Annotated in this window: 47 protein-coding genes and 1 tRNA gene (1 of these 48 running past the window's edge); 15 read left to right on the top strand and 33 right to left on the bottom strand. The window is 69.0% G+C overall.

The genetic code is table 11. The features are described 5' to 3' along the window. Positions 1-612, top strand: the 3' portion of a protein-coding gene (locus tag AC1Q87_RS04200) for an MFS transporter (protein WP_492607720.1). 567 nt of this gene lie to the left of the window's left edge; 612 of the gene's 1,179 nt are visible here — the last part of the coding sequence; the start codon falls outside the window, past its left edge; the stop codon is at positions 610-612. Here AC1Q87_RS04200 and AC1Q87_RS04195 read toward each other — a convergent pair. Both AC1Q87_RS04195 and AC1Q87_RS04190 read right to left on the bottom strand, forming a co-directional pair. Further along, entirely contained in the window at positions 554-1,246 is a 693-nt protein-coding gene (locus tag AC1Q87_RS04195) for a TetR/AcrR family transcriptional regulator (RefSeq protein ID WP_492607719.1), read from the bottom strand. The two genes, AC1Q87_RS04200 and AC1Q87_RS04195, sit on opposite strands and share 59 nt — an antisense overlap. Positions 1,247-1,365: 119 nt before the next feature. Beyond that, on the bottom strand, positions 1,366-3,609 hold the full coding sequence (locus tag AC1Q87_RS04190) for a TonB-dependent receptor (protein ID WP_492607718.1): 2,244 nt from the start codon (positions 3,607-3,609) through the stop codon (positions 1,366-1,368). A gap of 235 nt (positions 3,610-3,844) precedes the next feature. Here AC1Q87_RS04190 and AC1Q87_RS04185 point away from each other — a divergent pair, with 235 nt between their 5' ends. Next, positions 3,845-5,383, top strand: coding sequence for a N,N-dimethylformamidase beta subunit family domain-containing protein (locus AC1Q87_RS04185; RefSeq protein WP_492607717.1), 1,539 nt, complete (start codon positions 3,845-3,847; stop codon positions 5,381-5,383). Here AC1Q87_RS04185 and AC1Q87_RS04180 read toward each other — a convergent pair. Continuing rightward, entirely contained in the window at positions 5,380-6,741 is a 1,362-nt protein-coding gene (locus tag AC1Q87_RS04180; RefSeq protein ID WP_492607716.1) for a flavin-containing monooxygenase, read from the bottom strand. The two genes, AC1Q87_RS04185 and AC1Q87_RS04180, sit on opposite strands and share 4 nt — an antisense overlap. Positions 6,742-6,897: 156 nt before the next feature. Here AC1Q87_RS04180 and AC1Q87_RS04175 point away from each other — a divergent pair, with 156 nt between their 5' ends. Continuing rightward, a complete protein-coding gene (locus AC1Q87_RS04175; RefSeq protein ID WP_492607715.1) occupies positions 6,898-8,469 on the top strand; it encodes a PAS domain-containing sensor histidine kinase in 1,572 nt (523 codons plus the stop codon). Between the two features lie 5 nt (positions 8,470-8,474). On the opposite strand, the gene pip is transcribed toward AC1Q87_RS04175, so the two are convergent. The 8 genes from pip to AC1Q87_RS04135 form a co-directional block, all read right to left on the bottom strand. After that, positions 8,475-9,554 (bottom strand): prolyl aminopeptidase, encoded by a 1,080-nt coding sequence (gene pip, locus AC1Q87_RS04170; RefSeq protein ID WP_492607714.1) that lies wholly within the window; start codon positions 9,552-9,554, stop codon positions 8,475-8,477. 73 nt (positions 9,555-9,627) lie between these two features. Next, the gene (locus AC1Q87_RS04165; protein ID WP_492607713.1) at positions 9,628-11,253 is read right to left on the bottom strand and encodes a sulfatase family protein; all 1,626 of its coding nucleotides are present in this window, start codon (positions 11,251-11,253) and stop codon (positions 9,628-9,630) included. A gap of 20 nt (positions 11,254-11,273) precedes the next feature. Further along, on the bottom strand, positions 11,274-12,833 hold the full coding sequence (locus tag AC1Q87_RS04160) for an AMP-binding protein (protein WP_492607712.1): 1,560 nt from the start codon (positions 12,831-12,833) through the stop codon (positions 11,274-11,276). Then, on the bottom strand, positions 12,830-13,498 hold the full coding sequence (locus AC1Q87_RS04155; protein ID WP_492607711.1) for a TetR/AcrR family transcriptional regulator: 669 nt from the start codon (positions 13,496-13,498) through the stop codon (positions 12,830-12,832). Before AC1Q87_RS04155 ends, AC1Q87_RS04160 begins: the two co-directional genes overlap by 4 nt. A 5-nt stretch (positions 13,499-13,503) precedes the next feature. Next, a complete protein-coding gene (locus AC1Q87_RS04150; protein WP_492607710.1) occupies positions 13,504-14,136 on the bottom strand; it encodes a glutathione S-transferase family protein in 633 nt (210 codons plus the stop codon). Positions 14,137-14,144: 8 nt separating this feature from the next. After that, positions 14,145-15,620: a bifunctional 3-(3-hydroxy-phenyl)propionate/3-hydroxycinnamic acid hydroxylase MhpA gene (mhpA, locus tag AC1Q87_RS04145; RefSeq protein ID WP_492607709.1), complete on the bottom strand. Its 1,476-nt coding sequence runs from the start codon at positions 15,618-15,620 to the stop codon at positions 14,145-14,147. Then, positions 15,613-16,479, bottom strand: a complete 867-nt coding sequence (locus AC1Q87_RS04140; RefSeq protein WP_492607708.1) for a fumarylacetoacetate hydrolase family protein — start codon at positions 16,477-16,479, stop codon at positions 15,613-15,615. Before AC1Q87_RS04140 ends, mhpA begins: the two co-directional genes overlap by 8 nt. A 26-nt stretch (positions 16,480-16,505) precedes the next feature. Then, positions 16,506-17,429, bottom strand: coding sequence for a VOC family protein (locus AC1Q87_RS04135; RefSeq protein WP_492607707.1), 924 nt, complete (start codon positions 17,427-17,429; stop codon positions 16,506-16,508). A 179-nt stretch (positions 17,430-17,608) separates the two neighbouring features. Between AC1Q87_RS04135 and AC1Q87_RS04130 the strand changes: the two genes are divergently transcribed. Then, complete coding sequence (locus tag AC1Q87_RS04130) at positions 17,609-17,983, top strand: VOC family protein (protein WP_492607706.1); 375 nt, start codon at positions 17,609-17,611, stop codon at positions 17,981-17,983. Positions 17,984-18,281: 298 nt separating this feature from the next. After that, positions 18,282-20,927, top strand: coding sequence for a bifunctional acetate--CoA ligase family protein/GNAT family N-acetyltransferase (locus tag AC1Q87_RS04125; protein WP_492607705.1), 2,646 nt, complete (start codon positions 18,282-18,284; stop codon positions 20,925-20,927). Here the strand turns inward: AC1Q87_RS04125 and purN are convergent. The 6 genes from purN to AC1Q87_RS04095 form a co-directional block, all read right to left on the bottom strand. Next, positions 20,924-21,529 carry a phosphoribosylglycinamide formyltransferase gene (gene purN, locus AC1Q87_RS04120; protein WP_492607704.1) on the bottom strand — a complete coding sequence of 202 codons (606 nt, stop codon included), beginning with the start codon at positions 21,527-21,529 and terminating at the stop codon, positions 20,924-20,926. The genes AC1Q87_RS04125 and purN overlap by 4 nt on opposite strands. Next, entirely contained in the window at positions 21,526-22,350 is an 825-nt protein-coding gene (locus AC1Q87_RS04115; RefSeq protein WP_492607703.1) for an MBL fold metallo-hydrolase, read from the bottom strand. Before AC1Q87_RS04115 ends, purN begins: the two co-directional genes overlap by 4 nt. After that, positions 22,347-23,123, bottom strand: a complete 777-nt coding sequence (locus AC1Q87_RS04110; protein ID WP_492607702.1) for a TatD family hydrolase — start codon at positions 23,121-23,123, stop codon at positions 22,347-22,349. The genes AC1Q87_RS04115 and AC1Q87_RS04110 overlap by 4 nt, the downstream gene beginning before the upstream one ends. A 9-nt stretch (positions 23,124-23,132) precedes the next feature. Next, the gene (locus tag AC1Q87_RS04105) at positions 23,133-24,131 is read right to left on the bottom strand and encodes a DNA polymerase III subunit delta' (protein ID WP_492607701.1); all 999 of its coding nucleotides are present in this window, start codon (positions 24,129-24,131) and stop codon (positions 23,133-23,135) included. Continuing rightward, the gene (gene tmk / locus AC1Q87_RS04100) at positions 24,124-24,768 is read right to left on the bottom strand and encodes a dTMP kinase (protein WP_492608266.1); all 645 of its coding nucleotides are present in this window, start codon (positions 24,766-24,768) and stop codon (positions 24,124-24,126) included. The genes AC1Q87_RS04105 and tmk overlap by 8 nt, the downstream gene beginning before the upstream one ends. Before the next feature lie 65 nt (positions 24,769-24,833). Then, positions 24,834-25,787 carry a septal ring lytic transglycosylase RlpA family protein gene (locus AC1Q87_RS04095; RefSeq protein ID WP_492607700.1) on the bottom strand — a complete coding sequence of 318 codons (954 nt, stop codon included), beginning with the start codon at positions 25,785-25,787 and terminating at the stop codon, positions 24,834-24,836. 153 nt (positions 25,788-25,940) lie between these two features. Here AC1Q87_RS04095 and AC1Q87_RS04090 point away from each other — a divergent pair. Then, positions 25,941-26,030 (top strand) — tRNA-Ser (locus tag AC1Q87_RS04090). Between the two features lie 4 nt (positions 26,031-26,034). Here the strand turns inward: AC1Q87_RS04090 and AC1Q87_RS04085 are convergent. Next, positions 26,035-26,925 carry an aspartyl protease family protein gene (locus AC1Q87_RS04085; RefSeq protein ID WP_492607699.1) on the bottom strand — a complete coding sequence of 297 codons (891 nt, stop codon included), beginning with the start codon at positions 26,923-26,925 and terminating at the stop codon, positions 26,035-26,037. A 97-nt stretch (positions 26,926-27,022) separates the two neighbouring features. Further along, complete coding sequence (locus tag AC1Q87_RS04080) at positions 27,023-27,781, bottom strand: helix-turn-helix transcriptional regulator (protein ID WP_492607698.1); 759 nt, start codon at positions 27,779-27,781, stop codon at positions 27,023-27,025. A 142-nt stretch (positions 27,782-27,923) separates the two neighbouring features. On the opposite strand from AC1Q87_RS04080, the gene AC1Q87_RS04075 reads away from it, so the two are divergent. The 4 genes from AC1Q87_RS04075 (at position 27,924) to AC1Q87_RS04060 (ending at position 33,826) form a co-directional block, all read left to right on the top strand. After that, entirely contained in the window at positions 27,924-30,299 is a 2,376-nt protein-coding gene (locus AC1Q87_RS04075) for a TonB-dependent receptor (RefSeq protein ID WP_492607697.1), read from the top strand. Positions 30,300-30,311: 12 nt separating this feature from the next. Continuing rightward, positions 30,312-31,496, top strand: coding sequence for an acyl-CoA dehydrogenase family protein (locus tag AC1Q87_RS04070; protein WP_492607696.1), 1,185 nt, complete (start codon positions 30,312-30,314; stop codon positions 31,494-31,496). Between the two features lie 26 nt (positions 31,497-31,522). Next, on the top strand, positions 31,523-33,097 hold the full coding sequence (locus AC1Q87_RS04065) for a fatty acid--CoA ligase (RefSeq protein ID WP_492608265.1): 1,575 nt from the start codon (positions 31,523-31,525) through the stop codon (positions 33,095-33,097). A 96-nt stretch (positions 33,098-33,193) separates the two neighbouring features. After that, positions 33,194-33,826, top strand: a complete 633-nt coding sequence (locus AC1Q87_RS04060) for a helix-turn-helix domain-containing protein (protein ID WP_492607695.1) — start codon at positions 33,194-33,196, stop codon at positions 33,824-33,826. Between the two features lie 20 nt (positions 33,827-33,846). Here the strand turns inward: AC1Q87_RS04060 and hemN are convergent, their stop codons facing one another. From hemN to ccoN, 9 genes are all read right to left on the bottom strand, one after another. Next, a complete protein-coding gene (hemN, locus tag AC1Q87_RS04055) occupies positions 33,847-35,226 on the bottom strand; it encodes an oxygen-independent coproporphyrinogen III oxidase (protein WP_492607694.1) in 1,380 nt (459 codons plus the stop codon). 63 nt (positions 35,227-35,289) lie between these two features. Then, entirely contained in the window at positions 35,290-35,439 is a 150-nt protein-coding gene (ccoS, locus tag AC1Q87_RS04050) for a cbb3-type cytochrome oxidase assembly protein CcoS (RefSeq protein WP_492607693.1), read from the bottom strand. Continuing rightward, positions 35,439-37,601 carry a heavy metal translocating P-type ATPase gene (locus tag AC1Q87_RS04045; protein ID WP_492607692.1) on the bottom strand — a complete coding sequence of 721 codons (2,163 nt, stop codon included), beginning with the start codon at positions 37,599-37,601 and terminating at the stop codon, positions 35,439-35,441. The genes ccoS and AC1Q87_RS04045 overlap by 1 nt, the downstream gene beginning before the upstream one ends. Continuing rightward, on the bottom strand, positions 37,592-38,068 hold the full coding sequence (locus AC1Q87_RS04040; protein WP_492607691.1) for a FixH family protein: 477 nt from the start codon (positions 38,066-38,068) through the stop codon (positions 37,592-37,594). Before AC1Q87_RS04040 ends, AC1Q87_RS04045 begins: the two co-directional genes overlap by 10 nt. Then, positions 38,065-39,570, bottom strand: a complete 1,506-nt coding sequence (ccoG, locus tag AC1Q87_RS04035; protein WP_492607690.1) for a cytochrome c oxidase accessory protein CcoG — start codon at positions 39,568-39,570, stop codon at positions 38,065-38,067. The genes AC1Q87_RS04040 and ccoG overlap by 4 nt, the downstream gene beginning before the upstream one ends. A gap of 4 nt (positions 39,571-39,574) precedes the next feature. Then, complete coding sequence (gene ccoP / locus AC1Q87_RS04030; protein WP_492607689.1) at positions 39,575-40,441, bottom strand: cytochrome-c oxidase, cbb3-type subunit III; 867 nt, start codon at positions 40,439-40,441, stop codon at positions 39,575-39,577. Next, positions 40,428-40,607, bottom strand: a complete 180-nt coding sequence (locus AC1Q87_RS04025) for a cbb3-type cytochrome c oxidase subunit 3 (protein ID WP_267230235.1) — start codon at positions 40,605-40,607, stop codon at positions 40,428-40,430. The genes ccoP and AC1Q87_RS04025 overlap by 14 nt, the downstream gene beginning before the upstream one ends. Beyond that, the gene (ccoO, locus tag AC1Q87_RS04020) at positions 40,604-41,338 is read right to left on the bottom strand and encodes a cytochrome-c oxidase, cbb3-type subunit II (RefSeq protein WP_492607688.1); all 735 of its coding nucleotides are present in this window, start codon (positions 41,336-41,338) and stop codon (positions 40,604-40,606) included. Before ccoO ends, AC1Q87_RS04025 begins: the two co-directional genes overlap by 4 nt. Positions 41,339-41,351: 13 nt before the next feature. After that, complete coding sequence (gene ccoN / locus AC1Q87_RS04015) at positions 41,352-43,010, bottom strand: cytochrome-c oxidase, cbb3-type subunit I (protein ID WP_492607687.1); 1,659 nt, start codon at positions 43,008-43,010, stop codon at positions 41,352-41,354. 130 nt (positions 43,011-43,140) lie between these two features. Here ccoN and AC1Q87_RS04010 point away from each other — a divergent pair, with 130 nt between their 5' ends. Next, positions 43,141-43,386: a hypothetical protein gene (locus AC1Q87_RS04010; RefSeq protein ID WP_492607686.1), complete on the top strand. Its 246-nt coding sequence runs from the start codon at positions 43,141-43,143 to the stop codon at positions 43,384-43,386. Here AC1Q87_RS04010 and AC1Q87_RS04005 read toward each other — a convergent pair. The 5 genes from AC1Q87_RS04005 to AC1Q87_RS03985 all read right to left on the bottom strand — a co-directional run bounded on the left by AC1Q87_RS04005 (position 43,370) and on the right by AC1Q87_RS03985 (position 52,670). After that, on the bottom strand, positions 43,370-44,956 hold the full coding sequence (locus AC1Q87_RS04005; RefSeq protein WP_492607685.1) for a bifunctional aspartate transaminase/aspartate 4-decarboxylase: 1,587 nt from the start codon (positions 44,954-44,956) through the stop codon (positions 43,370-43,372). The two genes, AC1Q87_RS04010 and AC1Q87_RS04005, sit on opposite strands and share 17 nt — an antisense overlap. 19 nt (positions 44,957-44,975) lie before the next feature. Further along, complete coding sequence (aspT, locus tag AC1Q87_RS04000) at positions 44,976-46,658, bottom strand: aspartate-alanine antiporter (protein WP_492607684.1); 1,683 nt, start codon at positions 46,656-46,658, stop codon at positions 44,976-44,978. 13 nt (positions 46,659-46,671) lie between these two features. Next, on the bottom strand, positions 46,672-48,345 hold the full coding sequence (gene aspT, locus AC1Q87_RS03995; protein WP_492607683.1) for an aspartate-alanine antiporter: 1,674 nt from the start codon (positions 48,343-48,345) through the stop codon (positions 46,672-46,674). Further along, positions 48,342-49,730, bottom strand: a complete 1,389-nt coding sequence (locus AC1Q87_RS03990; RefSeq protein ID WP_492607682.1) for a DcaP family trimeric outer membrane transporter — start codon at positions 49,728-49,730, stop codon at positions 48,342-48,344. Before AC1Q87_RS03990 ends, aspT (AC1Q87_RS03995) begins: the two co-directional genes overlap by 4 nt. 147 nt (positions 49,731-49,877) lie before the next feature. Further along, the gene (locus AC1Q87_RS03985) at positions 49,878-52,670 is read right to left on the bottom strand and encodes a TonB-dependent receptor plug domain-containing protein (RefSeq protein ID WP_492607681.1); all 2,793 of its coding nucleotides are present in this window, start codon (positions 52,668-52,670) and stop codon (positions 49,878-49,880) included. 261 nt (positions 52,671-52,931) lie between these two features. Between AC1Q87_RS03985 and AC1Q87_RS03980 the strand changes: the two genes are divergently transcribed. From AC1Q87_RS03980 to AC1Q87_RS03965, 4 genes are all read left to right on the top strand, one after another. Continuing rightward, positions 52,932-53,846 (top strand): LysR family transcriptional regulator, encoded by a 915-nt coding sequence (locus AC1Q87_RS03980; protein ID WP_492607680.1) that lies wholly within the window; start codon positions 52,932-52,934, stop codon positions 53,844-53,846. Positions 53,847-53,901: 55 nt separating this feature from the next. Further along, positions 53,902-54,984, top strand: a complete 1,083-nt coding sequence (dgcN, locus tag AC1Q87_RS03975; RefSeq protein ID WP_492607679.1) for an N-acetyltransferase DgcN — start codon at positions 53,902-53,904, stop codon at positions 54,982-54,984. Continuing rightward, a complete protein-coding gene (dgcA, locus tag AC1Q87_RS03970) occupies positions 54,942-55,961 on the top strand; it encodes an N-acetyl-D-Glu racemase DgcA (protein WP_492607678.1) in 1,020 nt (339 codons plus the stop codon). The genes dgcN and dgcA overlap by 43 nt, the downstream gene beginning before the upstream one ends. 72 nt (positions 55,962-56,033) lie before the next feature. Continuing rightward, on the top strand, positions 56,034-57,638 hold the full coding sequence (locus tag AC1Q87_RS03965) for an N-acyl-D-amino-acid deacylase family protein (protein ID WP_492607677.1): 1,605 nt from the start codon (positions 56,034-56,036) through the stop codon (positions 57,636-57,638). Positions 57,639-57,671: the final 33 nt, after the last annotated feature.

Genomic DNA, 57,671 nt, shown 5'->3' with positions numbered 1-57,671 from the left:
AGCTATTCGCCGCTGCCCAAGGCCGAGAAGGGCGGCGGAGGCATCGGCCTGCGCCCGCTGCTGGGCCTGGCGGCCTGTTTCCTGTTCATGGCCTTCATCGTCGCGCTCTGGGTTTATCTGGAACCGCTGGCCGAGCTCTCGGGGATGTCGGCCAAGCAGGCTGGCCTGGCCGTGGCCGTCGCGCTCGGCATGCAGGTGGCGGGCGGTGCTGCGGCGACGTTTGCGGCGCGGCGCTGGCAGCGGCCGGGGATCGTGCTGCTGGCCGTCGGCGCGCTGAACGGCGGCATCCTCGCGATCCTGTTCGGCGCCCCGCAGGCGGCCCTGTTCATGGGCGCGGTGGCGGTGTTCGGCTTCCTCTGGCTGTTCGCGCTGCCGTTCCAGACGCTGCTGCTGATCCAGCTCGACCCGACGCGGCGCGCGGCGATGCAGCTTGGCACCGCCCAACTGCTGGGCAGCAGCTTCGGCCCGCTGGTCGCGTCGTTCGTGGTGAGCAACGACGAGGTGAGGGGCGCCATCGGCCTTTCGGCCGTGCTTCTGGTCCTCGCCCTGGCGGCTATCGGCCTGCTGACGGCGTCCCGGCCCGCTTCCGCAGCTGGTGGTAGTACAGGCTGACCATCCAGCTGACCTCCTCGGCGACCTTGTCGTCGTCGAGGCTGGGGTCTTCGATGATCATCTCGACGGCGGCGTAGGTCATCTGCTCGGAAAGCCGCATGGCGGTGCGCAGATGATCGTCGCTGACATTCGGATAGGCCTGGCGCAGCACTTCGAACATCCGGTCGAGCACGGTGTTGCGCGACGCCGTGCGGACCTCCTGGAAGGCCGGGACAGCGCGGATGGCGCGCAGGATCCAAAGACCGCCAGGCTGGCCGCGGGTGATCTCGATCTGCCGCTTCTGCAGCCGCAGGTTCTTCTCGACCGCTTCGTCGAGCGTGGTCGAGATCGCGCCGCCCTCCTCGAGCCATTCGAAGACAGCCTCGTCCTGGGCTTCCATGAGCCGGCGGGCGAGTTCGGAGACCAGCGCGTACTTGTTCGGGAAATAGCGATAGAGCGCCGGCGGGGTCAGCCCCGCGCGCTCGCAGACCAGATTGGTGGTCAGCCGCTCGAACCCGACCTCGGCCAGCACCTCGCCGGCGGTCGCCAGCACGATCTCATAGGTGTTCCTGCCGCGCGGCCGCGAGGGCAGGGACTTGGCGTCGAGCGAGGGAGCCGCGCCTGCGGCGGCTGAAGCGGATGCGCGTTTCGCCATGTGATTCCAGGTTCTCGCCGGATCGACGATCGCAAATTGTATAGCAGGGCCGGGACGCCCGGCGAAAGCATGGCTAAGCCCCAGCGTACATAGACGCCGGGGCTTAAGCCTAGTCGTCGTCAGTAGTGGTAGCGCAGGAACACGCCGAGGCTACGCGGCTTGTTGTAGGTCAACAGGTCCTGGCCGAGGCTGTCGATGTTGGAGATCGACACGAAGTAGTCCTCGTTGAAGACGTTGCGGGCGAAGACACCGGCTTCGATCGAGGTGTCGGGCGAACGCCAGCTGGCCTGGGCGCCGGCGATCCAGACGCCGTCCTGCGACAGGCGCTCGGCGTTGGAGTTGTCGAAGTAGATCTTCGACGAGTAGGCCGCGTCCGCGCTGGTCACGATCGAGGCGCCCGACGCGAGCGGGTAGGTGTAGTTGACCGCGGCGTTGAAGGTCACCTTCGGCGACTGCGGCAGGCGGTTGTCGGTGAAGTCGTCGCCGTCCGACTCGTATTCGCCGTACTTGGCGTTCAGCAGCGACAGGCCGGCGGTGATCGAGAGGTTCTCGGTCGGACGCGCGGTCAGGTCGGCCTCGGCCCCGTAGACCTTGGAGCTGGCGGCGTTGTCGAGCACCAGGACCGTGAGGCCGTTGCGCAGGGCTTGGGCGAACACCTGCTGGTTCTGGTAGTCGTAGTAGAAGGCCGACATGTTCAGGCGCACGCGGCGGTCGAACAGCTCGGACTTCACGCCGACTTCGTAGGCGTCGAGGATTTCGTTGTCGTAGGGCTCGAGCTCTTCCGGGGTGGTCGCCAGGCCGCCAAAGAAGCCGCCCGCCTTATAGCCGCGGCTGTAGGTGGCGTAGACGTTGACGTCGTCGTTGACCTCGTAGCGCAGACCGAGGCGCCCCGACCAGTCGGAGAAGGTCTTGCTCTGCTGGGACTGCAGCAGGACGATCGAGCCTTCCGCGGTGCTGCGGTAGTCGAAGTCCTTGTCGTCGGCCGACCAGCGCAGGCCGACCGTCGCGGTCAGGCGGTCGTTGATCGAGTAGTCGGCCTGGCCGAAGATCGCATAGCCCTTGGTCTTCTGGGTGTAGGGCGTGCCGAACACCGCGACGCTGTTCTCCAGGCTGACGCCGGTCGGGTTGTCCGGGGTCGTGAACAGTGGACGCAGGTCGCGCAGGATGTCCTGCTGCGTGGCGTTCTTGATCGTCTCGTCCATGTAGTAGAGGCCCGCGACCCACTTCAGGCGCGCGGCCGGGTCGTTGGACTGCAGGCGCAGTTCCTGGGTGAACTGCTGCGAGCGCGAGAGGTAGTTGATCTCGATCATCTGCAGCGGGCTGGAGTCGGTGTTCTCCAGGGCGTTGCGGTGCGCCCACTGGTAGGCGGTGACCGAGACCAGCGAAACGGCGCCCAGGTCCCAGTTGGCTTCCAGCGACGAGCCGAACAGGTCGACCTTGTCCTTGCCTTCGAGGTTATAGTCGCCGGCGTAGCGGTCGTTGTCGGTGTCGGCGTAGCCGAGCAGGTCGGTGCATTGGCCGCTGGCGTAGAGCGACGTGGCGCAGAAGCCGGTCGGGCCGGCGGCGTCCGGCGTCGCCGGGAACAGCGCGCGGTGCTGCGGGGCCGTGGCGTCGCCGCGGTTCACGAAGCGGTTCACCTGGGCCAGGACCTCAAAGTCCTCGGTCGGGGTGAACAGCAGCTGGGCGCGGCCGGCCCAGTAGTCGGTGGCGTTGACGTCGTTGCCGGTGACCCGGTTGTAGGTGAAGCCGTCGTCGGCGACGTACTGGCCGGCGACGCGGAAGGCGAGCTTGTCCTCGATGATCGGCCCGCCGACCGCGGCGGTCAGATTGACCGCGTCATAGGTCGCGTACTCGGCCGCAACGTCGGCGGTGAAGGTCTGGGTCGGACGCTTGGTGGTGACGTTGATCGCGCCGCCGTTGGTGTTGCGGCCGTAGAGCGTGCCTTGCGGACCGCGCAGCACTTCGACCTGCTGCAGGTCGAAGAAGCCGGCCATCTGGGCCAGGGGCGAGCCGATATAGACGCCGTCGACATAGACGCCGACCCCGCTCGACGAGTTCGGGTTGAAGTCGCTGAGGCCGACGCCGCGGATGAAGATCTTCGGGTTGGCGGCGGCGTCGCCGCTGCTGACCCGCAGGCCCGGGGCCAGGTTGTTCAGCGCCACGACGTTGTTGACGCCCTGGTTGGCCAGCGCCTGGCCGGTGATGGCGGTCAGGGCGACCGGCACGTCTTGCAGGTTCTCGGAGCGCTTTTGCGCGGTGACCACGATCTCTTCGACCGTCGCCGTGCTGTCCTGCGCGTGCGCCGCGCCCGTCGAAAGCGCCGCCAGGGCGCAGCCCATCAACCAGAAACTCTTCATCTTCATCCCCGTGATCTTCTTGTCGCAAACGCGATGAACGCCCTTGAGATAGCAAAAGCTATCATAGCGCAAGAGGGGCGCCGCTATTGTGCGCAAGGCTTGTGGGAGTGCGTGTTCTGAGGGCGACACCGGCTCAAGACCCAGGCATCAAGGTCCTGGCCATGTTGCGTATTGGCGAACGCCCGAACGCTCTGCAATAATAAAAACTATCACAACGTCGTGGTCCTTGGGAGGGTGTCACATGCTGGGTTGCTACACCGATCGTCTGAGCGTTCGGCCGCAGGAGCGCTTCACGCTGTTTGCGAGCGCCAAGGGGCCCTGCCGGCTGGAGATCACCCGGATCGGCGGGCAGGAGGAGGTGGTGCTGGTCCTCGAAGGCCTGGTGTCGGCCGAGCAACCGGTGCCCGCCAATGTGGATCGCGACGGCTGCGGCTGGGCGCCGACGCAGGAGTTGGAGGTCGGGGCCGATTGGCGCTCGGGCTACTACGACATCAAGTTGACCGACGCGGCAGGCGCCGAGACGCACCACTTCGTCTGCGTGAAGCCGCCGCTCGGCGCGCCCATGTCACGAGCCGCACTGGTCCTGGCGACCAACACCTACCACGCCTACAACTGGTGGGGCGGGGCGAACGCCTATTCGAACGTCACCGGGCTGATGAGCGGGCAGGTCCCGTTCGACCAGGCGATGGACCAAGCCATCGGCGTGCTGTCGACCGAGCGCCCGTTCGCGCCCCTGATCGCCGCCGCGCCGGCCGACGCGCCGCGGCTGGTCAACACCCGCAAACGCGGTTTCAAGGAGCGGCCCTGGGCCAGCGACCCGGCCTGGATGGCCGCCCATCGCGTCTCGCCGTATGACGGCTCGGCCGGTTTCCTGAACAAGTGGGAACACGCCTTCGTGCAGTGGGCCGAGCGCGAGGGCTACGTCTTCGATGTCTTCACCGACTACGACCTCGAGGCCGAGCCGGACCTGCTGAAGGACTACGCTTCGGCGTTCTTCGTCGGCCACAGCGAGTATTGGTCGGGCGGCCAACGGGCGCAGGTCGAGCGCTTCGTCGACGCCGGCGGCAAGGTCGGGATCCTGTCGGGCAACACCTGTTTCTGGAAGGTGCGCTGGGAGAACGACGGCAAGACTCTGATCTGCCACAAGTGGCGCGGCTTCGAGGCCGAGGACGTGCCGGCCCAGGACGCCACGCACCTCTGGTCGCACGCCGCCTTCGAGCAGCCGGAAGCGGCGCTGACCGGCCTGAGTTTCGTGTTCGCCGGCTATCACCGGCTGGGCATGTGCGTATCACGCGGGCAGGGCGGCTTCACGATCTACGACGACAAGCACTGGGCGCTGGAAGGCTCGGACCTGTTCTACGGCGACATCCTGGGCGGGGACCTGCCGCTGATCGGCTACGAGAGCGACGGCTGCAAGTTTGAGTTCGGCCAGGACGGCTTGCCCAAGGCTGTCCCCAGCGTCGGCGTGCCGGCCAACCTGGAGATCATCGGCATCGCGCCGTGCGCCTTCGGCGAGGAGGCCGGCCGCGGCTACAATCCGATCATCCCGCCCGAGAAGCTGGACGTCATCGCCAACGTCGTCTTCGGCGACTCCGGCCCGGAGTCGCAGGCCGCCGTGCTGCGGGGCCATGCGGTGCTGGCCAGCTTCAAGCGCGGCGCGGGCGAGGTCTTCAACACCGGCACCACGGAGTGGGCCCACGGCCTGAAGGCGCAGGATCCGTTCGTGGAGACCATCACCCACAACGTCCTGCGCCGGTTCGGCGTGAGCCGGGCGGCCTAGGCCGACACGTCGGCGCGCGCGGCGATCGGCGGCGCGTAGCCGGCGGCCTTGGCGCGGGCCTCGCCGCGGACAATCTCCTTCAGCAGGTCGGCGACATAGACGCCGAAGTCGACCTGAATGGTGTGGCGCTTGGACCGGTAGTACTGGCCAAGGTGGGCCTCCTCGTCGCGGGTCGTGGTCTCGGCCATCTCGGCCGGCGGCGGAGGCAGGTAGCGGCCGGCCAGATAGGCAGCCGCCAGCTTGGCCTGCTGCTCGGCGAAATTGACCAGGGTCGGCAGCGGCTGGGCCAGGCCCATGTAGAACAGGTTCGGCACGGCCGGGTTCATCATCCGCTTGAACAGCGGCAGCCGATGGTCGGCGTCGGGAACCAGCGCCGGATCGTCGAAGAAGGGGAAGCGCATGTCGTAGCCGGTGGCGAAGATGATCGCATCGACGTCCTCGACGCTGCCGTCGGCGAAGCGGACCTGGTCGCCCTCCAGCCGCTCGATCGCCGGCTTGAACTTGACGTCGCCGCAGCCGGCGCGGGTCAGAAACTCGCCCGACACCGAGGGGTGCGCCTCAAGCGGCTCATGATCGGGCTTCGGCAGGCCGTAGTCCTCCATCCTGCCGATCGACTTCTTGATCGCGGCGCGCGCCAGCGACAGCCCGAGCTTGCGCGGCATCCAGGACGGCATGGCCGACTTGTCGGCCGGACGGCCGTTCATGTACTTGGGCAGCACCCAGACGCCGCGGCGGGCCGAGACCCAGAGGTTCTTGGCGATCGGCCGCTGGGCGAGTTCGGAGGCGATATCCATCGCCGAGTTGCCCATGCCGACCACGACGATGTTCTTGCCGCGCATGTCGACCGGGTCGAAGGGGTCGCGATAGGCGTGGCTGTGGAAGGCCGCGCCGTTGAACTCGCCGTCATAGTCGGGGACGCGCGGGCTCCAGTGGTGGCCGTTGCAGACGAACAGGACGTCGTAGAACCTGGTCTCGCCGGTCGAGAGCTTGACCTCCCACAGGCCGTCGCCCGTGCGCCGCGCCTTCTCGACTGCGGTGTTGAAGGTGATGGTCGGGCGCAGGCCGAAGTGGTCGACGTAGTCCTTGAAGTACTGGAAGAGCTGGGCGTGGTGCGGGAAGTCGGGCCAGTCGGCCGGCACCGGATAATCCTCGAACGCCAGCCGCCACTTGGAGGTATCGATGTGCAGGCTCTCGTAGCAGGCCGAGAGCCCGTTCGGATTGCGGTAGTACCAGTTGCCGCCGATGTCGTCCGACAGCTCGAAGCAGTCGTAGGGAATACCCTGATCCTTCAGGCGCTTGGCGGTCGTGAAGCCCGAACAACCGGCGCCGATGATGCAGGCCTTTGGCGGCTGAGCCACGGCGTCCTCCCATGCATGACATTGTTGACGATAAGGCTAGCGCCAGAGGGACGGCGGCGCCTAGATTCACGTGGGGGAACCCGATGCGGCGGCGGTCATTAGCCTTCTTATGGGGCGATGGTCCGCAGTAGGGACGGTCGGGTTGTGGGGGACCAAATGAAGCATTCCGTCGGGACGCCGCCGGTCGTGGACGACCGGATTTACGAGCGGCTGATCCAGTCGGTCGTGGACTACGCAATCTACATGCTCGACCTCGATGGCCGCGTGGTCAGCTGGAACGCCGGGGCCGAGAAGATCAAAGGTTACAGCGCCGGCGAGATCATCGGCGACACCTTCGCGCTGTTCTACACGCCCGAAGACCGCGCGGCGGGCGCGCCGCAGAGCGCCCTGCTGGTCGCCAAGGCGGAAGGCCGGTTCGCCGCCGAGGGCTGGCGGCTGCGCAAGGACGGCACCCGGTTCTGGGCCATGGTGGTCATCGATCCGGTTCGCGCCGACGGCGAACTGATCGGCTTCGCCAAGATCACCCGCGACATGACCGAGCTGCGCGAAGCCCAGCTGGAGCTGGAACGTTCGCGCCAGGCGCTGTTCCAGTCCCAGAAGATGGAGGCGGTCGGTCAGCTGACCGGCGGCCTGGCGCACGACTTCAACAACCTGCTGACCGGGGTGACGGGCAGCCTCGACCTCATGCGCCGGCGGCTCGACCAGGGCCGGATCAACGAGCTGGAGCGCTACATCACCGCCGCCCAGGGGGCGACGTCGCGCGCGGCGGCCCTGACCCATCGGCTGCTCGCCTTCTCACGCCGCCAGACCCTGGAGCCGAAGGCGATCGACGCCAACAAGCTGGTCGCCGGGATGGAGGAGCTGGTCCGCCGCACGGTCGGCCCGGGAATCGTCGTGCAGACCGCGCTCAGCGCCGAGCTCTGGCCCTGCTACTGCGACCCCAACCAGCTCGAGAACGCGATCCTCAACCTCTGCATCAACGGCCGTGACGCGATGGGCGACGACGGCCGGCTGATCGTCGAGACCGCCAACGCCCGGATCGACGCGGCGGCCGCCGCCGAGCGCGACATGCCGCCCGGCGAGTACGTGGCGGTCGCTGTCAGCGACACCGGCCGCGGCATCAGCCCCGAGCTGCTCACGCGGGTGTTCGAGCCGTTCTTCACCACCAAGCCGGCCGGAAAGGGAACTGGCCTTGGCCTGTCGATGATCTACGGCTTCGCCCGGCAGTCCGGCGGCCAGACGCGCATCTATTCGGAGGTCGGGGAGGGGACGAGCGTCCGCATCTACCTGCCACGCCATCGGGGCGACGCGGTGGCCGAGCAACCGGCTGACCGAACGCCGAGCCCGCCGGCCGGACGCGGCGAGACGGTGCTGATCGTCGACGACGAGCCGACCATCCGGATGCTGGTCAGCGACACCCTGGCCGAGCTCGGCTACCAGGCCATCGAGGCGGCCGACGCCGCGACGGGCCTGAAGCTGCTGGATTCCGACATCGCCATCGATCTGCTGATCACCGACGTCGGTCTGCCGGGCGGCATGAACGGGAAGCAGATGGCCGACGCCGCCCGCCTGCGCCGCCCCGACCTGAAGGTGATGTTCATCACCGGCTACACCGAGAACGCGGCGATCTCGAACGGCCGGCTGGAGCGCGGCATGCACGTGCTCAGCAAGCCGTTCCCGATGGAGAAGCTGGCCACCCGCATCCGGACGATCATCGAGGGCGGCTGAGCGTCCTAAGGCCGCGGAAGGCCGTCCATGATCGCGGTCAGCGCCATGGCGGTCTCGCGTTCCATGGCGCTGTGGCCGGCGTTGGTCATCACGAACGTCGCCGGCGGCGCGCCCAGCTCTGCCAGGGTCGCGGCCAGGCGCGAGGCCTGGGGCAGGGGACAGACCTGGTCGAACCGGCCATGGACGATGTGGGTCGGCACGCCGGCCAGCTTGGCCGCGTTGCGGATGATGTAGTCGGGCTCCAGGAACAGGTGGTTGGCGAAGAAGTGCGCCTCGATCTGCGCGAAGCAGAGGGCGAAGTCGGCCTCGCCGAACTTCCCGGAGTCGGTGTTGTCGGGGATCATGTTCGAGATCGTGCCCTCCCAGACCGACCACGCCACCGCCGCCTGCAGTTGGCGCGCCCGCTCGGCGTCGCTCGCCGGGGTCATGTCGAAGATCGCCTTGTAGGCGCTCATCATGTCCGCGCGGTCGGCCGGAGGGATGAGCTCGACGAAGGCCTTCCACTCGTCCGGATAGGTGACGTAGGAGCCAGGTTCAGAGAGCTCGAATGGCGTCTCCTCGAACACCGCGGCGTTGCCCTGATACATGTAGAGCAGGTCCTCGCGGGCGCCGAGGAAGATGCCGCGCAGGATCAGCGAGGCGACGTTCTGCGGATGGCGGATGGCGTAGACCATCGCCAGGGTGCTGCCCCAGCTGCCGCCGAACACGTGCATCTTGCCGCTGATCGACAGCGCCTCGCGCAGGGCGTTGATGTCGTCGACCAGGTGATCGGTCGTGTTCTCGGCCAGCGCCACCTTCGGGCCGGCCGAGGCGACGGTCGGCTCGCTCTTCCCGCAGCCGCGCTGGTCGAACAGGATCACCCGATAGCGATCGGGATCGAAGAACCGCGACATCACCGGGGCGCAGGCGCCGCCCGGCCCGCCATGCAGGAACATCACCGGCTCGCCGTCCGGATTTCCGTATTCTTCCCAGTAGAGCTTGTGACCCGGCGACACCGCCAGCAGGCCCGACCGATTGGCCTGCGCCTGGGGATAGGACCACTGGTCGGTGATCTTGCTGGTCGCCTGCAGTTTCGAGAAATCCACGGGAGTGCTCCGCATCGTCGCCATGGACGCGGCTTGGACCCATGGGCGCCCCGAGGTCAACCCATGGCGCAGATCAGCTGAGCACCAGCTGGTTGAAGGCCTCCTTGGGGCCGGGCAGGCTCTCGCCGTCGTCGATCCCGACCTCCGCGGCGATCAAGGCGTTCACCTGGCCGCTCAGCCGCAGGAGCAGCTCGCGATGCAGGTCGGCCTGCGCAGCCAGGTTCACCATCTCGTCGGGGTCCGACAGGGTGTCGTAGAGCTCGAGATCGTTGTGGGCGCTGAGTTGGGCCCAGGTCTGCGGCGTGTGATGCTGCGAGGGCGCGAAGTAGCGCGCGAACTTGTAGCGGCCATCGTGCACGCCCCGGAACAGCACCCGCTTGTCCAGTGAAGGCGGCGGCAGCGGTTCGGCCGGTGGCCCGTTGCGGAACATCGACAGGCGGCGCTTCAAGTCCTGGGTGTCCCACCCGCCGGCGACCTCGTAGTTGAAGAGGATGCCAGCCGTGTCGCGCGCAGTCGTCGCCTTGGGATCGGCCACGACGGCGGACAGATCGTGGCCCGGCAGATCGCCGTGCCGTTCGGCCCGCTCGGCGGCGTCGACGCCGGCCAGGCCCAGCAGGGTGGGGACAAGGTCGACCGCCGAGCTCAAGGCGTCCGTCAGCCGCCCGCCGGGGGCGTCGGGATGGGAAACGATAAGCGGAACCCGCAGGTTCTCCTTGTAGATCGACAGGCCCTTCTGCCGCATCCCGTGGGCGCCGGCGCGCTCGCCGTGGTCGGACGTGAACACCACGATGGTGTCGTCAGCCTGGCCCGTGGCCGCCAGTCCGTCCAGCAGCACGCCCAGTTGGTCGTCCATGTGCCGTACGCAGTTGAAGTAGTAGTCACGGTAGCGACGCCACGCCGTCACATCATCGCGGGCGATCTGGCCGAACAGAAGGTCCGTGCGCTCGATCTCGTCACGCTGCGCCCATGGCTTGGCCTTCAGGTCGTCCTGCAGCAGGCTCCGCGGCAGATCGACATCCCAGGTCTGGCGGAAGAACGGATCGCCGGGAGCCGGCGCCATCGGGCCGACCAGTCCAGGCGCCAGGCGAGTGCGCTCCATTTCGCCGGTGGCGTCGAAGAACATGATGTCGTGCGGGTTGACGAAGTTCACGGCCAGGAACCACGGTTGGCCCTCGTCGGCCCTCGACTTCAGGCCGTCCAACAGCCCGCAAGCGGCCGCGGCGATCGCCCGATCATGCCGATAGCCGGTCCAGGCGTGCCCCGTGCAGTCGCCGTCGAAGTTGAAGTCCGAGAACCCGTAGGGCTCCAGGACCGACGACATGTCGGGCGAGACCGGCGCCCGCTCGCTGTGATCGCCAAATAGCGACAGGTGCCACTTGCCCTTGTAGGCGGTGTGATAGCCGTGCTCGCGCAACCGATGGCCGATCGTCCGGACCTGCGGGCTGAGCTGCGGGTGCGGCGCGACGTTCGGATTGAAGTTCACCTTGGTCTGCTGAGTGTGCAGGCCGGTGTAGATCACCGAGCGGGATGGGCCGCAGGGCGTGGTGTTGACGTGGTGATTGGTGAAGCCGACGCCCGTCTCCAGCAGCCGCTCCTGCGCGGGCAGGCCCAGCGCCTGCGGCAGATCGACGAACGACTGCTGTTGATCGGTGACGACGAACAGGATGTTCGGGCGACGAGCGCGTGGCGAAACGGCCATGGCGTCAGCTCCAATAGGGTTCAGGATTGCGCGAGCAGGGCCCGCAGTTCGGCCTTTGCGACCTTCTCCAGGGTCGATCGTGGCAGGCTCTCCACGAGGCGGACTTCGTGCGGCTGCTTGAAACTGGCCAGCGCCTGAGCGCAGGCGGCGAGGATACGGGCCTCGAGATCTGCTTCTGCTCCAGCCGCAGGGATCACGAACGCCACCGGGGCCTCGTCGAGCATCGGGTGGCGCTTGGCGACGACGGCGACCTCGGCGACGCCCGCGACGCCGGCGATCACGCGCTCGATCTCGGAGGCGGCGACGTTCTCGCCCCCGACCTTCAGCATGTCCTTCGAGCGGTCGGCGAAATAGAGGAACCCGTCGAGCCCCAGCCGCACGCGGTCGCCGGTGATGAACAGGCCGTCGTCGCGGAACGCGGCCGCGGTGGCGGTGGGGTCGCCCGCGTACTCCTTGAACAGCGACAGGCCTCGCTGGCCGCCGATGAACAGGTCGCCGGCTTCGCCCGGCGCGACAGGCCGGCCGTCGTCGTCGAGCACATGGATGTCGTAGCCCGGGGCAGGGCGGCCCATCGACATCGGCGCGTCAGGCTGCCTGGCCGAGCCGACCGTGCCGTGGGCGATGGTCTCGGTCATGCCCCACCAGCCGATGGTCTTGACCCCGAAGTGCTTGTCCCAGGCAGGCTCGCAGATCGCATTGCCCCAGAACCGGTAGCTGTGCGCCGGCGGCAGCGGCTGGGCCGCCAGCGCCTTAACGCAGAACGGCACCACGGAGGTCCAGGTCGCGCCGTGCTTCAGCGACACCGGCCAGAAGCGGGAAGCCGAGAACCGCGGCATCAGCACGACATGCGCGCCCGCCCACAGCGAGGCCAGCACCGAATAGGCCTGAGCGTTGGTGTGGAAGAGCGGCAGATGGGTCAGGTGGACGTCGTCCGGCCGCAGGTCTTCGTTCTGCGCACAGGACCTGGCGCCCCACAGCGCATTGCCGTGGGTCCAGAGCACCGCTTTCGGCCGCGCTGTCGTGCCCGAGGTGTACTGGATGGCGAAGTCGGCCCAGGGGTCGTGCGGCCGATCGGCCAGCGCGCCCGGGTCGGCGTCGATCGCCGCGAAAGGTTCGAAGCCGGCGACCGGCTCGGCCGGCGCGCCGTTGTCGGTCTCGGTGACCACGCGCCAAGCCAGGTCGGGCGCTGCCGCGGCGACCAACGCGGCGAACCGCGGCTGGGTGATCGCGCCGACCGCGCCGCTGTGCTGGGCGAAGTAGGCGATCTCGTCGGCGCTGGACTTGGCGTTGGTGGTGACTGCGACCGCGCCGGCATAGGCGCAGCCTAGCCAGGCGATCACAGACTCCGGACAGTTGTCGAGGTGGACCAGCACCCGCTGACCGGGCTGCACGCCCCGCGCCTGCAGACCGGCGGCGAACCGGCGCAGGACGTCGGCGAAAGCATCATAGGTCCAGCTCGCCGGCTCGCCTTCGAGCGGCTCCCAGCTCAGCCAGGAACGCCCGACCTGCGTGCGCGCCTGGTTGTCGACCAGGGTGCGGATGTCCATGCCGGCGAACGGCGAGATCGGACGCGGGCTCAATGGGCCGTTCCCTTGGCTGGCGGCGCGTCCTGGAACGCGCCCTGGCGAACGATCTCGTCGGCGGCCTGCGCCGCGATGGCCTCCGGCTCGGCGCCCGGCACGCCCAGGCCGCGCAGCAACAGCGTGCCCATCTGCTGAGCCAGGCTGACGGCGAACGGCGCGGTCGGCTCCTGGGTCACGCGGATCAGCGCCAGTTGGGCGATGCCGAGGACGAAGAGGACGCCCGACTCCGTCGTCGCCACCGCAAAGCGGCCCTGGGCCAGGCCGTCGGCGATGTCGTCGACCAGGCCCTTGTTCAGCGGGGTCGAGATCGAGGTGTGCCCGCTGTGCATGCGCACCAGCACGCCGGCCCGCTCCGGATCGTCGACCGCATAGCGCAGGTAGACGCAGACCGCGCGAGCCATGCGCTTGGCCGGGTCGGCGACGTCGGCGTTGGCGCGGGTGACCGCCCGCTCGACCTCGGCCCGGATCTCGGCGGTGATCTCGCGGACAAGGGCGTCGCGGTCCGGGAAGTGGTTGTAGAAGCTGCCCTTCGACACCTCGGCCGCCTGGACGATGTCGTCGATCGCCACCGCGTCCACCGGGTGCTCGCAAAACAGCCGCCTTCCGGCCGCCACCAGTGCCGCCCGCGTCTGCTGCGCCCGCTCGATCCGCTTGCCGCTCACTGGCCCTAGCCCCCCGCCATCAGCTTCATTTCCTCGCCGAGTATGGCGGCGAGGGCAGGGCGCGCCAGCATCCTTTGCTGGAAGGCGTCGAGGTTCGGAAGCGGCGGCAGCTTGCCGGCCACCGCCGGAGCGCCGCGCCACAGGAGGAACACCAGCAGGTAGAGATCGCAGAGGCTGAAATCGGCGAGCAGATGGTCCTGCTTGGCCAAGTGGGCGTCGACCTCCTGCAAGGCCCCGCCGACCCGCGCCACATGCACGGCCCGGACAGCCTCCGGGTCGCAGTCCTCGAAGGCCTCGGCCCGCAGGGCGCCGGTGTAAGCGGCATGGACGGTGCTCGACAGGAACGACAGCCAGGCTTGCGCCTGAGCTCGCGAGATGGTCCCCGGCGGCGGCAGCAGCCCGGCCTGCGGCGCCAGGTCGGCGATGTAAGGCAAGATCGCCGTCGACTCCGTGATCACGCCTTCGTCGGTCTCCAGCGCCGGGACCTTGCCGCGCGGATTGATCCGCAGATAGTCCTCGGTGCGGTTCTCGCCGCGGGCGGTGCGGACGACGGCGATCTCGTGGGCCAGGCCGGCCTCGGCCAGCGCGAAGCGGCTGGCGAGCGAGCAAGCCATGGGCGCGTGGTGCAGACGTAGCATGAGAACTCCTAGACGGGACGCAGCGCGCGACGATATGCGGCCGCCAACTCGGCCGGCTCGCCGGCGCCGAAAACGTAGCGATCAGGCCTGACGAGGACGGCCGAGGCGCCATGACGCTCGAGCCAGCCGCCGATGTCCTGGGCGAATGGGACGAGGCGGGGATCCTCAAGCGCGAGCGCAAGCTTGCCCGCCTCAGGACAAGGCTCACGCGTGATCAGCCACGGGCCTTCGCCGATTATGTCGTCCAGCCGCCCGGCCGTCGGACAGACCGGCTGTGGGAACAGCGATCCCGCGCCCGAGGCGCCGGTCATGACCGCGGCGCTCGCCAGGGGCGCCGGCGCAGCGGGGGGCAGGGGCGCGACGCCCGCCGCGCGCTGGGCCAACATGCCGGCGTCGCGCTGGGCGGCCAGAGCCGGGTCCTGGGTGCAGACCACGCGGCCCATGCCGATGGCGAGCTCGATATAGGTCCGCACATGCGGTTCGCGTTCGGCTTGGTAGGTGTCGAGCAGGCCGTCGCTCGCCTCACCGCGCAGCACCGCTCGCAGCTTCCAGGCCAGGTTCGCCGCGTCGCGCAGGCCCGAGCACATGCCCTGGCCGGCGAAGGGCGGCATCTGGTGCGCGGAGTCGCCGGCCAGCAGCACGCGGCCGGCGCGCCAGTCCTTGGCCACCAGGCCATGGAAGCGATAGACTGCCTTGCGCTCGATCCGCACCGGTCCGCAGTCCCAGGCTTCGATCAACGGGGCGATGAAGCCGTCGTCCAGCACCTGCTCGGCGGCCTCCCCCGGCAGCAGCATGAACTCCCAGCGATGCCGGCCAGGGCCCATCAGCACGCAGGTGGTCGGGCGCGCCGGGTCGCAGATCTGCAGGTTCACGTCCGGCAGCCGCGCGCCCGGTTCGACGACCGCGTCGATCACCAGCCAGGGCTCGTCGAAGCGATAGTCGTCCAGCGTCCCGCCGATCGCCTCGCGCACCGCGCTGGAGGCCCCGTCGCAGCCGACGAGGTAGCGGGCGCGGATCTGCGCCTCGCCGCCGGGACCCGCGATCGTCGCCGTCACGCCGTCGGCGTCCTGCTCCAGGCCCACGAAGCGCTGCGCCAGCCGCACTTGCGCCAGCCGGTCGGTCTCCAGGCGCGCACGCAGCGCGTTCTCGACCGCCGGCTGGTGGAACATGTAGCCGGCGGCCCAGCCGCACGGCGCCAGCTGCGGCAGGTCGATGCGCATCAGCACCTGGCCGTCCGCCGCACGGAACTCATAGGCCGGCGCCGCCTGGGCGGCGCGCCCGACCTCTTCGGCGATCCCGACCTGCTGGAACAGCCGCATGATCTCGTGATCGAAGTGCGCGGCGCGGGGCAGGGGATAGACCTCGGTGTCCTTGTCCAGGGCGATGGCGCTGACGCCGCCGCGGGCCAGCAGCAGGGCGAGCATCGCCCCCACCGGGCCCATCCCGACGACAAGCACATCGCAATCGAAGTCGCCCTCAGCCACGGTCAGGCTCCGGTGCGCAAGGGTTCTCGATGGCGCCCAGGCGATCGATTTCGATGCGCACCACGTCGCCGGCCTTGAGGAACTGCATCGGCTTCATCGCCGCGCCGATGCCGCCCGGCGTGCCGGTGAAGATCAGGTCGCCTGGCTCCAGCGTCATGGCCTGCGACAGGTGCTCGATCTGGTCCCAGACATTGAACACCAGATGCTGGGTGTTGGAATCCTGGCGCGTCTCGCCGTTGACCTGGCAGCGGATGCCGAGCGCATGGGGATCGGCGACCTCGTCGGCCGTGGTGATCCAGGGGCCGAACGGGGCGTGGGTGTCGAAGGACTTGCCGATCACCCACTGCGGGGTCCGGTGCTGCCAGGCGCGCTCGGTGGCGTCGTTGCCGACGCAGTAGCCGAACACCGCCTTCGCCGCGTCGGCCTTGGCGATGTGGCGGCCGCCGGTCCCGATCACCGCGACCATCTCGGCCTCGTAGTCCAGCGCCTGCGAGACCTTGGGCACGTCGATCGGATCGAACGGACCGTTGGCCGCGGTCGGCGCCTTGGAGAACCAGACCTGATGCTCGGGCGTGCCCAGATTGCTCTCGGCGATGTGGTCGGCATAGTTCAGGCCGATGGCCATGATCTTGCCCGGCCGCCGGATCGGGGCCAGCAGGCGGACCTGATCCAGGGGCAGGGCGCCGGTCGCCGCCGCCTCGATGGCGCGGACCTCGCGCTCCGCCTGCGGCCAGGCCGCGATCAGGCCGATCATGTCGGCCGGCAGCCCGGGCGCCGCGCGGTTCAGCGGAATGATGCGATCGCCGTTGACGACGCCGAGCTCCGGCGCGCCGCCGGCCCGAAAGGTCGCGAGCTTCATGCGAGATTCTCCGTAAAAGCTGCCGCTCAGCCCATGGTGGGCGGGGCGGCCGGGCCCCACTGGACCCCCATCAGGTCGGTGAGGCTGGCGACGTTGGAGCCGTCGGCGGCGGTGAAGAGGTCGCCGTCGGTCCAGTGCTCGAGGGTGTGGCCCCAGGGGTCGCGCCAGTAGTCGAAGATCTGGCTGCCCAGAATGTGACGGCCCACGCCCCACTCGGCGTGGCGGCCGGCGTCCTTCAGCGTCTGGTGGCCGGCCATCAGGTCGTCGAAGTCGGCGACCTCGAAGGCGGCGTGGTTGAAACCGGGGCCCGAGGGCGCCTGGATCAGGAACAGCGTATGGTGATCGGTCGGCGCGTCGCCGCGATCGCAGCGCAGGAAGGCTCCGACCGAAAATTCAGGCGTCAGCGCGATCTCGTCGGACGTGATGAAGCCGAACCGGTCCTTGTACCAGCGCTCGACGGCGCGGAAGTCGGAGACGTTCAGGACGCAGTGCCCGAGCCGCACGACATGGGCCGGACCGCCGCTCACCCGCTTGGTCTGGCGCAGACGTCGGCGGGCGGCCGCGGTGTTCCAGGCCTCCCGTTCGGGGAGGGGGAGCGGCGGGGCCGGGGCCTGCCCAGCCACGACCTCGACCAGACGACCGTCCGGATCCGTCAATCGGACCACATGGCCGCCGCCAGGGGCGTCCAGCGGCTCGACCTGCGCGCCTTCCGCCGCCGCCAGGGCATCCAGATCGGCGCGCGAGGCGGCCCGCAGACCAAGGCCCGCGAAGCCTGGCTCTCCAAGCTCCGTCACGTGCAGGAAGGGGCTCTCGCCGCTGCCGCGGGCGTACAGACGGCCACCGTACTCAGCGACCGACAGGCCGAAATCCTCGAGAAACGCCCGCATCTGCGCGAGGTCCGGCGCCTGGAAGCGGACGAAGGCGATGTCGTCGATCTTGATCGTGCTCATGTCGCGCCATTCGGTGACTGTTTGGTCATTTAATGCCGTATTGGAATTTCTGGCAAGCGCCATTTCGCCGTCAGGCGCCAAACCCGCGATGACGATCCGGTCACTCTCGACACGCCCTGGACCGCGCCCCAGGCCTGTGATGGGCTCTCCGAACAGGTCCAGCCGCACGGGAGCCGCCGATGAGCATCTCCGGAGTTCCAGTCGCATTCATCCATGTCGCCGATCGCGAGCGGGCGCTGCAGTTCTACGAGGAGGTGCTAGGGCTCGCCGTCCGTAGCTCAGATCCGTTCGGGGTCTTTCTCGACGTCGAGCGGGCGCTGATACGCCTGACGGCTCTGCCGAACTTCAGCCCGCATCCGCATCCGGTTTTCGGCTGGAACGTCAAAGACATCTGCGCCGCCGTTAAGAACTTCCAGGTGCGTGGCGTAACCTTCACGATCTACGACGGCATGGGCCAGGACGCCGACGGAATCTGGACCTCACCAGACGGCGTCGCCAAGGTCGCCTGGTTCACCGACCCGGACGGAAACGTCCTCAGCCTGTCGCAGGTCTAAGGTTGGCCTGGGGGCCGTGCTGCGGCTGGCGCCGACCTAATGTGATCCAGGGGCGAGAATCGCGCGACAGGGCGAGGCGATCGAGCCGATCAGGCTCTCAGGATCCGGCTTGGCTCTCGCAATACATTTCTCGCCTAAGGAATATTATCGGCAATTGCGGGTGCTGATCTGTCTGGATGCGACGGCCCGACCCTCCGGGATTCGCCGCTAAGCGCCAAGCTGACTTGATCGACAGGCCGGCGCGCGGTGTCTTGGCCGCTCCGGCCAGAATCCCCTGGCTGAGGCGCGGAGCCCCGGCATGACGACGCGAAACCTCGATGCGCTGTTTCATCCCAATGCGATCGCGGTGATCGGCGCCAGCAATGCGCCCGGTTCGGTCGGCCAGGTCCTGTCGCGCAATCTGCTGGAAAGCGGCTTCTCCGGCCCGGTGCTACCGGTGTCGCTGAGCGCCAAGGCGATCCGCTCGTCGATCGCCTATCGCAGCGTCGCCGAACTGCCGATGGTCCCGGACCTGGCGGTGATCGCTACGCCAGCGCCCTCGGTGCCGACGATCGTCGCCGAACTGGCCCAGGCCGGCTGCCGGGCGGCGATCGTGATCAGCGCCGGCGTCGATGCGGCTCTGCGCCAGCAGATGCTGGACGCCGCCAAGCCGACCCTGATGCGGATTCTGGGACCCAACTGCCTGGGCTTCATGTCGCCGCGCCAAGGCATCAACGCCAGCTTTGCGCACCTGTCGCCGGCGCCCGGCGGCCTGGCGCTGGTCTCGCAGTCCGGCGCCGTCGCGGCCGCGGCGATCGACTGGGCCCACGCCCGCGGGGTCGGGTTCTCGCACGTCCTGACCATCGGCGACGCGGCCGACGTCGATTTCGGCGACCTGCTCGACTATCTGGCGCTCGACTACGACACCCACGGCGTCCTGCTCTATGTCGAGAGCATCACCGACGCGCGCAAGTTCATGACCGCCGGCCGCATCGCCTCGCGCGCCAAGCCCGTCGTCGTCGTCAAGGCCGGCCGCAGCAAGGCTGGCGCCCAGGCCGCCTTCTCGCACACAGGCGCCCTCGCCGGCGCCGACCTGGTCTACGAAGCCGCCTTCCGACGCGCCGGCATGCTGCGCGTGGGCGGTCTGCGCGAGTTGTTCGACGCGGTCTCCACCCTCGGCGCCGGGATGCGGGTCTACGGCGACCGCCTGGCGATCCTCACCAATGGCGGCGGCGCCGGGGTGATGGCCGCCGACGCCCTGGAAGCCCGCGACGGCCGGCTGGCCGAACTGTCGCCTGAAACCATGGAGAAGCTGGCCGCCACCGCACCCAAGTACTGGTCCGGGGCCAATCCGGTCGACATCCTCGGCGACACCCACGCCCCGGTCTACGCCCGGGCGCTGGAGATTCTGCTGGAAGATCGCAACGCCGACGCCGTGCTGGTGATGAACTGCCCGACGGCGGTCGAGGACAGCACCGCCGCCGCCGACGCCGTGGTCGAGGTGCTGAAGGCCAAGCGCTACCATCGCCCGGTGCTCAGCGCCTGGATGGGCCAGACCGCCGTCGCCGAGGGCCGTCGCCGGCTGGCGGCCGCGGGCGTCCCGGCGCACGAGACGCCCGACGAAGCCGTCCGCGCCTTCATGCATCTGGTCGATCACCGCAAGAACCAGGAAGCGCTGATCCGCACGCCCGGCGCCATGGCCGCGCCGGACGGCGCGGCGGCCCGCGCGGTGATCGCCAAGGCCCGCGCCGACGGCCGCCTCACCCTGACCGACCCGGAAGCGCGTGAGGTGCTCAAGGCCTATGGCGTCCCGGCGCTGGAAGGCCGAGATGCGGCGACGCCAGAGGAGGCCGGCCGCATCGCCGAGGAGATCGGCGGTCCGGTGGCGCTGAAGATCCTGTCGCCGGACGTCAGCCACAAGTCCGAGCTCGGCGGCGTGGTGCTCGGCCTCGAAGGCGCGCTGGAGACCCAGATCGAGGCCCAGGCCATGCTGGCGCGGGTCGCCAAGGCCCGCCCGCAGGCGCGGATCGAGGGACTGGTGGTCGAGCCGCTGGTCCATCGCCCCGAAGCGCGCGAGCTGCTGGTCGGGATCGCCCAGGACAGCCTGTTCGGACCGATCGTGATGTTCGGCGCCGGCGGGATCAGCGTCGAGGTCACCGCCGACCACGTGATCGGCCTGCCGCCGCTCGACGACGTGCTGGCCCGCGACATGATCGGCCGCACCCGGGTCTCGCGTCTGCTGCAGGGCTTCCGCGACCACACGGCCGCCGACCTCGACGCCATCGCCGACGTGATCGTCCGGGTCTCGCAGATCGCCGCCGGCGAACCCGAAATCGCCGAGCTCGACATAAATCCCCTGCTCGCCGACGCGTCCGGCGCCCTCGCCCTGGCGGCGCGGATCCGGCTGCGGGCCCCGGACGAAGCGCCCGGGCGGATGGCCATCCTCCCCTACCCCGACCGCCTGCAACGCCAGATCAAGGTCGGCGGCCAGACGGTCACGCTGCGGGCGATCCGCCCGCAGGACGGTCCGGCCATCGCCGCCATGGTCGAGGCCAGCAGCGCCGAGGACGTGCGCCTGCGGTTCCGCTCCGGTTTCCGCACCCTGCCGCCGGGCTGGCCAGAACGCCTGTCGCAGATCGACTACGACCGCGAGATGGCGCTGGTCGTCGACGACGGCGAAAAGATCATCGGCGTCTCGCGTCTGGCCGGCGACCCGCAAGGCCAGACCGCCGAGTTCGCGCTGATGGTCCGCACCGATCAGCAGCACAAGGGCCTGGGCCGGCTGCTGCTGGGCGAAATCCTCGACTACGCCGCGGCCAAGGGGCTGTCGGAAGTCTGGGGCGACGTGGCGCGGGAAAACACCGGCATGCTGACCACGGCCAAGGCGTTCGGCTTCGAGCGGCGCGCCGCCGAGGACTTCTCGCGGGTGAAGATCGTCAAGACGCTGGCGAAGGACGCCGGCTAGTCCGGCAGGCGCAGGTCGCCGGACGCGATGCGGGCCAGGGTCTCGATGAAGAAGCCTGGCTCGATGGCGGCCACCCGCGCCTCGAGATCTTCCGGCGTATCGCCAGGCTGCACCGTGACCGTCCGCCGTTCGATCACCGGCCCGTGGTCGTAGATCTCGTCGACGGCGTGGATCGTCGCCCCGCTCTCGGCGACCCCGGCGGCGATCACCGCCTCGTGCACCCGGCGGCCGTACATCCCCTCGCCGCCGAACGCCGGCAGCAGGCCCGGATGGATGTTCAGGATGCGGTTGCGATAGCGGCCCAGGGTCTGCGGCCCCAGATGGCGCAGATAGCCCGACAGGATCACCAGCTCGACCCCCGCAGCCTCCAGCGCCGCGCAGAGCGCCGCGTCCGCGGCGTCTGGGTCCGACTGCGTGGGGATCACCAGGCTCGGCACGCCGCGCTCAGCTGCGAACTCCAGGGCTGCGGCCTTGCGATTGTTGCTGACGACGAGCCGCGGCTCGGCCGGCAATGCGCCAGCGCCCGCGGCGTCGACGATGGCGCGCATGCTCGTGCCGTTCTTGGACGCCAAAAAGCCAAGCTTAAGCAGCGAGGAAATCATGACAAATCGCCGTTCAGTTCATGTTCGAAGCGCATGCCGTCAAAGGCCGGCTCGACCCCGTCGGGCAGACGCGCCGCCAACTCGGCATAGTCGAGGTCGATGTGCATGTTGGTCAGGATCGCCCGGCGCGGCTGCACGCGCGCGATCCATTCCAGCGCCAGGTCGACGTGGGCATGGGTCGGATGCGGCCGCCAGCGCAGCGCATCAAGGATCCACACATCCAGGCCGCTCAGGGCCTCGAACGCCGCCTCGTCCAACCCGACCACATCGCTGGAATACGCCACGTTTCCAAAGCGATATCCGACAGACCTCACACCGCCATGGTCTTGATCGAAGGTGACGACCGGGATCGCGCCGGATGGGCCATCGACGCTCCAGGCCTGGCCGTGCGGCGCTATGGGCGTAATGTCGCCGATCGCCGGATAGCCGTTCTCGCCCTGGAAGATGTAGCCGAACCGCCGCTGCATGCTGAGCGCGGTCGGCGGGTCCATGTAGCAAGGGATCCGCGCCCGCTGGCGGATAAAGAAGGCGCGGATGTCGTCGATGCCGTGGGTCTGGTCCGCGTGATCGTGGGTCAGCAACACGCCGTCCAGCCGCTTCGCGCCGGCCTGCGAGGTCTGCCAGACCAGATCGGGCGACGTGTCGACGATCAGGGTGGTGTCGTTCTCCGCCCCCTGCCCCGCCCGGCGGACCAGCAGCGAGCAGCGGCGGCGGCGGTTCTTCGGTTCGGCCGGATCGCAGGCGCCCCAGTCGCCGTCGGCCCGCGGCACCCCGCCCGACGACCCGCAGCCCAGGATCGTGAACTCCAGTCGACCGCTCATGGCCGCGGGATCCGGTCGAACAGGGCAAAGAACGCGTTCTCGGTCCGTTGCTCCGCGTCGTCCCTCGACCAACCACGGATCTCGGCCAGCTTGGCCAGCACGTCCGGCAGATAGGCCGGTTCGTTACGTCGCCCGCGATGCGGCACGGGCGCCAGATAGGGGCAGTCCGTCTCCACGATGATGCGGTCGGCCGGCATCTCGCGCACAAGCGCTCGCACGTCCTCGGCGGCCTTGAACGTGGCGATGCCCGACACCGAGAACCAGGCGCCCAGCGCCGCGGCCCGCGCCGCCAGCTCGGGGCCGGACGTGTAGCAGTGCATCAGCATCTTGAACGGGCCGGCCGCGTACTCCTCCTCGAGGATGTCGCCCATCAGCTCGTCGGCCTCACGGGTGTGGACGACGAGCGGCAGGCCGGTCTCGCGCGCGGCGGCGACGTGCTGGCGGAACACCTTGGCCTGAATGTCGCGGGGGCTGAGGTCGTAGTGGAAGTCGAGCCCGGTCTCGCCGATCCCGACCACGCGCGGGTCCGCGGCGAGCGCGACGAGGTCGGCCGCCGAAAGGTCCGGGTTCTCCTTGGCCTCGTGCGGGTGCGTGCCCACCGTGCACCAGATGTCGGGATGGTCGGCCAGGGCGCGCACTGCGGCGAATCCGGAGACCTTGTCGCTGATGTTGACCATCAGCTCGATCCCGGCGGCGCGGGCGCGGGCGATCACCTCGTCGCGGTCTTCGTCGAATTGGTGCGCGTGCAGGTTTACGTGGCTGTCGATCAGCATTCGGAATTTTCAGGCGCGCGCGGCGGCGCGCAGTTCGGTGAGAGCCGTGAAGAACGCGTCCGCACGGTCGAGATTGACGGCCTCGACCTCCCGCGGAAGGCGTTGCAGCGTCTCCCATGCTCCGGCCCAGCGATCAAGCCCGCCATAGCCCTCGGCCGCCAGCCGCATGGCGTGGCCGTGCACGCGCTCGGCAAGCCGCTCCAGCAGCAGATTGAACTGCGCCGCGCCCTCCGCCCCGCGGAAGCGATCGGCGAGAGACAGCGCCAGCGCCTCGTCGACGGCGGGTAGCGACTGCAGGATCTCCTTGGCCGCGTCGTCGACCGCCACCGCGCCGGCCAGGGCGAGTGCGAGCGCCTTGCCCGGCGCCCCCTTCGACATCCGCGCCAGCCGAATCGCGTCCTCGGCGTTGGCGGTGGTCCGCGCCTCGACGAAGGCGGTGACCGCATCCTCCGGCAACGGCTGGAATCCCAGCCGCCGGCAGCGCGACTTGATCGTCGGCAGCAGGCCGCCCGGCGCATGCGAGACCAGCAGGATCACCCCGCGCGGCGGCGGCTCCTCCAGGGTCTTCAGGACGGCGTTGGCGGCATTGACGTTCAGGTCGTCCGCGGCGTCGATGATCGCCACGCGATGCGGCGCCGAGGCCGGGGACTTGGAGAAGAAGTCCGTGAGCTTACGAGCTTCGTCGACCGGGATCAGCTTACGCGGCTTGCCGTCTTCGCCGATCTTCTCCAGCACCATCAGGTCGGGGTGCGAGCGGGCGATGATCTGGCGGCTGACCGGATGGTCGGGCGAGGCGCCCAGCACCCCGTAGGCGGGATTGTGGGGAGCGCCCAATAGCCGGCGGGCGGCGCGAAAGGCGAACGTCGCCTTGCCCACGCCCTCCGTCCCTGTCAGCAGCCAGGCATGGTGCAGCCGCCCGCGGCCGCGCGCCTCTTCGAACGCCGTTTCGGCCGCCTCGTGCCCCTTCAGGTCGAAGACCTGGCGCGGATGGGGCGCAGCGTCAGCCATGGACCAGCCGGCCCTCGACAGCCCGCCACACCTGGCCCTCGACCTCCTCCATGCCCTGGGAGGCGTCGATCAGCGTGCAGCGGTCGGGCTCGGCCGCGGCGATGGCGCGGAACGCCGCGCGCAGGCGCTCATGGAACGCCAGCCCCTTGGATTCAAAGCGCGTCTCGGCATGGCCGTCGGCCTTGGCGAAGGCCTCGGCGCGGGCCAGGCCGACCTCGACCGGCAGGTCGAAGACCAGCGTCAAGTCTGGCCGAACGTCCGCCAGGACAAAAGTCTCCAGGGCGGTGATAAAGGCGGGATCGACGCCGCCGGCTCCGCCCTGATAGGCCCGGGTGGAATCGGCGAAGCGGTCGCAGACCACCCAGGCGCCGCGCTCCAGCGCCGGCAGGATGGTCCGCTCGATATGATCGCGGCGCGCCCCGTACATCAGCAGGGTCTCGGTGGCCGGGCTCCAGCGGTCGGCGTCGCCCTTCAGGACCAGGTTGCGGATGGCCTCGGCGCCCGGCGAGCCGCCCGGTTCGCGCGTGGCGACCACGTCATGGCCGGCGGCCTGCAGGCGCGCGACCAGGCGCCGGACCTGCGTCGACTTGCCCGCGCCCTCGCCGCCTTCGAAAGTGATGAACCGCCCACGCGTCACGCCGGCCAAAATGGCCGCTTCGGCCCGTTTGTCCAGCGCTCAACTGTCGCCGGCGGCGATGCGGCTCAGGCGCCGGGACGCACCACCCGCGCCTCGGTGAAGCCGTAGGCCGCCACCCGATCGCGCAGATCGAAGGCCTCGCCCTCGTCCGCCGTCCCGTCGACCATCACCCGATACAGGGTCATGCCGTCGGCGCGCTGGAACGGCTCGACCTTGGCGACGACCGCAGAGCCGAGTTGGCTGACCACGCGTTGGGCGTTGGCGGGATCGGAGAACGCGCCGGCCTGGACCCGATAGATCAGCCCGCCGCTGGCCGGCGACGCCTGAACAGGGGCCGACGCCACGGGCGCCAACGGGGCCAAGGGCTGTGAGGCCACCGGCGTCTCGACCGGACCGGGGTTCAGGCCCGCATATGGCGTCGGCGCCGGCGGCAGCTGCGAGGGCGCAGGCGCCGGGGTGTAGGCCGAATAGCGCAGACCGGCATCCGGCGCGCCCAATGGGGCGGGACCGACATAGCGCACGCGCACCCGCGCCGTGCCCTGCTGCTCGAAGCCGAGCTGGCGCGCGGCCTCCTGCGAAACATCGATCACTGCGCCGCCCTTGAACGGGCCGCGGTCGTTGACGCGGACCTGGACGGTCCGGTTGTTGTCGAGATTGGTCACCTCGACGATCGACGGCAGCGGCAGGGTCGTGTGCGCGCCCGACAGCGCGTAGCGGTCGAAGACTTCGCCATTGGCCGTGGTCTTCAAATGGTGCGACTGGCCGTACCAGGTGGCGGTCCCCTCCTGGTCGTAGCCAGGCTCTTCCTTGGGCACATACCAGACGCCGCCAACCTCGTAGGGCGAGCCGACCTTGTAGCGGCCCCCTGCCCCGTTCGGCAGTTGCCCCGGCGTCGGACCTGCGGTCGGATGCTTAGCGGCGTAACGCGGCTGGGGCGTGGCGCAGGCGGCCAGCGCTGCGGTTCCCATAAGCACGACGACGACGCCGCGAACCGGCGTGCGCGAACGGATGCGGGCCATGGCCGCTCCCTCTTTCAAATCTCTACGCTCCCCAGCGCTGGCGGCCATGTTCGCGCGCCAGACTTGAGCCATGGTTAACGCAAAGGCGATTTTCATTAAGCATCGACGATGGGTGGAGACGCCGCCCGACCCCTGCTATAGGCCCCTCCTTCCGGAAGGGTGGCCGAGTGGTTTAAGGCAGCGGTCTTGAAAACCGCCGTAGGTGAGAGCCTACCGTGGGTTCGAATCCCACCCCTTCCGCCAGACCTCAGCCCGCCGGGGCGACCAAGACCAGCACCAGGCCCTTGTAGTCGACGATGGTGCGGTAGCGGCCCAGGTGGTCCATTCCCAGGATCATCGCCGGTCTGTCGGCCATGCCGACCACCTCGAACACCGGCAGATCGGCGATCCGGAACTCCGGGCGCTCGATGAGCGCGCCGGCCACCTCCAGCTTTCGTGCGGTGTGGACCGCGTTGGCGCTCACGTGGCCGCTGACGCCTTTGACCGCGCTGCCCGCGCGCAGCCCTTCGCTTTCCGGGGTCAGGCCAAGCAGGCTCGCCGCGCGCCAGTTGACGATCGTCACCCGCGCCCCGGTGTCGACGACCGCGTCGATCGCGTAGCCGTCCAGCCAGACCCTCACCCGCGGCGCCAAGGCGTCGTCGAGCGTGATCGCGGCCCGATACGTGGCCGCCGAAGCCGGCAAGCTCGGAATCTCATCGCGCAGCGCCCATCGCCCCTGGGCCAGATCGACGTCGAGAACGCCCTCGGCGAGGACGTCGGCGCCGAGGATCCCATGCACCTGCAGCGCATCGACCGGCCCAGGCGGCAGGTCGAACGCCGTCAGCCCCGTGAACCGCCGGCCCTGCGTCTCCAGCGCCCGGATGGCGACGGTAGCGACCTCCGCACTGCCGGCCGCGCCATTGACCTCCAGTCCGCCGGTCTTCTCGAGCTTCACCGGCAAGGCCGCATGCAGGCTGGGCAGCACGACGGTGTTGCTGGCGGCGGTGTCGATCACGAACCGATACGGGCCGTGACCTTCGATCGTGACCTCGGTGACCGGCAGGCCGCTGCTGTGCGCCATCAACGGCGTCGACGGCCGCTCGGAGGGCGTCGCCGCCGACGCCAGCGCAAGCGCCAGGGCGTAGATCGCGTGCATCATCCTGAGGTCTCCTGCCTTGCCCCGTGGGAGGGTGGTGAGGACCCTAACGCCCAGCGCCGGCCGGCCGACGCATCGTCGCCGAAACCCGATGCAAGCTTCAGGCGCGGCCGGCCGGTCTCCGCTCGCCGACATAGCCGAGCACCGAGGCGCGGTGGACCGCCTGCGGCCGGCCCGCGACACCCATCTTGTCGGCGGCGTTGCGCATGTGGAAGCGGACGGTCGGCATCGAGATCTTCACGATCTCGGCGATTTCGCCGTCCGTCTTGCCCTTGGCCGCCCACTTCAGACACTGGATCTCGCGCCGGGTCAGGTGGACGAGACCGTTCGGCGACAAGCCGCGATCGTTGTAAGCGGCCATGAAGCGCAGCGAGAGGATCGAGAGTTCGGCCGCCCGCTGCTCGAACACCGGCCGCACGTCGAACACCTCCGGCGAGGCCCAGACGATCGCCCCGATCACGCCGCCGGGCAGGTGCGCCGGTGCGATGATCGCGGTGCCGATCTCGACCGTGTCGGCGCTTTGCACGACGTCGATCGCCGCCAACCGGCGCGAAGGCCGCCAGGCGCCGAAGCGGCCGTCCTGAAAGTAGAAGGGCTCAGCCGTGTAGCGGCAGGCGAAGACGAAGGCCGAACGCAGCGCGAAGCCGCGGTCCTTCCAGTACTGCAATCCTGGGTCGAGCCACTGAAACAACGTTTCGGCGAATGGCCGGCCGTGCCGGTCGCGCATCGGTTCGGGGTCGCCGATGTCGGCGCTGACCGCGATGTACGGCAGATCGATTTCCCGGCCGCGGTCGCGCACTTGCGCCGCGAGGCCTTCGATCAGCTCGTACTCCTCGTGAGACTCAGCGCTCAACGCCACGACGGCCTGCCTCCCCTGCGGCGCCTATCACATCCGTTAGCTTGTCCCTCAAAGCCTTTTTCCGCAAGCATTCCCGCCTCGCCGCGACAAGACGGCGACGTGCAAGAACGGTTCGCCGGCGCAGCCGGCTGCGGGAGGGAAGATGAAACAAGCACTGACGACCGCCTCATGGGCGGTGCTCGCGTTCGCCTGCGCGACAGTTCCGGCCGCCGCGCAGGAATCGGGGACCGTCGCCGAACTCGTGGTCACGGCCCAGAAGCGCGAGCAGAACCTGCAGGACGTGCCGATCGTCGTCACCACCCTTCCGCAGCGGCAACTTCAGGATGCGGGCGTTCGGGACATCAAGGACCTGCAGGTCCTGGCCCCCGGCCTCAGCGTGACCTCGTCGACCAGCGAAGCCCAGACCTCGGCGCGGATCCGCGGCGTCGGCACCATCGGCGACAATCCCGGCCTGGAATCCTCGGTCGGCACGGTCATCGACGGGGTCTACCGCGCCCGCAGCGGCGTGGCCTTCGGCGACCTCGGCGAGCTGGAGCGCGTCGAGATCCTGAAGGGCCCGCAAGGCACCCTGTTCGGCAAGAACACCTCGGCCGGCGTCATCAACGTGCTGACCAAGGCCCCCTCCTTCGACTTCGAAGCCGCGGGCGAACTCACGGTCGGCAACTACGGCGCGCTCGGCGTGGCCGGCAGCGTGACCGGCCCGATCGTCGCGGACAAGCTGGCTGGCCGCCTCTATGCGGCCAAGCGCGAGCGCGACGGCTTCGCCGACGTCCACGTCGGAGCCGGACCTCGCACCCGCACCGACGACACCGATCAGAACTACTACACCGTCCGCGGCCAGCTGCTGTTCACCCCGACCGACAGCCTCAGCATCAAGCTGCTGGCCGACTATTCGAACCGCGACGAGCATTGCTGCGTGAACTTCGTCACCGTCGCGGGGCCGACGGCGGCGCTGGTCGACGCGCTGGCCGCGGACGAAGGTGTCCAGCGCCCGCCGAACCCCGGCGCGCGGATCGCCAACGCCAACCGCGACATGGGCTCGAAGATCACCGACCAGGGCGTCTCGGCCCAGCTCGACTGGGACATCAACGAGGATCTGGTCCTGACCTCGATCACCGCCTTCCGCGACTGGCGCGCGGAGAACGGCTCGGACATCGACTTCTCGTCGGCGGACATCTGGTATCGAGCGGCGGACGGCTCGAGCTTCAACGAGATCAAGGCGTTCTCGCAGGAAGTTCGCCTCGCCGGCGCCACCGAGACGGTGAACTGGCTGATCGGCGCCTTCTATTCGGACGAGGACCTGAAGGCCGCCGCGGCCACCACCTTCGGCACGGCCTACGAGCCCTACTTCGGGCTGCTGCTGTCGGCGGCGACCGGCAGCCCCAACCCGGCCTTCGTCTCGGTGCTGACCGGCCTGCCGTTCGGGACCAACTTCCCGGCCGGCACGGGACCGCGCGACAGCTATGACCACAATTCCAAGGGCTGGGCGCTGTTCACCAACAACAGCTGGAAGGTCACCGAGGCGCTCGAGCTCACCCTCGGCCTGCGCTACTCCGACGACGAGAAGTCGGTCCGCAGCCACTACACCAACGCCGCTCCGGCCAACGCCTGCGCCGCGGCCCTGGTCCGCCCGATCCCGGCCGCCGCGCGCGGAGCGATCTGCGCGCCGCACTCGGACCCGGCCTTCAACAACGTGGTCACCAACCAGGAGCAGAGCGAGGGCCGCTGGAGCGGCACCCTGAAAGCCAGCTACCGCTTCAACGAAGGGGTCATGGCCTACGCCTCCTACGCCGAAGGCTTCAAGAGCGGCGGCTTCAACCTCGACCGCGCGCGCCTGGCCGCCGGCGTGATCAATCCCGACACCAGTTTCCCGGCCGAAACCGTGGTCAGCTACGAGCTCGGCGTGAAAACCAACACCGCCGACTACGGCCTGGTCGCCAACGCCGCCTTGTTCCACCAGACCTACGAGGACTTCCAGCTCAACACCTACACCGGCATCAGCTGGCTGGTCGCCTCGATCCCGGAAGTGATCTCGCGCGGCGTCGACGTCGACCTGATGTGGCGCCCGCCGGTCGAGGGGCTCAGCTTCTCCGGCGGCGTCACCTACGCCGAGACCCAGTTCGGCGACTTCGCACCGCCGGCGGGGATCTCGCCGCGCCTGCCGAACACCCGCCTCTCCTACGCCCCGCTGTGGTCGGCGGCGGGCACCGTCAGCTACGAGCGCCCGGTCAGCGAGACCCTCGAGTTCCGCGCCAGCCTCTCGGCCAAGTACACCTCGGAGTACAACACCGGCTCGAACCTCGACCCGCTGAAGTCCCAGCCGCCGCTGACCTTGGTCAATGCGCGTCTGGTGCTCGCCAGCCAGGACGAGCGCTGGTCGGCCGAACTGTGGGCCCAGAACCTGACCGACGAGGACTACAACCAGGTCGTCGTCGACCAGCCGCTACAGACCGGGACCTTCGCGACTTTCCTTGCGCCGCCGAGGACTTACGGCGTTACCTTGCGCGGACGTTTCTAGGACGCCCGCCAAGTGAACCTGGATCTGACCGCCGAAGAACTGGCCTTCCGCGACGAGGTGCGCGCCTTCCTGGAGGAGGCGCTGCCCCCCGACCTGCGTGAGGCCGGACGCCGCGCCACCAGCGTCTTCATCGACAAGCGCTACAGTCTGCCCTGGCAGAAGATCCTGCACGCCAAGGGCTGGGCCGCGCCAAGCTGGCCTAAGGTCTATGGCGGCCCTGGCTGGAACGAGATGCAGCGGCACATCTTCGCCGCCGAGTGCGCGCGGGCGGGCGCGCCCAGCCTGGCCCCCATGGGCCTGCGCATGGTCGGGCCGGTGATCATGGGCTACGGCAGCGAGGCGCAGAAGGCGCACTACCTGCCGCGCATCCTGTCGGGCGAGGATTACTGGTGCCAGGGCTACTCCGAACCCGGCGCCGGCTCGGACCTGGCCGCTTTGAAGCTGCGGGCCGAGCGCGACGGCGACGACTACGTACTGAATGGGTCCAAGCTTTGGACCACCCACGCGCACTGGGCCAACCGCATGTTCTGCCTGGTCCGGACGTTGGCCGAGGGCAAGCCGCAGGCCGGCATCACCTTCCTGCTGCTCGACATGCAGACGCCTGGGATCAAGGTCCGGCCGATCATCACCCTGGCCTGCGAGCACGAAGTCAACGAGGTGTTCTTCGAGAACGTCCGGGTCCCGGTCTCCGGGCGTCTCGGCGAGGAGAACCAGGGCTGGACGGTCGCCAAGTACCTGCTGGAATTCGAGCGCGGCGGCGGCTCGGCGCCCGGCCTGAAGGTGATGCTCGAGCGGCTGCGCAAGTCCGCCCGTGAGGCCGGCCTGCTGGATGAGGCCGACTTCCGGCGCCGGCTGATGGAGACCGAGATCGCCGTCCAGGCCATCGAGGTCTCCGAGCAGCGCATCCTGGCCGCGCTGTCGTCCGGCAAGAACCCCGGCCCGGCCTCGTCGATGCTGAAGACCCAGGGCGGCGAGGCGATGCAGCGCATCGACGAACTGCTGCTGGAGGTCGCCGGCGTCTACGCCGCCGCCGATCAGCCGGCGGCCCGCGAGGCGGGGTCGAACATACCGCCGATCGGGCCGGACGCGGTGCTGACCGCCATGCCTCGATACCTGAACAATCGCGCCGCCTCGATCTATGGCGGCTCCAACGAGATCCAGCGGGACATCATCGCCCGCCTGGTGCTCGGTCTCTAGGGAGGCCGCCCGTGGCCCAAACGTCCGTGGACTTCAACGCCATCCCGACCCTGGCCGACGCGCCGCGCTTCCATGCCCGCGAGCGTCCCGACGCCGTCGCCCTGACCTTCGAGGGGCGCCAGACGACCTACGCCCAGTTCGACGCCGGCAGCAACCGGGCCGCCCAGGCCCTGCTCGCCGAGGGCCTGACCAAGGGCGACCGCATCGCCTATCTCGGCAAGAACAGCGACCACTATTTCGAGCTGCTGTTCGGAGCGGCCAAGATCGGGGTGATCATGGCCCCGATCGGCTGGCGGCTGGCCCCGCCGGAGGTCGCCTACATCGCCGGCGACGCCCAGGCCGGGATGCTGTTCGTTGGTCCCGAGGTGCTAGACACCGCCCGTGCGGTCGCAGCCGAACTACCCGACATGAAGGTCGTGGCCATGGAGACCGGCGCCGGCGAATGGCCGACCTACGAGGCCTGGCGCGACGCGCAGGCGCCCCGTGACCCGGCCATCGAGATCGACGAGCGCGACGTCGCCGTGCAGCTCTACACCTCGGGCACGACCGGACGTCCGAAGGGCGCGATGCTCAGCCATCTCAACATCCTGGGCGGCCGCCGCCGCGCCCAGGAAACGCCGATGTCCTGGAACCAGTGGGCGCCGGAGGACATCAGCCTGGTCGCCATGCCGGTCGGTCACATCGGCGGCACCGGCTGGGGCATCGTCGGCCTGGTCAACGGCGCCAAGGGCGTGGTCGCCCGCGAGTTCGACCCGTTCAAGGTGCTCGACTACATCGAGCACGACCGCGTCTCGAAGATGTTCATGGTTCCGGCCGCGCTGCAGATCGTGGTGCGCCAGCCGCGGGCCCGCGAGGTCGACTACTCGCGCCTGAAGTACATCCTCTACGGGGCCAGCCCGATCCCGCTGGACCTGCTGCGCGAGTGCATGGAGGTGTTCGGCTGCGGCTTCGTCCAGCAGTACGGCATGACCGAGACCTGCGGCACCATCGTCTACCTGCCGCCGGAAGACCACGACCCGGCCGGCAACGCTCGTATGCGCGCCGCCGGCCTGCCGATGCCCGGCGTCGAGATCAAGGTGATCGACGAGACCGGCGCGAGCCTGCCGCCGAACGCCGTCGGCGAGGTCGCGGTCCGCTCGGTCTCCAACATGGCTGGCTACTGGCGGCTGCCGGACGCCACCGCGGCGACCGTGGCCGCCGACGGCTGGCTGCGCACCGGCGACGCCGGCTACCTCGACGACGACGGCTACCTCTTCATCCACGACCGGGTGAAGGACATGATCATTTCGGGCGCCGAGAATATCTATCCGGCCGAGGTCGAGAGCGCCGTCTACGGCCACCCGGACGTGGCCGAGGTGGCGGTGATCGGCGTGCCGGACGACAAGTGGGGCGAGTCGGTGAAGGCCGTCGTCGCGCCCAAGCCCGGGACCAATCCCGATCCGGAGGACATCATCGCCTTCGCCCGCACCCGCATCGCCGGCTTCAAGGCGCCCAAGAGCGTCGACTTCGTCGACGCCCTGCCCCGCAACGCCTCGGGCAAGATCCTGCGCCGCGAACTGCGCGAGCCCTATTGGGCCGGGCGCACGCGCCGCGTGAACTGACCTCCGTAGGAGTACGTAAGGGCGCCTCCGTAAGGGACGATCCGAAATTTTCCGCCTGCCCGCCCCGGCCTAGTCAAAGGTCATCGGGAGTTGGGTATGACTTGCAGCGAAACGATCCTCCGTGACGACCACGACTTGATCAGCCGCATCGGCGTGCCGATGAGCTTCGCCAAGGACGAAGAGATCTACGGCCAGGGTGAACGCGCTGATCTCGTCTATCGAATGATCAGCGGCACGGTGCGCACCTCGCGCTTTATGGCCGACGGCCGCCGCCCGATCGGGGACTTCTACTATCCGGGCGACGTGTTCGGCCTGGAGACGACCGGCAGCCACAGCATGGCCGCCGAGGCGCTCAGCGACTGCGTGATCCTCGCCGCCAGCCGTCAGGCCATGCTGGCCGCCGGCGGCGAGCATGAGCTCAAGGACCTGATGTGGGACGCCACCGTGCGCGACCTCGAAAGCGCCCGCGAGCACCTGACCCTGCTGGTCCGCAAGAGCGCGAGCGAGCGGGTCGCCAGCTTCCTGCTCGGCCTGGCCCAGCGCCGCGGCGAGACCGCCGTGGAACTGGCCATGGGCCGCCAGGACATGGCCGACTATCTCGGCCTCACCATCGAGACGGTGTCTCGGATGATCACCCAGCTGCAATCGTCCGGCGTGGTCGAGTTCGAAAGCTGCCGCCGCTTCCGGGTCCGCGACCGCGAGGCCCTCGAAGACCTCGCCGCCGCCTGAGCCTTCCCCTCCTGACCTCCTCACAGCGCCTTGGCGTGGCGGCCCTGCTGGGCGTCGAAATAGGCGTCCACCGCCGCGCAGATCGAGCGGATCACCAGCCGGCCGTGTCCGATCACCTCGACGCGGCCGGCTTCGGCCTGCAGCAGCCCCTCGCGCCGGAACGGCTCCAGCCGCGCCAGGATCAGAGCCAGGTCGGCCAGCAAGCGTCCGTGCCGGATGCACACCGCAGTCAGGTCCACCGCGAAGTCGCACATCAGCCGCTCGATGATCTCGCCGCGGAACCGATCCTCGTCTGTGATGGCCACGCCGCGAGCGACCGGCAGTTCGCCGCGGTCCAATGCCGAGCGCCAGTCGAGTTCTCTCGTCACGTTTTGCACGAAGCCTTGCGGGAAGGCGCCGATCGCCGACGCGCCCATGCCGATCAGGGTCTTCGCGGCGTCCGTCGTGTAGCCTTGGAAGTTGCGGCGCAGCCGTCCCGCGGCGAGCGCGACAGCCAGCTCGTCGGTCGGCAGCGCGAAGTGGTCGAGCCCGATCCGGACATAGCCCTCGGCGACCAGCCGCTCGGCGGCCGACTCGCTCTGGTCTAGCCGCTCGGCGGGGCCGGGCAGCGCCTCTTCCGAGATCAGCTGCTGGTGCGATTTCATCCACGGCACGTGGGCGTAGCCGAACAGGGCCAGCCGCTCGGGCCGCAGGTCCAGCACCGCATCGATGGTCGCCAGCGTGTTGGCCGTCGTCTGGTGGGGCAGCCCGTACATCAGGTCGAAATTGATCGAGCTGACGCCAGCTTCGCGCAGCCAGCCGACGCAGCGGGCCGCCTCCTCGATGGTGCCCTTGCGGTCGACGGCCGCCTGCACCTGCGGGTCCAGGTTCTGCACCCCCAGGCTCGCGCGGCGCAGGCCGTGGCCCGCGCAGGCCATCACCCAATCGCGGGTCAGCGCCGGCGGGTCGATCTCGGTCGCCACCTCGAGATCGGGGGAAAGGTCGAAAACGTCGCCGAGGGCGGCGAACAGGACGTCCAGTTCCTCGACCGCCAGCATGTTCGGCGTGCCGCCGCCGAAGTGCAGGGCGTTGGCCGGCAGCTTGCCCGGCAGCGCCTGGCCGAGCAGCCGGATTTCGTCGAGCAGCTTGCCGACATAGGCGGCGATCGGCTCGTGCCGGTTCACCGCCCGGGTGTTGCAGCCGCAGTACCAGCACAGCCGCGCGCAGAACGGGATGTGCATGTAGAGCGACACCGGATCGCTCGCCGGCAGCTCCGCCAGCCAATGGCGGTAAGTCGACTCCCCGACATCCGGCGTGAACTGCACGGCGGTCGGATAGCTGGTGTAGCGCGGCGCGCGGCCGTCGAAGCGGGCGACGAGGTCGGCCAGCGCCTGGGGATCTTTGAGCGCGGTCAGGGTCACGGGCGGCTCCTGTGGTGTCTCAGAGCTTGTCGCCCGATCCGCCGCCGGCCGCCGTGATATCCATCAATCGGGCCGATCGTGCTCCACCAGGATCCGCGAGGCGTCGCCGACCGGGTCCTCGTACTGCCCGCTGCGCAAGGTCCACCAGAACGCGCCAAGGCCCACCAGCGCCAAGGCGACCGAGGCCGGGGCCAGGAAAATCAGGATGTCCATCAGCGTCTCCCCGCCCCGGTGCGCAAGGCGTTCAGGGTTACGACCAGCGACGAACCGGACATCGCCAGGGCGGCGACGAACGGATTGACGAAGCCGAGCATCGCGGCCGGGGCGGCCACCAGATTGTAGAGGCCCGCGAACGAGAAGTTCTCCAGCGCCCGTCGACGCGCCGAGCGCGAGACGTCGATCGCCTCGACGACCGCCTCCAGCCGCTCGCCGGAGAACACCAGGTCGGCGGCGTTCTGGCTGGCGTCGAGCGCCGTCCCCGGCGCCATGCCCGCATGTGCTCCTGCCAGGGCGGCGGCGTCGTTTAGCCCGTCGCCGACCATCAGCACCTTTCGGCCTTCGGCGGTGCGTTCGGCGACCAGCGCGGCCTTGTCCGCCGGTGTCAGCGCTGCGCGCCAGCTCTCGATCCCCGCCTGTTCGGCCGCCCGCGCCACGGCGGCGAAGGCGTCACCCGACAGGATTTCGACGCTCAGGCCGCGCGCCTTCAGCGCCGCGACGCTCGCAGCCGCGTCGGCGCGCAGCTGGTCGGCGAACACGAAGCGGATCTTGGTCCCGCCTTCGATCCCGAACCACAGCTCGGTCTCGCTGGCCGGCGCCCCGGCGACGCCGACGAACGCGGCGCGGCCGAGCCGGGCGCGGCGCCCCCCGATCAGGCCCTCGACCCCCTGCCCCGCCGTTTCGACGACATTGTCGGCCAGCAGGGTCGGGCCGGCGTGGGCGGCCACCGCCCGCGACAGCGGGTGGGCCGAAGCCTTGGCCAGCGGCGCGGCCATCGCGATGGCGGCCGGGACCGGATCGATGAGCTGCGGCCGGCCTTCAGTCAGCACGCCGGTCTTGTCGAGCACGACATGGTCGACCTCGGCCAGCCGCTCCAGGGCGGCGCCTGACTTGACCAGGATGCCGCGCCGGAACAGGCGGGCCGAGGCGGTGACCTGCACCGCTGGAACCGCTAGCCCGAGGGCGCAGGGACAGGTGATGATCAACACCGCCACGGCGCGCAGCAGCGCCTCACGCGGCCCCAACCCCAGGGCCCAGACGCCGACGAAGGTCAGCGCCGCCGCCGTATGGATGACCGGGACATAGAGCGCCGCGGCCTTGTCGGCCAATTGCACGTACTTCGAGCGCGACTGCGCTCCAGCTTCGACCAGCCGCGCGATCGCCGCGACGGCGGAGTCCTCTGAGCGGGCCACGGCGCGCAGCCGCAGCACCCCGCCCAGGTTCAGCGCCCCGGCCTGGCAGGCCTCGCCCGCCGCAACGCGGACCGGCAGGGTCTCGCCGGTCAGCATCGACTTGTCGAGCTCGGAGACCCCGGCGGCGATCACCGCATCGACCGGGATCCGTTCGCCCGGACGGACGATCAGCTCGTCGCCGGGCGCGACCTCGCTGAGCGGGATGCGCCGTTCACCTCCGCCGTCCCCGACCAGCGTCGCGGACGGCGCCTGCATGGCCAGCAGGTCGGCGGCGGCGCTCCGTGCGCTGGCCCGCAGCCGGTGATCGAGCCAACGCCCGATCAGCAGCAGGAACAGCAGCGTGACGGCCGCATCGAAATAGGCGTCGCGGCCGCGCAGCACGGTCTCGATGAACGAGATCACCAGGGTCAGGATCACCCCGATCGAGATCGGCACGTCCATGTTGGCGCGGCCGGAGCGCAGCGAGCGCCAGGCCGACTCGAAGAACGGCATCCCGGCATAGACCGCGCACGGCGCGCCGATCACGCCGCTCATCCACATCATCAGGGTGCGGGTGGCCGGGCCGAGCTCCTGGCCGAACAGGCCCGCCCAGATCGGCACCGAGAACATCATCGCGTTGCCGGCCCCGAAGGCGGCGACGCCGAGCGCCAGGGTCAGCTTGCGGCCCTCGGCGTCGCGCGCCGCAGCCGCCTTGCCCGGATCGTAGAGCGTCGCCGGATAGCCGAGCCCATCGAGCCGCTCGAGCACCAGGCTTGGGTCGCCGGCGCCCGGCGCGAAGCCGACGGTGAGCTTGCCGGTGGTGAGGTTCAGCCGCGCCGACTCCACCGCCGGCAACGTGCGGACCTCGCCCTCGATCTTGGCCATGCAGGCGGCGCAACGCGCGCCCTTGACCAACAGCTCCAGCGAACGGCCGCCGCCCTCGGCGGGACGCAGAAATGCGGAATAGTCCTGAGCGGTCATGGCCATGTCAGTCGGCGCTCGGCTTGGAAGACCTGGCCCTGGGTCTGGACGTGAACGTCCCAGGCGCCCGCCGCGGGCTTGGCGGGCGCGCGATAGCGGCCGGGGGCTGCTTCCTCGAACTTCAGCGGCAGTTCGCCCGCCTCGGTGGCCGGCCGCCGCAACAGGCCGGTCAGCTGCAGGCCGGAAACCGGCTGCCCCTGGGCGTCGGCGATCTCGACCACGACGCCGCCGGCGTCCGGCGCCGCCGTCGCGCTCCAGCCGACGGCGGCCTGGGCCCGGCGCTGGGCCACGGCGCGGTTGTAGGCCAGGCCGTCCTCATACGGCGTCACCGACACCTGGCCGGGGTGCGAGCGATAGGCCAGCACCAGGAACAGACTGTCGACCGCGATCACCACCCCGAAGAAGGCGACCACGGAAAACAACACATGCCAACCGGTGACCCGGAACGGCTTCTTCACGGCGCGGGCGGTCATGGCGCGTTCGCAGCTCCTGACAGGAAGGTGGTTTCGGTCCGCTCCTGCGCCGCCGGGGCGGCGACGACGAAAGCGGCGGACATGTTGGCGGCGGTGACGGCGTCCGGCGGCAGGGTCACGAACACCCGCACGGCGCGCACCTCGTTGGCCGGAACTTCGACCTTCAGCACGTCGCGGCTGGCGGGATCGCCCGGCGTCTTCAGGATCGCGCCCTTGGGTCCGTCGAACGCGACGGCGTAGGTCTGGGCCTGGAAGGTGCGGTTGGCGATCTTGATCGTGTAGCCGTTGCGCACCGCCCCATCGTGCAGGCGAACGAACACCGGGTTTCGGTCGTGCAGCACGTGGACGTCCAGGGTCGGCCGGGTCAGCAGGCCCCAGGTCATCAGCCCGCCGACGACCGCCAGCGCCACGCCATAGAACACCGTGCGCGAGCGGATCAGGCGATAGACCGCCGGCTTGCCGGCCGCCCGCGCCTCGACGGCCGCGTCGGTGTCATAGGCGATCAGGCCCGTGGGCCGTTCGACCTTGAGCATGATCTCGTCGCAGGCGTCGATGCACAGGCCGCAGTTGATGCACTCCAGCTGCGCGCCGTCGCGGATGTCGATGCCCATTGGACAGGCGGTGACGCACTGGTGGCAGTCGACGCAGTCGCCGCGGCCCTCCCAGCCGGCGCTCTTCTTGTGCGCGCCGCGCGGCTCGCCGCGGTCGTAGCGATAGGTGACCTGCAGGGAATTGGTGTCCAGCATCGCGCCCTGGATGCGCGGCCAGGGGCACATGTAGATGCAGACCTGCTCGCGCATGGTCCCGGCGAACACATAGGTCGTGAAGGTCAGCAGGACGCAGAACACGTAGCCGGTGACCGGCCCCTGCCCCGTCCAGAAGTCCCGCAGCAGGCTCGGCGCGTCGTGGAAATAGAAGATCCAGGCCCCGCCGGTCGCAAAGGCGATCCCGAGCCAGGTCGCGTGCTTGCCGACCTTGCGCCAGGTCTTGCCCAGCGACCACGGCGCGGCGTCCAGGCGCATGCGCGCGTTGCGGTCGCCCTCGAACAGGCGCTCGACATAGATGAACAGGTCGGTCCAGACCGTCTGCGGACAGGCGTAGCCGCACCACAGCCGGCCGAACAGCGCCGTCACCAGGAACAGCGCCAGCGCCGACAGCACCAGCAGCCCGGTGATGAAGTGCACCTCCTGCGGCCAGAGCTGGATGTCGAAGAAGTAGAACCGGCGGCCGGCGAAATCGACCAGCACCGCCTGGTCGGGCAGCACGCCCGGCCGATCCCAGCGGATCCAGGGCGTGACATAGTAGATCGCCAGCGTGACGATCATCACCGCCCACTTGATCGCGCGCCAACGGCCGTGGACCAGCTTGGGATAGATCGGCGCGCGCGGCTTGTAGAGACCGCCGCCCGGATCCGCGCTCTTGCGGGCCCGAGCGGCGGCCGAGACGGGACCCGCTTCGTGCTTGGGGGCGGAAGCTCGGGTCCTGTCTATGACGACGGTCATGGCCCTACTGGCCTCCGGCGTTGGCGTGGATGTAGACGGCGAGCGCCTTCAGGGTTTCCGGATCGAAGCGGGCCTTCCAACTGGGCATGACCCCGTTGCGGCCGTTCCAGATCTGGGCGTGGATGTCGGCCCGCGCGGAGCCGTACAGCCACTCCTGGTCGGTCAGGTTCGGCGCGCCCTGCTTCTGGTCGCCGGTCCCGGCTGGGCCGTGACAGGCCACGCACTGGGTCTGGTAGATCGGCGCGGCGCGGCGCACCGCGGCGGCGTTGGCCGGCCGGCCCGACAGCGCCACGACGTACTCGGTCAGGTCCGAAACCTCGGCCGCGGTCAGCATCTGGTCGCGGCCGAAGGCCGGCATCTGCGAGAAGCGCGTCTGCGGATGGTCGGACCGGATACCCACCTCGATGGTGTGGTGGATGTCCTCCAGCGAGCCGCCCCACAGCCAGACGTCGTCGCGCAGGTTGGCGTAGCCCTTGGCCCCCACCCCGCCGGTGCCGTGACAGGTGGCGCAGTTGTCGCCGAACACCGACTGGCCGACCGCCTGCGCGTAGGCCTGCAGTTCCGGATCGCGCTCGATTTCCTCGAGGCTGGCGGTCTTCAGGCGCGCGGCCTGCGCCCCGCGCAGGGTCTTCAGGTCGTTCAGGGCCACCGCCACGTCGGCGCGGTCGGATTGCCCCAGCACGCCCTGGGTGTAGCTGCGCACCCCCGGCCAGGCCGGCATCAAGATCCAGTAGACCGCCGCCACGACGATGCCGGCCCAGAACATGTAGAGCCACCAGCGCGGCAGCGGGTTGTCGAGCTCGCGGATACCGTCCCACTCGTGTCCCGTGGTTTCGACGCCCGTCACCTCGTCGGCTTCACGCTTGGACATCGGGGGCCTCATCGTCTTGCAGGGGAAGGCTGGCGAGGCGCTTGAACGCCTCGCGGTTTCGCGGCCAGAGCGCGTAGACGACGCCGCAGGCGAAGATCAGCCCGAAGTAGATCAGGCCGCCCTGCTGGGCGAAGCGCGCCACCGTCTCGTAGGTGAGATCGCTCATCGACGGTTCTCCGGGGCCTTGGCCTCGTAGGTGCTGAAGTCGACGAGCGTGCCGAGCATCTGCAGGTAGGCGATCAGGGCGTCCATTTCGGACAGCCTGTCGGGCTCGCCGTCGAAGTCGCGCTGGATGACCTTGCCGCCATAGCGGGCCTGGAACTTGCTCGCCGCCGCGAAGGGGTCGGCCTGGGTCTCCAGGTCGTCCTTGGCGTTGTCGATCATGTCCTGGGTGTAGGGCACGCCGACCTTGGTCATCGCGCGGATCTTGTCCTGGATGTCGCGGTAATCGAGCGCCTTCTCGGCCAGGAAGGCGTAGGGCGGCATGACGGATTCCGGGACGACCGAGCGCGGGTCGACCAGGTGGTCCTTGTGCCAGCCGTCCGAGTACTTGCCGCCGACGCGGGCCAGGTCTGGGCCGGTGCGCTTGGACCCCCACTGGAACGGGTGGTCGTACATGCTCTCGGCCGCCAGGCTGTAGTGGCCGTAGCGTTCGACCTCGTCGCGCAGCGGGCGGACCATCTGCGAGTGGCAGGTGTAGCAGCCCTCGCGGATGTAGATGTCGCGTCCGGCCAGTTCGAGCGGGGTGTAGGGCCGCACGCCCTCCACCTCCTCGATGGTGCTCTCGAGCCAGAACAGCGGCGCGATCTCGACGATCCCCCCGATGGACACCACGATCAGGATCGCGATGACCAGCGGCAGGGAGTGCTTCTCAAGCTTGGTGTGGTGCTTCCACATGGTCGGCCTCGCCTTACTGCGCCGCGACGAGCGCGGGGGCGGGACCGCTCAGGCTCTGGGCGCTGGGCGCAGAGCTGGGCATGCGGATCGTACGCCACAGGTTGTAGGACATGATCACCGCGCCGGCGAGGAACATGGCCCCGCCCAGGGTGCGGATGACGTTCTCGATGTGCTTGGCGGCGACGGTCTCGACGAAGGAGTTCGCGAGGAAGCCCTGCGGCGTGTACTCGCGCCACATGAGGCCTTCCATGATCCCGGAAACCCACATCGCGCAGATGTAGAGAAGGATCCCCAGGGTCGCGATCCAGAAGTGCCACTCGGCCAGCTTCAGCGAGTAGAGGCCGTCCTTCTTCCACAGCCACGGGACCATGCAGTAGACGGCGCCGAAGGTGATGAAGCCGACCCAGCCGAGCGCGCCGGAGTGCACGTGGCCGATGGTCCAGTCGGTGTAGTGGCTGAGCGCGTTGACCTCGCGGATCGACATCAGCGGCCCCTCGAACGTGGCCATGCCGTAGAAGGCGATCGCGACGGCCATCATCCGGATGACCGGGTCGGTGCGCAGCTTGTCCCAGGCCCCCGAGAGGGTCATCAGGCCGTTGATCATCCCGCCCCAGGACGGCATCCACAGCATGATCGAGAAGGTCATGCCCAGGGTCTGGGCCCACTGCGGCAGCGCCGTGTAGTGCAGGTGGTGCGGCCCGGCCCAGATGTAGATGAAGATCAACGACCAGAAGTGGACGATCGACAGGCGGTACGAATAGACCGGCCGCTCCGCGCGCTTGGGCACGAAGTAGTACATCATCGCCAGGAAGCCGGCGGTCAGGAAGAAACCGACCGCGTTGTGGCCGTACCACCACTGCAGCAGGGCGTCCTGCACCCCGGCGAACAACGAGTAGCTGCGGCTGTTCAGCGGGCTGACCGGGACCGCCAGGTTGTTGACGATGTGCAGCAGCGCGATGGTGACGATGAAGGCCAGGTAGAACCAGTTCGCCACATAGATATGCGGCTCCTTGCGCTTCCAGATCGTGCCCAGGAACACGAACAGGTAGGCCACCCAGACGATCGTCAGCCACAGGTCGACCAGCCACTCGGGCTCGGCGTACTCCTTGGACTGGGTGATGCCGGCCACGTAGCCGACCGCCGCCAGCACGATGAACAGCTGGTAGCCCCAGAACACGAACCACGGCCAGACACCGCCGGCCAGGCGGGCGCGGCAGGTGCGCTGGACCACGTAGAAGGAGGTGGCGATCAGGGCGTTGCCGCCGAACGCGAAGATCACGCCGGACGTGTGCACCGGACGCAGGCGGCCGAAGTTCAGCCAGCCGTGCTCAGGGAAATAGAGCAGGTTCGGCCACGACAGCTGGGCGGCGATGAACACGCCGGCGGTCATGCCGACGATCGCCCAGAACATGGTGGCGATGACCCCTGCCCTCACCACGCCGTCGGCGTAGCGGTCCTGCGGCGATTGCAGGCGGCCGGAGTTGATGGCGACTGTCATGATCGACAGCGCGAGCAGGAAGGCCCCGAGGAAAATCCAGCCCTGGAGCCGGAACAGCGGGTCTTCGGTGAAGGCGGTGGCGAGGAGCGCGGCGAACGCGCAGATCCCCGTTGTGATGAACAGGAGGACCGCGTCGCGCGGCGCCCTGCTCTCTGGAGCCGGCAAGGTAGTCATGGTCCCCCAAGCGAGTCACGGTGACGACGCCTGGGAGATGGCCGGGCCCTGCCGTAGGGGCATTGATTTCGGTCAAGGCGCCGCTCGGGCGGCTGGTTTTTATGGCTTCAAGCCATCCAGTGAGGACGCCATGACACAGTTGAAGTCGGACCTGATCACCGTCGCCGGAGCGGCCATGCTCGTCGGCGCGGCCGTGAGCGCTGAGATGGCCTGGCTTGCGGCCCGCGGCGTCGCTGAACTGGGCGTCATCTGCGGCGCGGCCGGCCAGCCGCACTGTCCTTGGCTGATCGGCGCGGCCGCCCTGTTCGCCTCAGGCGCGGCGACGCTGATCGCGGGCCGCCGCCGTCCGAAGGCCGCGCCTATTTCTTCGACTTGAAGCGCTCGTAGTAGCTCTCGATCAGCTTGCGCGCCGCGCGGCCGATCTTGACGTAGTCCGCCTCGTTGAGATTGGCGAGCGACACCCGCCCAGCCGGCGACTGCGTGCCGAAGCCGCCGCCGGGCAGCAGCACCACGCCCGACTCCTTGGCCAGCTCGAACAGCAGGTTGGTCGGTTTGACCGTCTTCATCAGCCAGTCGACAAAGTCCTGGCCGAAGGCTTTGGCGCCCAGGTACTCCAGGTCGAGCAGCGTGTAATAGCCGACGTCGTCCGGATTGTGCTCCGGCGCCACGCCGAGCTCGCGGTAGAGCGCCGCTTCCCGCGCCCGGATCAGCCGCTTCATCGCCGCCTTGTAGTCGCCGTGGATGTCCATCAGGCAGAACAGCGAGAACAGCGCCATCTGCACCTGCTGAGGGGTCGAAAGGCCGGCGGTGTGGTTCAACGCCACCGTGCGGCTGTCGGCGACCAGCCGGTCGATGAACTTCAGCTCGCGCGGGGTCGTGGTGATCGAGCTGTAGCGCTCGTCGAGCTGCTTGAGCTGCGCCTCCGGACGCTGGCTGATCAGGCGGTCCAGCACGTTGTCGCGATGGGTGGCGATGGCGCCCAGCCGCCAGCCGGTCGCGCCGAAGAATTTCGAGAACGAGTAAACCAGGATCGTGTTCTGCGGGGCGATCGCGAACAGCGAGACGAAGTCGTCGGCGAAGGTGCCATAGACGTCGTCGGTCAGGATGATCAGGTCCGGCCGTTTCTTCACGATCCCGGCGATCCGCTCCAGCGTCTTCTGCGCGATGCGCGCCGACGGCGGGTTGCTCGGGTTGACCAGGAAGAAGGCTTTCACCGCGGGATCGAGGAGCTTGTCGATTTCCGCGTCCGGATACTGCCAGCCCAGCGCCGGATCGGCCTCGATGTTGACCTCCTTGAGCTGATAGTCATTGAGCTCGGGGATCTCGATGTAGGGCGTGAAGATCGGCATGCCGATGGCGATGGCGTCGCCGGCCGCCAGCAGGTGGTTCTCGCGCAGGGTGTTGAAGATGTAGGTCATGGCGGCCGTGCCGCCCTCGGTCGCGAAGACGTCGAACTCGCCGACGAACGGGTGCTTGCCGATCATCTCCTGGCGCAGATAGGCGCCGACCACGATCTCGGTCAGCTTCAGCATCCGGTCCGGCACCGGATAGTTGCAGCCCAGCGCCGCCTCGCACATCTCGTAGAGGAACGCCCCGGCGTCGAGGCCGAGTTGGTCGCGGACATAGGACACCGCGCCGGCCAGGAACTTCACGCCCTTATGGTGCGAGTTCTCGCGCACGAAGATCTCGAACCGGTCCTCGATCCCCTGGCGGCGCGGAAAGCCGCCGACGCCTTCGGGCATGTAGGCGAACGAGCGCTCGGATTCGCGCAGCGCGAAGTGGCTGAGCTGCAGGAAGCCGTGCCGCGGCACGGTCGCCAGGAAGTTCGGGTTGCCGCGCCCGGCGTTCAGCATCAGCCGGTTCTCGACGCTCGAGGCCAGCTCGATCAGCGCGTCCTTCAGCTCGAAGGGGCTCAGCTGCGACAGTTCTTCGATCTTGGGATCCATGGGGCTTCTCCGAGCAGGACTAGACGAGGCCGACCACAAGCGGTCCGAGCAGGGTCAGCAGCACATTGGCCAGGGCGTAGGTGATGGCGAAGGGGACGGTCGGCGCGGTGCTCTCGGCCTTGGCCAGCACCTCGCCGAAGGCCGGATTGGCGCTGCGCGACCCGGCCAGCGCGCCGGCGAACACTGCAGCGTTGTCGTAGCGCAGCAGATAGCGGCCGATGACCATGGTGATCAGCAGCGGCAGCAGGGTCACGACGATGCCGAGCAGGAAGATCGTCGCGCCGTTTTCCTGAACGGTGACCAACGCTTGCTTGCCGGAGTTCAGACCCACGACGGCGACGAACGCGGCCAGCCCGAAGTCCTGCAGCAGCTGTCCGGCCGGATGCGGCATGGCCCCGAACACGGGCCGCTTGGCCCGCAGCCAACCGAACACCAGGCCCGAGAGCAGCGCGCCGCCCCCCGCGCCGAGGGTCAGCGGGATGTCGCCGAGCTGGACGCTGAGCAGGCCTATCAACAGGCCGACCAACACCCCGAGCCCGAGATAGACGAAGTCGGTCTTGTCGCTGGTGTCGACCGGATAGCCCGCCTCCTTCGCCGCGCGGGCCGTGTCGGTGGCCGAGCCGTAGAAGGTGATCACGTCGCCATGCTGCACGATCGTCTCGGGCAGGACCGGGATCGGCCGTCCCATTCGGGTGATGCTCTCGACATAGACCCCGTGACGCATGTCGCGGTCGACGGCGTACCTGACCTGATTGATGGTCATGTTGTTCATGCCCTTGCGGGTGAACACGGCCTGGCGCGACTGCATCGCCAAAGGCGGACCGTTGTGATCGAGCACCTCGGGCCCGATGGTCTTGGCGGCGTCGACGACCTCGGTGCGCCGGCCGACGACGACGACGAAGTCGCCCGCCTCCAGGCGCTGATCGGGCCTCAGCTCGAGCATCTGGGTGCCCCTGCGGATCATCTCGACGGTGAAGTCGTCCCCGCCGGTGGCTTCCACCTCCTGCACCGTCTTGCCGACCGCGTGCTCGACGCGATAGGCGCGGCCGACCAGCGACGGCATCGCCGGGGTCGCCCCTTGGCCCAGCACCGCGCCGCCGCGCAGCTTCGCCTCGATGGCCGCCGCGGCGGACTTGATGTCCGCGCCCATGAACCGCGGCAGGATGTTCACGCAAACGATGATCGCGCCCAGCGACCCGAAGACGTAGGTCACGGCGTAGCCGATCGCGACGTTGGCCTGCATCTGCTTGATCTGCTCGGGCGGCAGCGGCAGCCGGGCGATGGCGTCGCCGGCGGTGCCGATGATCGCCGACTGGGTCAGGGCGCCGCCCGCAAGTCCCGCCGCCAGGCCCTTGTCCAGATGGAACATCTTGGCCAGCACGATCACCGTGATCAGCGCCGTGACGGCCAGGATCACCGCCAGGGCGATCTCGCGCAGGCTCGACTTGTTCAGCGAGTTGAAGAACTGCGGCCCGCTGTTGTAGCCGACCGCATAGATGAACAGCGCGAACATCACCGACTTCACGCCGTTGTCGATCTCGACCCCGACCTGGCTGATCACCACGGCGGCCAGCAGCGAGCCGCCGACTCCGCCCAGCTGGAAGCGCCCGAAGTTGATCTTGCCGACCGCGTACCCGATCGCCAGCGTCAGGAAGAGCGCCGCTTCCGGTGACTTCTGGAACAAGGCGTGGAGCCATTCCATGCGCCGTCCTCCTTCAACTCATATTCGCCGCGACCCCGACCACGATCGGGCCGAGCAGCGGCAACAGGACATTGGAGATCGCGTAGGTGACCGTGTAACCGACGACGGGCGTTGAGTTTCCCGCCGCCGCCGTCACGGCGCTGATCGCGGGCGTGCTGCACTGCTGGCCGGCGATGGCCCCCAGTAGGAACGGCGCCTCGATCTTCAGGAACTTCCGGCCGATGAACAGCGACGCCAGCGCCGGAAGCAGCGCGGCCAGCATCCCGGCGATCGGCAGGGTCAGGCCATATTCCTTGATCAGACGGATGGCGTCCGGGCCCGCCGACAGGCCGACCGCCGCGATGAAGGTCGCCAGCCCGAAGTCCTTGAGGATCTGGGCGGCCGAACTCGGGAAGTTCCAGGCCCCGCTGCGCCGCGTCGCCAGCCAGCCGAACACCAGTCCCGACAGCAGGCAGCCGCCGCCCGTCCCCAGCGAGATCCGGATCCCGGCGATGGTCACGCCCAGCAACCCGATGAGGATGCCGACCAGGATGCCGACGCCGATCATCACGAAGTTGGTGTGGTCGCCGGCCTCGACCAGACGTCCCAACTCGCGCGAGGCCCGAACGACCGTGCGCTCGGCGCCGTAGAGCGTAACGACGTCGCCGTTCTGGATCTGGGTCTCAGGTAGGACTGGGATGTCGTGGCCCATCCGCCGGACCCGCGAGATGTAGACCCCACGCTGGATGTCGAGCGGCGCCAGTTCGCGCAGCTGCCGGATCGGACGGCCGGTGACCTGCCCGCTCGCCACCACGACGTCGTGGCTCACCAGCGGCATGTTGAGATCGTCGGGGACCTGCTGCTCGGGGCCGAGCTTGGCCGCTGCGGCGAGTACGCCGGCCCGGCGGCCCACCAGCATCAGCACGTCGCCGGCGCGCAGCTGATCCTCGCCGTGGGCGTCGTGGACCGCGCCGCCGCGGGCGATGCGCTCGATCGTGGCGTCGTGGCCAAGGCTCGCCTCGAACTCGGCGACCGTCGCGCCGGCGGACGGTCCGGCGAGATAGGCGCGTCCCACCAGCTCCGGCATCGCCCGGGCGGCGGCGGCGGCCTCCCCCTCCCCCATGCGTTGGGCCAGGGCGGCCGCCTCCTTCTTCAGGTCGATCCGCATCAACAGCGGCGCGAACTGGCTGGTGAACAGCACGATGGTGATCAGGCCGACCAGGTAGGTGACGCTGTAGGCCGTGGCGATCTGGCCCTGCAGCGCGACCGCCTCCTCGGCCGGGATCGGCAGGTGCGTCACCGCTTCGGCCGCGGTGCCGATCACCGCCGACTCCGTCGCCGAACCGGCCAGGAGCCCGGCGGCCGCGCCCGGATTGAGCCCCAGCACCGCCGTGGCGGTGAGCACCACGGCCATCACCACCACCACCTCGACCAGCGACAGCGCGCCGAAGCGCCAGCCCTGGCGGATGTTGGCGAAGAACTGCGGGCCGCCGGTGAAGCCCAGCGCGAAGATGAACAGCGCAAAGGCGATGTTCTTGAGGTCTGGATCCAGCCGCACCCCGCTCTGGCCCAGGATCAGCGCCACGATCAGCGTGCCGCACACCCCGCCCAGCTGCACCGGCCCCAGCTTGATCGCGCCGATCAGGTAACCGAGCGCCAGCGCCACGAACAACGCCATCTCCGGGTGGTGCGCGAGCGTCTCGATCATCTGACGAAATCGTATTTGATGCTGGTCTGCAGGCGGGTGACGTCGGCGCTGCGCCCGTCCTGCAGTTCCAGGCGGCCATAGAGCGCCTCGACGCCCACCGTGAAGTTCGGATTGCCCTGCCAGATCAGGTTGAGCGCGCCATAGCCGCTCGAACGATAGGCGCTGTCGGACAGGTAGGGGTTGCGGTCGAGCACCACCCCGCCGCCGACCAGGCTCGTGCGCCACTTCGGCGACCAGTGATGGGTGTAGCCGAGATAGCCGCCATAGGCGGTCAGCAGGTCGACGTCTCCGCTGGGGGTGATGACGCCGTCATAGCCCTTGCCGCCAAGATCGTTGAAATAGCGGGCGATCCCCTCGCCATAGGTGAACGCGCCCATCACGAAATCGCCGCCCAGCTTCACCAGGCCAGAGGCGCTGACGCCGTACCCGTACTCGCTATGGTCGTTGGTCCCGAACTCGTAGCCGACGTTGCGCACGACCGCGCCGCCCTGCAGGTGGCCCCACTCGCGCTCGAGCCGCAGGGCCGCCGTCAGATCCGGCATCTGCTGATAGGCGCGCTGGCCGCTCGTCAGCGGGATGTCCGACGACGGATCCTCGATCGAGAACGTCGTGGTCACGCCACGGCCGATCTTCCAGATGTACCGGAGCGACGCGAGCCGCAGCAGCATCTCGCCGCCCGGCCCCTCGTCGTCCAGCGTCTCCGGATAGGCGTCGGAGTCGACGAAGGCGCTGTAGCCATAGCCGCCGTAGAGGTTGCCGACCTGGCCGTGCGCCTGGCGCAGGCGGAACGCCGTGGTCCCAGCCCCGCCATAGAAATCGTTCTCCAAGTAGAACCGCAGCGCGCCCAGCGAGCTCGGGCGCCGGACATCGAAGCTGAACCGCGTGGCGTTGGCGTCGACATTGGCGTTGTGCGCGTCGCCGACCCCGACCGGGATCGTCGAGGTGACCAGCTTGTCCGGGTTGCCCGCCGGCGCGAAGTCGTAGATCGCGTTGACCTTGGCGAAGCCGCCGAGCTTCACCATCGTCTCCGTGCCGGGGATCGGAATGAAGCCCTTCAGTTCTGGATCGTTGGGCGGCGGCCGTGTGTCGGCGCGCGCCACGCCGGTCAGTTCGTCGCCGATCGTCTCGCGCGCCGGCAGGCTCGGCCCGCTGGCGGCGACAGTCGGCCGGGCGGCCAGCGGTCTGGCTTCCTCCGGCGCCGCGACGCCCTTCTTCTCGACGGTGTCGAGCCGCGCCTCCAGCCCGGCGATGGTCTTTTTCAGATTGGCGATTTCGGCCCGCAGCGCCGCGGTGTCGTCCTGGCCATGCGCAGGAGTGGCGATCGCGAACAGCACGCCGGCCGACACAAGCAGACGCCCCGGGATGATCGCCCCCGTGCTTTCCACGCCAGCCCCTCTAACGCTGTTCTCCGAAAGGGAGAATGCGCTCAACCGAAAGGCGTTCCGCGAGAAGCTGCGCCAAAAAGGGGTATAGTGGCGCGTATGTGGCGCTGACCTGGCGTTTTCGGGGCCGGGTCAGCGCCTTTCTACTGATCAGTAGGTGAAGCGCAGGCCCACCGTGAACCGGCGGCCGACGATGTCGTGCGCCGCGCCGGAGTTCGGGCTGCCGAAGATGAAGGTGTTCGGCGACACCGGCGGGTCGACGTCGAACAGGTTGCTGATCACCCCGAACGCTTCGAGCGAGCGCGCCCCGTCGTCCCTGATCTTCCAGGCCGCGGACGCCGTGGTCACGAACTGGCTGTCGACGTGGGCGTCGTCATAGGTCTGCTCGACGTCATAGACGCCTTCGCCGACGTAGCGGCCCTGGAGGTAGCCCTTGAACGGTCCGTTCTCGTAGGAGGCGCTGGCGGTCCAGCGCCAGTGCGGCCGGTTGTTGCCGACCTCGCCGGCCGTATCGAGCGAGGTCACTCCGTCGTTGGTCACGTAGCGGTCGAGGTAGCTGGCCAGGAAGCGCAGCGTCAGGTCGCCGTCGACCGCCTCGAAGATGTTCGACAGCGGGGTCGAGTAGCTGACCTCGGTATCGACGCCGCGCACCTGGATGCTCGACAGGTTGATGAACGTCCGCATCACCTCGTTGAGCGACCCGTCCGGATTGCGGGTGATGTAGCGGCAGAGGTCGCTCGCGCCGGCCGCGCACCGGTTGACGATGCTCTGCCCGGTCAGGGTCGAGATCGCGCCCTGCAGGTCGATGTCGTAATAGTCCACCGACAGCCGCAGGCGGGGCGCGAACGCCGGTTCGTAGACGATGCCGGCGGTGAAGGTGTCGGCCTCCTCCGGCTGCAGCGCCAGATTGCCCTGCTGCGGCGAGCGAACCGTCGACTGCCGGCCGGTCACCGGATCTGTGATCGACGAGAAGGTCAGCACGTAGGACGAGTACAGCTCCGAAAGGTTCGGGGCCCGGATGTCGCGCGAACGGGTCGCCCGGAACTTCAGGCCGTCGAACGGCTCGTAGGTGAAGCCCGCCTTCCAGGTCCAGACCGTGCCGCTGGTCGAATAGTTGGTCGCGCGGACCGCACCGTTGAAGTCCAGCGACTGGGCGAAGGCCATGTCCTTGGCCAGCGGGATGACCGTTTCGACGAAGGCTTCCTGGACGTCGTACGAGCCCTTCATCGCCTTCGGGTTGCCGATCGAGAACAGCCCGGCCTGCGCCATGGCGTCGACGCGCTGATCGACGGAGTCCTTGCGGTATTCCAGGCCCGTCGCGATCGAGACCGGTCCGGCCCAGGTCGAGAACGGCTCGCCCGACAGACTGGCGGCGGCCGCCTGCTGCTCGATGTTCGCGACGAGGTGCTGGCTGCCGGTGACGTAGTCGATCGCCGCCGCCGAGGGCGAGCCCTCGCCGAACAGGTTGATCGGCACGCAGCCATTGCCCGGCGCGCTCAGGGTCGAGCGGCAGACGATCTGGTTGTTCGCCGGGTTGATCACCGCGTCCAGGGCGTTGGTGAAATTGGCCGCGATCCGGTTGTTGAAGATCCGCGCCGCATAGCGGTTCTGGCCGTACTGGTAGTAGGCGTCCCAGTTCCAGCCGTCGCCGAAGTCGCCCTTCAGGCCGACGACGATGCGCGCCGTGGCGTTCTTGTTGTCGACGACGTTGAAGGCGATGTCGCGGTTGAAACGGCCCATCCGGAAGGTCGAGACGCCATTGGCGTCCATCAGCGCCCCGACGTTGGCCGGCAGATAGGCGTTGTCGCGGCGGATCGTGAGCGTCCCCAGGTCATAGGACGTCGAGAGATTGAAGGTCGTCTCCGCGTAGGCGACCGAAGCCTCGACGAACGCCTCGACGTTGTCGGTGACGTCGTACGTGGTCCGGGTGAACAGGTTGGCCCGGGTCAGCGGGGTCATCAGGCTGATGATGTCGCCCGGATAAAGCCCGTCGCCATCGGTGTGGTACTGGGTGCCGACGTTGTTGCCATAGCGGAACGGCGCGGTGACGCCGCCAGGCAGGAACTGCAGCCCCTTCAGCGGGCCATCGGTGATCAGACCGCCCAGCGTCGCAACCGAGGCGGTGACATTCGGAACAAGCAGGTTCTGCGGCTGGCCGTTGCCCGCGCGATAGGCCGGGTTGGCTATGACCTGCTGGTGCTCGCGGAACCAGTCGCGGTCGGCCCCGACGCCCTTCATGTCGACGAACTCCGACGCGGCCATGAAGTGACCGCGACCGCCGGCGAAGCGGAAGCCGCCGGCCAGGGCGACGTTGAACTCCTCGTTGTCCTTGTATTGGCTGGTGCTGCCCTGGACCTGGCCTTCGAGACCTTCGAGGTCTTCGCGGAAGATCAGGTTCACGACCCCGGCCACGGCGTCCGAACCCCAGGCGGCCGAGGCGCCGCCGGTGACCACTTCGACCCGCCCCAACAGCGAGGCGGGAATGACGTTGATGTCGACCAGGCCGCTCGCCGTCGTCGGCACGTGCCGGCGGCCGTCCACCAGCACCAGGGTGCGGTTGTTGCCCAGGTCGCGCAGGTTCAGGAAGTTCGCGCCAGCGTTCTGCGAGCTGTGCGAAGTGGTCGACGGGGTCGTGCCGCCGCCGAAGGTCGGCAAGGTGTTCAGCATGTCGGCGACATTGGTCGCCGCGACCGCCTGCAGGTTTTCCGTCCCGACCACGGTCGTCGGCGTCGGCGCGTCGAAGCCCGAGCGGTTCACCCGGCTGGCGGTGACGACGAGTTCGTCGACCAGATCCTGGGCGAGCGCCGGACCCGCCGGCGCCAGGCAGGCCATCACCAGGCTGCTGGCACCCGCCAGAGCCGTCTTGCGCAGCCGGCCGCAGGCCGCAGCGCGGCCGTAGGAAGTCGTGATAATTCGCATGGTCCCCTCGTCGATGCCCGTCATGCGAACGGCGCTTGCTGCCGCCCGTCGTGTTGTCGACGCGGACCTTTGGTCGGCGACCCCGTGACGCCAATGTCGAAGGCTTCCTCAGCCCATAACCGAAGCTCATGGGTCTGGCGGCGTCCGGGGAATCTTCCGGGTGCGGCAGATGCCCCCTGTGGCGGCGCTGAATGATCGGCTATTCCGCAGTCGCGTGAAATCGACGCGACCCCGCACGCACGGTGTTGCGCATCAGGGTTTCAGTGGCGTTGAGGGGGAATGGTCATGGTCTCAGTTCCGGGTTCTTCGATGAACCTGCGCCACATCGAAGTCTTCCACGCGGTCTACCAGTCGGGCTCGGTCAGCGCCGCCTCCCGCGCCCTCAACGTCTCCCAGCCGTCGGTCAGCAAGGTGCTCAAGCACGCCGAGAGCCGGATCGGATTTCGCCTGTTCCGCCTCGTGAAGGGGCGCCTGGTGCCTACCGATGAGGCGCACACCCTGTTCCGCGAGGTCGACGACATCTACGGCCGGATCGAATCCCTCCGGCAGACGACGCGGAACCTCCGCGCCGGCGGCGACGGGCACATCCGGCTGGCGGTCCTGCCCTCTCTCGGGCTCGGCGTCGCGCCCGCCGCGGTCGCGCGGTTTCGCCAGCAACGGCCTAATGTTTCCTTCGATATCCACACCCTGCACAACGACGACATCCTGAAGGCGCTGTACGAGCGCAACAGCGATCTGGCGGTGGCCTACGACGCCCCGCGGCACCCCCGACTGGCCGACGTCCGCATCGGCTCGGGCGAGCTCGTCATGCTCTATCGGAAGGACGAAATTCCCGACGCGCCCGAGCGGCTCAGCCTCGACGCGGCCCGCGACCGCGACCTCATCAGCCTGGCCGGCAGCGGCCCGGTCGGCGCCCTGTTCGCCAGCGAAGTGGTGCAGGACGACCCCGGGCGCAGCGAGCGCATCTTCGTCCAGACCTACTATGTCGCCGCCGCCCTGGTGCGGCACGGCGCGGGGGTCGCCGTGGTCGATGAGTTCACCGCCCGCGCCAGCCTCAGCCCTGAACTCGACTTCCGGCCGCTGACCCCGAAAGTCACCTTCGGCGTGCACTGCATCTACCTCGAAGACCGGCCGCCCTCGCGCCCTGCGCGCGACTTCATCGCGGTCCTGCAGCAGACCCTCGCCGAACGGCACACATAACCGCCGGCTATATCGCAGCCCCGTCTTTGACCTATCGCGGGAGCCGCCGGACGACATGATCCAGCCCGCCGGGCGCGCCCTGGCTGGTCTGGAGCTGTTGATGATCCCCTCCCCGTTTCTCCTCTATCTCGGCGACTCTAAGGACGAGCTGTCGGTGAAAACCTCGCGCGGCGTCGCCGTCTGGCGTCCGCAGGCCTGCGTCGGGGAATTCCGCGGTCCGAACTGCAACCAGACCCTCGGCCTGCCGCACCTCGACTTCGACGAGGCCAAGGCCAAGGGCGCCAAGACCGTGATCATCGGCGTCGCCAACGCCGGCGGGATCATGGGGCCCGGCATTGTCGCCGACGTGGTCGCCGCGCTCCGCGCCGGCCTGAACGTCGCCTCGGGGCTGCATGACCGGCTTCGCAACCACCCCGAAATCGTCGAGGCCGCTGCAGCCGGCGGCTTGGAACTCTTCGACGTCCGCGAACCGCCGGCCGACATCCCCGTCGGCAACGGCCGTCCCCGCGCCGGCATGCGCCTGCTGACCGTCGGCACCGACTGCTCGGTCGGCAAGATGTACACGACCCTCGCCCTCGAGAGGGAAATGCAGGCCCGCGGCCTCAAGGCCGATTTCCGGGCCACCGGCCAGACCGGCATCTTCATCGCCCAGTCCGGCGTGCCGATCGACGCCGTCATCGCCGACTTCATCTCCGGCGCCGCCGAGCAGATCTCGCCGGCCCGCCACGACGGCGGCTGGGATCTGCTGGAGGGCCAGGGCTCGCTGTTCCATCCGTCCTATGCCGGCGTTTCGCTCGGGCTGCTGCACGGCGCCCAGGCCGACGCCCTGGTCCTCTGCCACCAACCAGGGCGCGAGAGCATGCGGGGCCTTCCCGGCCGCGCCCTGCCCGATCTCAAGACCTGCCTGGAGGCCAATCTCGCCGCAGCGCGGCTGACCAATCCCGACGTGATCGCCGTGGGCGTGGCGCTCAACACCTCGGGCATGTCCGCCGAAGCCGCCCAGCGCGCCTGCACGGAGGCGAGCGACCTGCTCGGCCTCCCCGCCCAGGACCCGGTGTCCATGGGCGTCAATCTCATCGTCGACAGGCTGATCGCATGCTTCGAACCTTCCAAGCTCGCCGCGAACACTGGCCGCTAGCCGCGCCGTTCCGCATCTCGCGAGGCGTGAAGACGGCGGCCGACGTGGTCGCCGTCGAGATCGGGCACGACGGTCACGGCGGTCACGGCGAGGCCGTGCCTTACGCCCGCTACGGCGAGACGCTCGACAGCGTGTTGGCCCAGGTCGAAGCGGTGGCGCAGGCGGTTCGCGGCGGCATGACCCGGATCGAGCTCCTGCGCGCCCTGCCCCCGGGCGCGGCCCGCAACGCCATCGACTGCGCGCTCTGGGACCTGGAGGCCAAGCTGGCGGGTCGCACCGTCGCCGAACTCCTGCATCAACCTGAACCGGCGCCGGTGACCATCGCCCTGACCGTCAGCCTGGACACGCCCGAAGCCATGGGCCGGGCCGCCGCGGCGATGAACGGCGCGCCCGTCATCAAGGTCAAAGTCGATGCGGAGCAGCCGGAGGCCTGCCTGCGCGCCGTCCGCGCCGCAGCGCCGCAGGCCCAGCTGATCGTCGATCCGAACGAAGGCTGGAACTTCGAGCTGCTTCGCGACATCCAGCCCCTGCTGCAGGAACTAGGGGTGGCCCTGGTCGAACAGCCGCTGCCGGCCGACCAGGATCACCAATTGGCCGGGTTCAACCCCGCCATCCCGATCTGCGCTGATGAATCGTGCCACGTCGCCGCCGATTTGGGCGACCTCGCCGGCCGCTATCAGGTCGTGAACATCAAGCTGGACAAGACCGGCGGCCTGACCGAAGCCCTCGACCTGCTGGCCGCGGCCAGGGCCGGCGGATTCGGCGTGATGATCGGCTGCATGGTCTCGAGTTCGCGCTCCATCGTCCCGGCCCTGCTGCTGGCGGGCGAGGCCGAGTTCGTCGATCTCGACGGCCCGTTATGGCTCAAGGCCGATCATCCGGGCGGCGTGCGCCTGGAGGCCGGCAAGCTGACGCCGGCCGCGCCGGGGTTCTGGGGAACGCCATGCCCGCCGGCTATGACCTCGCCAAGCGTCTGACGCTAGGCGCGGCCCGACCGGGGGGCGAGAGTTGCTGACGGCGCGAGGGCGCCTGTTTGGGGGAGAGGCTCAATGAAGACGTCCAAGAAGATCGCCGTCGCCGGCGCCAGCGCTCTGGCGCTCTCGGCCGGGGCGCTCGGCCTGGCCCACGCGCAGTCGGGCCAGCAGGTCGACGTGCTGATCAAGGGCGGGACCGTCTATGACGGCGGCCAGGGCGCCGGCGTCACCGCCGACGTCGCGATCACTGGCGGCAAGATCGTCTTCGTCGGAGACGCCGCCAAGGCGAAGATCAAGGCCGCGACCGCTATCGACGCCAAGGGCAAGCTCGTCACCCCCGGCTTCATCGATCCCCACACCCACTATTTCGAGGACCTGTCGTCTGCCGACGCCGGCATGCGCCGCAATCTGGCGGCTGCCATGCAGGGCGTGACGACCGTCTTCGTCGGCAGCGACGGCCGCGCCGCGCCCGAGGTGAAGGACACCTTCGCCAAGCTCGAACAGAACGGCGTCGGGACCAACGTCGCCACCTATGTCGGCTTCGGCACCCTGCGCCAGCGTGTGCTGGGCGATTCCGACCGCGCGCCGAACGCGGCCGAACTCGACCAGATGAAGGGCATGGTCGCCAAGGCCATGTGCGAAGGCGCGCTCGGCCTCTCGACCGGCCTGTTCTATCCGCCGCAGAGCTACGCCAAGACCGAGGAGGTCATCGCCCTCGCCAAGGAGGCGGCCAAGCGCGGCGGGACCTACGACAGCCACATCCGCGATGAGTCCTCGTACACGATCGGTCTGAAGGGCGCGGTGCAGGAGGTGTTCGACATCGGCAAGGGCGCCGGCATCCCCGTCCACATCGGCCACATCAAGGCGCTCGGCGTCGACGTCCAGGGCCAGGCCGGCGAGATCATCAAGATGGTCGAGGCGGCCCAGGCCTCCGGCCTGAAGGTCACCGCCGACCAGTATCCCTGGGCGGCGTCGGGCACCGGGCTATCGGCCGCCCTGCTGCCGCGCTGGGCGCAGGTCGACGGCGAGGCGGCGATGCTGAAGCGCCTCTCCGACCCGACCCTCGGCCCGAAGATCCGCGCCGAAATGGCCGAGAACATGCGCCGCCGCGGCGGGGCCGACTCCCTGCTGCTCACCCGCACGCGGGTCAGCGAGGCCATGGGCAAGACCCTGGCCGAGATCGCCAAGGTCTGGAACGTCGATCCAATCGAGGCGGCCGTACGGATCCTGCAGCGCGGCGACGCCGGCGTCGCCTCGTTCAATCAGAGCGAAGCGGACATCAAGGCGTTCATGCAACAGCCCTGGGTCATGACCTCGTCCGACGGCTCCGAGGGCCACCCGCGCAAGTACGCCAGCTTCGCCGAGAAGTACGCCAAGTACGTCAAGGCAGAGAAGACGGTCAGCGTCACCGACTTCGTCCACCGCAGCACCGGCCTGACCGCCGACACCTTCGGGCTGACCGACCGCGGCTATCTCCGGCCCGGCTACCACGCGGACGTCGTGGTGCTGGATCCGGCGACCTACGCCCCCAAGGCCACCTACGTGCAGCCCGAACTGCTGTCGGTCGGCGCCGAACAGGTGCTTGTGAACGGCAAGTTCGTGGTCCGCGACGGCAAGCCCACCGACGCCCTGCCCGGCACGGGCGTCCTGCACGCGCCGACCGCCGGCTCCTGCAGCTGACCCTGGGGGAACGGAGAGCGAAAAGGATGCGCA

The organism is Phenylobacterium sp. GW823-FHT02A09 (assembly GCF_058797775.1).
This window is presented reverse-complemented; position numbering and strand designations above follow the sequence as displayed.

Coding starts and splice junctions, on each gene's coding strand:
- AC1Q87_RS03965 (WP_492607677.1), top strand. CDS start 56,034: ATGAAGACGTCCAAGAAGATCGCCGTCGCCGGCGCCAGCGCTCTGGCG.
- AC1Q87_RS04060 (WP_492607695.1), top strand. CDS start 33,194: ATGACTTGCAGCGAAACGATCCTCCGTGACGACCACGACTTGATCAGC.
- AC1Q87_RS04075 (WP_492607697.1), top strand. CDS start 27,924: ATGAAACAAGCACTGACGACCGCCTCATGGGCGGTGCTCGCGTTCGCC.
- AC1Q87_RS04105 (WP_492607701.1), bottom strand. CDS start 24,131: ATGGCTGACGCTGCGCCCCATCCGCGCCAGGTCTTCGACCTGAAGGGG.
- aspT (WP_492607683.1), bottom strand. CDS start 48,345: ATGATCGAGACGCTCGCGCACCACCCGGAGATGGCGTTGTTCGTGGCG.
- AC1Q87_RS04005 (WP_492607685.1), bottom strand. CDS start 44,956: ATGGATCCCAAGATCGAAGAACTGTCGCAGCTGAGCCCCTTCGAGCTG.
- ccoG (WP_492607690.1), bottom strand. CDS start 39,570: ATGACCGTCGTCATAGACAGGACCCGAGCTTCCGCCCCCAAGCACGAA.
- ccoN (WP_492607687.1), bottom strand. CDS start 43,010: ATGACTACCTTGCCGGCTCCAGAGAGCAGGGCGCCGCGCGACGCGGTC.
- AC1Q87_RS04135 (WP_492607707.1), bottom strand. CDS start 17,429: ATGAGCACGATCAAGATCGACGACATCGCCTTCGTCCGCTTCCAGGCG.
- AC1Q87_RS04040 (WP_492607691.1), bottom strand. CDS start 38,068: ATGACCGCCCGCGCCGTGAAGAAGCCGTTCCGGGTCACCGGTTGGCAT.
- ccoS (WP_492607693.1), bottom strand. CDS start 35,439: ATGGACATCCTGATTTTCCTGGCCCCGGCCTCGGTCGCCTTGGCGCTG.
- AC1Q87_RS03985 (WP_492607681.1), bottom strand. CDS start 52,670: ATGACGGGCATCGACGAGGGGACCATGCGAATTATCACGACTTCCTAC.
- dgcN (WP_492607679.1), top strand. CDS start 53,902: ATGATCCAGCCCGCCGGGCGCGCCCTGGCTGGTCTGGAGCTGTTGATG.
- AC1Q87_RS04010 (WP_492607686.1), top strand. CDS start 43,141: ATGACACAGTTGAAGTCGGACCTGATCACCGTCGCCGGAGCGGCCATG.
- AC1Q87_RS04130 (WP_492607706.1), top strand. CDS start 17,609: ATGAGCATCTCCGGAGTTCCAGTCGCATTCATCCATGTCGCCGATCGC.
- AC1Q87_RS04150 (WP_492607710.1), bottom strand. CDS start 14,136: ATGCTACGTCTGCACCACGCGCCCATGGCTTGCTCGCTCGCCAGCCGC.
- AC1Q87_RS04115 (WP_492607703.1), bottom strand. CDS start 22,350: ATGAGCGGTCGACTGGAGTTCACGATCCTGGGCTGCGGGTCGTCGGGC.
- AC1Q87_RS04195 (WP_492607719.1), bottom strand. CDS start 1,246: ATGGCGAAACGCGCATCCGCTTCAGCCGCCGCAGGCGCGGCTCCCTCG.
- AC1Q87_RS04140 (WP_492607708.1), bottom strand. CDS start 16,479: ATGAAGCTCGCGACCTTTCGGGCCGGCGGCGCGCCGGAGCTCGGCGTC.
- ccoP (WP_492607689.1), bottom strand. CDS start 40,441: ATGTCCAAGCGTGAAGCCGACGAGGTGACGGGCGTCGAAACCACGGGA.
- AC1Q87_RS04025 (WP_267230235.1), bottom strand. CDS start 40,607: ATGAGCGATCTCACCTACGAGACGGTGGCGCGCTTCGCCCAGCAGGGC.
- AC1Q87_RS04165 (WP_492607713.1), bottom strand. CDS start 11,253: ATGGCCGTTTCGCCACGCGCTCGTCGCCCGAACATCCTGTTCGTCGTC.
- AC1Q87_RS04085 (WP_492607699.1), bottom strand. CDS start 26,925: ATGATGCACGCGATCTACGCCCTGGCGCTTGCGCTGGCGTCGGCGGCG.
- AC1Q87_RS03980 (WP_492607680.1), top strand. CDS start 52,932: ATGGTCTCAGTTCCGGGTTCTTCGATGAACCTGCGCCACATCGAAGTC.
- AC1Q87_RS04125 (WP_492607705.1), top strand. CDS start 18,282: ATGACGACGCGAAACCTCGATGCGCTGTTTCATCCCAATGCGATCGCG.
- AC1Q87_RS04095 (WP_492607700.1), bottom strand. CDS start 25,787: ATGGCCCGCATCCGTTCGCGCACGCCGGTTCGCGGCGTCGTCGTCGTG.
- AC1Q87_RS04185 (WP_492607717.1), top strand. CDS start 3,845: ATGCTGGGTTGCTACACCGATCGTCTGAGCGTTCGGCCGCAGGAGCGC.
- aspT (WP_492607684.1), bottom strand. CDS start 46,658: ATGGAATGGCTCCACGCCTTGTTCCAGAAGTCACCGGAAGCGGCGCTC.
- AC1Q87_RS04175 (WP_492607715.1), top strand. CDS start 6,898: ATGAAGCATTCCGTCGGGACGCCGCCGGTCGTGGACGACCGGATTTAC.
- AC1Q87_RS04110 (WP_492607702.1), bottom strand. CDS start 23,123: ATGCTGATCGACAGCCACGTAAACCTGCACGCGCACCAATTCGACGAA.
- AC1Q87_RS04045 (WP_492607692.1), bottom strand. CDS start 37,601: ATGGCCATGACCGCTCAGGACTATTCCGCATTTCTGCGTCCCGCCGAG.
- ccoO (WP_492607688.1), bottom strand. CDS start 41,338: ATGTGGAAGCACCACACCAAGCTTGAGAAGCACTCCCTGCCGCTGGTC.
- AC1Q87_RS04190 (WP_492607718.1), bottom strand. CDS start 3,609: ATGAAGATGAAGAGTTTCTGGTTGATGGGCTGCGCCCTGGCGGCGCTT.
- dgcA (WP_492607678.1), top strand. CDS start 54,942: ATGCTTCGAACCTTCCAAGCTCGCCGCGAACACTGGCCGCTAGCCGCG.
- purN (WP_492607704.1), bottom strand. CDS start 21,529: ATGATTTCCTCGCTGCTTAAGCTTGGCTTTTTGGCGTCCAAGAACGGC.